Source organism: Rhodococcus sp. no. 34, from assembly GCF_054589475.1.
This window is the reverse complement of sequence record NZ_BAAILK010000049.1, coordinates 80,536-137,213: the sequence shown is the minus strand read 5'-3', so window position 1 is coordinate 137,213 and position 56,678 is coordinate 80,536. Positions and strand designations below refer to the sequence as shown.

General features: G+C 63.7%; 58 protein-coding genes (2 of these 58 only partly in view). 41 read left to right on the top strand and 17 right to left on the bottom strand.

Translation table 11 applies throughout. From position 1 onward, the window contains the following. The 6 genes from typA to ACYP01_RS29360 form a co-directional block, all read left to right on the top strand. Nucleotides 1-1,274, top strand: the 3' portion of a protein-coding gene (typA, locus tag ACYP01_RS29385) for a translational GTPase TypA (protein WP_007726276.1). 634 nt of this gene lie to the left of the window's left edge; 1,274 of the gene's 1,908 nt are visible here — the last part of the coding sequence; its start codon lies beyond the left edge, outside the window; the stop codon is at nucleotides 1,272-1,274. Between the two features lie 151 nt (nucleotides 1,275-1,425). Continuing rightward, entirely contained in the window at nucleotides 1,426-3,210 is a 1,785-nt protein-coding gene (locus ACYP01_RS29380; RefSeq protein ID WP_459683553.1) for an ABC transporter family substrate-binding protein, read from the top strand. Further along, nucleotides 3,207-4,091 (top strand): N-acetyl-1-D-myo-inositol-2-amino-2-deoxy-alpha-D-glucopyranoside deacetylase, encoded by an 885-nt coding sequence (gene mshB, locus ACYP01_RS29375; RefSeq protein ID WP_030536225.1) that lies wholly within the window; start codon nucleotides 3,207-3,209, stop codon nucleotides 4,089-4,091. Before ACYP01_RS29380 ends, mshB begins: the two co-directional genes overlap by 4 nt. 107 nt (nucleotides 4,092-4,198) lie before the next feature. Continuing rightward, entirely contained in the window at nucleotides 4,199-4,357 is a 159-nt protein-coding gene (locus tag ACYP01_RS29370) for a hypothetical protein (protein ID WP_003945210.1), read from the top strand. Between the two features lie 92 nt (nucleotides 4,358-4,449). Further along, a complete protein-coding gene (locus tag ACYP01_RS29365; protein WP_030536224.1) occupies nucleotides 4,450-4,866 on the top strand; it encodes a hypothetical protein in 417 nt (138 codons plus the stop codon). 51 nt (nucleotides 4,867-4,917) lie between these two features. Next, a complete protein-coding gene (locus tag ACYP01_RS29360) occupies nucleotides 4,918-5,763 on the top strand; it encodes a uroporphyrinogen-III synthase (protein ID WP_007726271.1) in 846 nt (281 codons plus the stop codon). Here ACYP01_RS29360 and ACYP01_RS29355 read toward each other — a convergent pair. After that, nucleotides 5,723-7,294, bottom strand: a complete 1,572-nt coding sequence (locus tag ACYP01_RS29355) for a PH domain-containing protein (protein WP_459683549.1) — start codon at nucleotides 7,292-7,294, stop codon at nucleotides 5,723-5,725. The genes ACYP01_RS29360 and ACYP01_RS29355 overlap by 41 nt on opposite strands. Next, entirely contained in the window at nucleotides 7,291-7,794 is a 504-nt protein-coding gene (locus ACYP01_RS29350; protein ID WP_007726268.1) for a PH domain-containing protein, read from the bottom strand. Before ACYP01_RS29350 ends, ACYP01_RS29355 begins: the two co-directional genes overlap by 4 nt. An 82-nt stretch (nucleotides 7,795-7,876) precedes the next feature. Here ACYP01_RS29350 and ACYP01_RS29345 point away from each other — a divergent pair, with 82 nt between their 5' ends. The 8 genes from ACYP01_RS29345 to ACYP01_RS29310 all read left to right on the top strand — a co-directional run bounded on the left by ACYP01_RS29345 (nucleotide 7,877) and on the right by ACYP01_RS29310 (nucleotide 17,064). Continuing rightward, nucleotides 7,877-8,065: a hypothetical protein gene (locus ACYP01_RS29345; protein ID WP_003945217.1), complete on the top strand. Its 189-nt coding sequence runs from the start codon at nucleotides 7,877-7,879 to the stop codon at nucleotides 8,063-8,065. Between the two features lie 118 nt (nucleotides 8,066-8,183). Then, nucleotides 8,184-10,742 (top strand): bifunctional FO biosynthesis protein CofGH, encoded by a 2,559-nt coding sequence (locus ACYP01_RS29340; RefSeq protein WP_003945208.1) that lies wholly within the window; start codon nucleotides 8,184-8,186, stop codon nucleotides 10,740-10,742. Next, a complete protein-coding gene (locus tag ACYP01_RS29335) occupies nucleotides 10,742-11,500 on the top strand; it encodes a hypothetical protein (RefSeq protein ID WP_003945247.1) in 759 nt (252 codons plus the stop codon). Before ACYP01_RS29340 ends, ACYP01_RS29335 begins: the two co-directional genes overlap by 1 nt. A 146-nt stretch (nucleotides 11,501-11,646) precedes the next feature. Beyond that, nucleotides 11,647-11,970, top strand: coding sequence for a ferredoxin (fdxA, locus tag ACYP01_RS29330; RefSeq protein ID WP_003945248.1), 324 nt, complete (start codon nucleotides 11,647-11,649; stop codon nucleotides 11,968-11,970). Nucleotides 11,971-11,975: 5 nt separating this feature from the next. Further along, nucleotides 11,976-13,079, top strand: coding sequence for a succinyldiaminopimelate transaminase (gene dapC / locus ACYP01_RS29325; protein WP_039972669.1), 1,104 nt, complete (start codon nucleotides 11,976-11,978; stop codon nucleotides 13,077-13,079). A 64-nt stretch (nucleotides 13,080-13,143) separates the two neighbouring features. Beyond that, nucleotides 13,144-13,824, top strand: coding sequence for a rhomboid family intramembrane serine protease (locus tag ACYP01_RS29320; protein WP_218747578.1), 681 nt, complete (start codon nucleotides 13,144-13,146; stop codon nucleotides 13,822-13,824). 12 nt (nucleotides 13,825-13,836) lie between these two features. After that, a complete protein-coding gene (locus ACYP01_RS29315) occupies nucleotides 13,837-15,249 on the top strand; it encodes an acyl-CoA synthetase (RefSeq protein WP_037131995.1) in 1,413 nt (470 codons plus the stop codon). A 213-nt stretch (nucleotides 15,250-15,462) separates the two neighbouring features. Further along, nucleotides 15,463-17,064 carry a substrate-binding and VWA domain-containing protein gene (locus ACYP01_RS29310; RefSeq protein WP_204855544.1) on the top strand — a complete coding sequence of 534 codons (1,602 nt, stop codon included), beginning with the start codon at nucleotides 15,463-15,465 and terminating at the stop codon, nucleotides 17,062-17,064. On the opposite strand, the gene ACYP01_RS29305 is transcribed toward ACYP01_RS29310, so the two are convergent. After that, a complete protein-coding gene (locus ACYP01_RS29305; RefSeq protein ID WP_459683543.1) occupies nucleotides 17,061-18,281 on the bottom strand; it encodes an HNH endonuclease in 1,221 nt (406 codons plus the stop codon). The genes ACYP01_RS29310 and ACYP01_RS29305 overlap by 4 nt on opposite strands. 211 nt (nucleotides 18,282-18,492) lie before the next feature. Between ACYP01_RS29305 and ACYP01_RS29300 the strand changes: the two genes are divergently transcribed. After that, complete coding sequence (locus tag ACYP01_RS29300; protein WP_459683541.1) at nucleotides 18,493-19,497, top strand: ABC transporter ATP-binding protein; 1,005 nt, start codon at nucleotides 18,493-18,495, stop codon at nucleotides 19,495-19,497. Continuing rightward, nucleotides 19,497-20,255: an ABC transporter permease gene (locus tag ACYP01_RS29295; protein ID WP_459683539.1), complete on the top strand. Its 759-nt coding sequence runs from the start codon at nucleotides 19,497-19,499 to the stop codon at nucleotides 20,253-20,255. The genes ACYP01_RS29300 and ACYP01_RS29295 overlap by 1 nt, the downstream gene beginning before the upstream one ends. A 9-nt stretch (nucleotides 20,256-20,264) precedes the next feature. Here ACYP01_RS29295 and ACYP01_RS29290 read toward each other — a convergent pair whose 3' ends face one another. Further along, on the bottom strand, nucleotides 20,265-21,647 hold the full coding sequence (locus tag ACYP01_RS29290) for an amino acid permease (RefSeq protein ID WP_459683537.1): 1,383 nt from the start codon (nucleotides 21,645-21,647) through the stop codon (nucleotides 20,265-20,267). After that, entirely contained in the window at nucleotides 21,647-22,600 is a 954-nt protein-coding gene (gene dapD, locus ACYP01_RS29285) for a 2,3,4,5-tetrahydropyridine-2,6-dicarboxylate N-succinyltransferase (RefSeq protein ID WP_019749368.1), read from the bottom strand. The genes ACYP01_RS29290 and dapD overlap by 1 nt, the downstream gene beginning before the upstream one ends. Nucleotides 22,601-22,649: 49 nt before the next feature. Between dapD and dapE the strand changes: the two genes are divergently transcribed. The 10 genes from dapE to ACYP01_RS29235 all read left to right on the top strand — a co-directional run bounded on the left by dapE (nucleotide 22,650) and on the right by ACYP01_RS29235 (nucleotide 31,099). Then, nucleotides 22,650-23,720 (top strand): succinyl-diaminopimelate desuccinylase, encoded by a 1,071-nt coding sequence (gene dapE, locus ACYP01_RS29280; protein ID WP_030536946.1) that lies wholly within the window; start codon nucleotides 22,650-22,652, stop codon nucleotides 23,718-23,720. A gap of 16 nt (nucleotides 23,721-23,736) precedes the next feature. After that, nucleotides 23,737-24,540, top strand: coding sequence for an LOG family protein (locus ACYP01_RS29275; protein ID WP_003945176.1), 804 nt, complete (start codon nucleotides 23,737-23,739; stop codon nucleotides 24,538-24,540). Next, nucleotides 24,534-25,091: an LOG family protein gene (locus ACYP01_RS29270; RefSeq protein ID WP_003945191.1), complete on the top strand. Its 558-nt coding sequence runs from the start codon at nucleotides 24,534-24,536 to the stop codon at nucleotides 25,089-25,091. The genes ACYP01_RS29275 and ACYP01_RS29270 overlap by 7 nt, the downstream gene beginning before the upstream one ends. Before the next feature lie 112 nt (nucleotides 25,092-25,203). After that, nucleotides 25,204-26,976 carry a long-chain-acyl-CoA synthetase gene (locus tag ACYP01_RS29265; RefSeq protein WP_003945170.1) on the top strand — a complete coding sequence of 591 codons (1,773 nt, stop codon included), beginning with the start codon at nucleotides 25,204-25,206 and terminating at the stop codon, nucleotides 26,974-26,976. Between the two features lie 30 nt (nucleotides 26,977-27,006). Beyond that, entirely contained in the window at nucleotides 27,007-27,906 is a 900-nt protein-coding gene (gene folP, locus ACYP01_RS29260) for a dihydropteroate synthase (RefSeq protein WP_459683533.1), read from the top strand. Beyond that, nucleotides 27,903-28,844, top strand: a complete 942-nt coding sequence (locus tag ACYP01_RS29255) for a glucosyl-3-phosphoglycerate synthase (protein WP_003945188.1) — start codon at nucleotides 27,903-27,905, stop codon at nucleotides 28,842-28,844. Before folP ends, ACYP01_RS29255 begins: the two co-directional genes overlap by 4 nt. Before the next feature lie 32 nt (nucleotides 28,845-28,876). After that, complete coding sequence (locus tag ACYP01_RS29250; protein WP_003945181.1) at nucleotides 28,877-29,254, top strand: DivIVA domain-containing protein; 378 nt, start codon at nucleotides 28,877-28,879, stop codon at nucleotides 29,252-29,254. After that, nucleotides 29,254-29,823 (top strand): DNA-3-methyladenine glycosylase I, encoded by a 570-nt coding sequence (locus ACYP01_RS29245; RefSeq protein WP_003945189.1) that lies wholly within the window; start codon nucleotides 29,254-29,256, stop codon nucleotides 29,821-29,823. The genes ACYP01_RS29250 and ACYP01_RS29245 overlap by 1 nt, the downstream gene beginning before the upstream one ends. 151 nt (nucleotides 29,824-29,974) lie before the next feature. Continuing rightward, nucleotides 29,975-30,142 carry a DUF3117 domain-containing protein gene (locus tag ACYP01_RS29240; RefSeq protein ID WP_003945169.1) on the top strand — a complete coding sequence of 56 codons (168 nt, stop codon included), beginning with the start codon at nucleotides 29,975-29,977 and terminating at the stop codon, nucleotides 30,140-30,142. A gap of 117 nt (nucleotides 30,143-30,259) precedes the next feature. After that, nucleotides 30,260-31,099, top strand: a complete 840-nt coding sequence (locus ACYP01_RS29235) for a putative RNA methyltransferase (protein WP_459683530.1) — start codon at nucleotides 30,260-30,262, stop codon at nucleotides 31,097-31,099. 6 nt (nucleotides 31,100-31,105) lie between these two features. On the opposite strand, the gene glgA is transcribed toward ACYP01_RS29235, so the two are convergent. After that, the gene (gene glgA, locus ACYP01_RS29230; RefSeq protein WP_459683528.1) at nucleotides 31,106-32,278 is read right to left on the bottom strand and encodes a glycogen synthase; all 1,173 of its coding nucleotides are present in this window, start codon (nucleotides 32,276-32,278) and stop codon (nucleotides 31,106-31,108) included. A 132-nt stretch (nucleotides 32,279-32,410) separates the two neighbouring features. Here glgA and glgC point away from each other — a divergent pair, with 132 nt between their 5' ends. Continuing rightward, nucleotides 32,411-33,625: a glucose-1-phosphate adenylyltransferase gene (gene glgC / locus ACYP01_RS29225; protein ID WP_003945185.1), complete on the top strand. Its 1,215-nt coding sequence runs from the start codon at nucleotides 32,411-32,413 to the stop codon at nucleotides 33,623-33,625. On the opposite strand, the gene ACYP01_RS29220 is transcribed toward glgC, so the two are convergent. Continuing rightward, on the bottom strand, nucleotides 33,622-34,257 hold the full coding sequence (locus ACYP01_RS29220; RefSeq protein ID WP_007736091.1) for an O-methyltransferase: 636 nt from the start codon (nucleotides 34,255-34,257) through the stop codon (nucleotides 33,622-33,624). The genes glgC and ACYP01_RS29220 overlap by 4 nt on opposite strands. 330 nt (nucleotides 34,258-34,587) lie before the next feature. Here ACYP01_RS29220 and sigE point away from each other — a divergent pair, with 330 nt between their 5' ends. The 4 genes from sigE (at nucleotide 34,588) to tatB (ending at nucleotide 37,617) form a co-directional block, all read left to right on the top strand. After that, the gene (gene sigE, locus ACYP01_RS29215; RefSeq protein ID WP_029255812.1) at nucleotides 34,588-35,184 is read left to right on the top strand and encodes an RNA polymerase sigma factor SigE; all 597 of its coding nucleotides are present in this window, start codon (nucleotides 34,588-34,590) and stop codon (nucleotides 35,182-35,184) included. A gap of 52 nt (nucleotides 35,185-35,236) precedes the next feature. Then, a complete protein-coding gene (locus tag ACYP01_RS29210; protein ID WP_003945180.1) occupies nucleotides 35,237-35,596 on the top strand; it encodes a hypothetical protein in 360 nt (119 codons plus the stop codon). A gap of 75 nt (nucleotides 35,597-35,671) precedes the next feature. Further along, entirely contained in the window at nucleotides 35,672-37,150 is a 1,479-nt protein-coding gene (locus ACYP01_RS29205) for a trypsin-like peptidase domain-containing protein (RefSeq protein ID WP_065351193.1), read from the top strand. 74 nt (nucleotides 37,151-37,224) lie between these two features. Beyond that, on the top strand, nucleotides 37,225-37,617 hold the full coding sequence (gene tatB, locus ACYP01_RS29200) for a Sec-independent protein translocase protein TatB (RefSeq protein ID WP_003945177.1): 393 nt from the start codon (nucleotides 37,225-37,227) through the stop codon (nucleotides 37,615-37,617). A gap of 63 nt (nucleotides 37,618-37,680) precedes the next feature. Here the strand turns inward: tatB and ACYP01_RS29195 are convergent, their stop codons facing one another. The 5 genes from ACYP01_RS29195 to ACYP01_RS29175 all read right to left on the bottom strand — a co-directional run bounded on the left by ACYP01_RS29195 (nucleotide 37,681) and on the right by ACYP01_RS29175 (nucleotide 43,221). Further along, the gene (locus ACYP01_RS29195; RefSeq protein WP_003945178.1) at nucleotides 37,681-38,817 is read right to left on the bottom strand and encodes an Mrp/NBP35 family ATP-binding protein; all 1,137 of its coding nucleotides are present in this window, start codon (nucleotides 38,815-38,817) and stop codon (nucleotides 37,681-37,683) included. A gap of 24 nt (nucleotides 38,818-38,841) precedes the next feature. Further along, the gene (locus ACYP01_RS29190; protein WP_003945171.1) at nucleotides 38,842-39,705 is read right to left on the bottom strand and encodes a lytic transglycosylase domain-containing protein; all 864 of its coding nucleotides are present in this window, start codon (nucleotides 39,703-39,705) and stop codon (nucleotides 38,842-38,844) included. Nucleotides 39,706-39,850: 145 nt separating this feature from the next. Continuing rightward, the gene (locus tag ACYP01_RS29185; protein WP_223304678.1) at nucleotides 39,851-41,320 is read right to left on the bottom strand and encodes a lytic transglycosylase domain-containing protein; all 1,470 of its coding nucleotides are present in this window, start codon (nucleotides 41,318-41,320) and stop codon (nucleotides 39,851-39,853) included. A 75-nt stretch (nucleotides 41,321-41,395) separates the two neighbouring features. Continuing rightward, complete coding sequence (locus ACYP01_RS29180) at nucleotides 41,396-41,938, bottom strand: DUF1003 domain-containing protein (RefSeq protein ID WP_003945067.1); 543 nt, start codon at nucleotides 41,936-41,938, stop codon at nucleotides 41,396-41,398. Next, nucleotides 41,935-43,221, bottom strand: coding sequence for a magnesium transporter MgtE N-terminal domain-containing protein (locus ACYP01_RS29175; RefSeq protein WP_003945077.1), 1,287 nt, complete (start codon nucleotides 43,219-43,221; stop codon nucleotides 41,935-41,937). The genes ACYP01_RS29180 and ACYP01_RS29175 overlap by 4 nt, the downstream gene beginning before the upstream one ends. A 72-nt stretch (nucleotides 43,222-43,293) precedes the next feature. Between ACYP01_RS29175 and ACYP01_RS29170 the strand changes: the two genes are divergently transcribed. From ACYP01_RS29170 to ACYP01_RS29145, 6 genes are all read left to right on the top strand, one after another. Further along, entirely contained in the window at nucleotides 43,294-44,256 is a 963-nt protein-coding gene (locus tag ACYP01_RS29170) for an HpcH/HpaI aldolase/citrate lyase family protein (RefSeq protein ID WP_020908461.1), read from the top strand. 107 nt (nucleotides 44,257-44,363) lie between these two features. After that, nucleotides 44,364-44,858, top strand: coding sequence for a general stress protein (locus ACYP01_RS29165; protein ID WP_003945065.1), 495 nt, complete (start codon nucleotides 44,364-44,366; stop codon nucleotides 44,856-44,858). Nucleotides 44,859-45,110: 252 nt separating this feature from the next. Further along, nucleotides 45,111-46,448: an ABC transporter substrate-binding protein gene (locus tag ACYP01_RS29160; protein ID WP_037131899.1), complete on the top strand. Its 1,338-nt coding sequence runs from the start codon at nucleotides 45,111-45,113 to the stop codon at nucleotides 46,446-46,448. Between the two features lie 80 nt (nucleotides 46,449-46,528). Next, the gene (locus ACYP01_RS29155; RefSeq protein WP_044480569.1) at nucleotides 46,529-47,410 is read left to right on the top strand and encodes a carbohydrate ABC transporter permease; all 882 of its coding nucleotides are present in this window, start codon (nucleotides 46,529-46,531) and stop codon (nucleotides 47,408-47,410) included. A 1-nt stretch (nucleotide 47,411) separates the two neighbouring features. Then, entirely contained in the window at nucleotides 47,412-48,242 is an 831-nt protein-coding gene (locus ACYP01_RS29150; RefSeq protein WP_003945075.1) for a carbohydrate ABC transporter permease, read from the top strand. 4 nt (nucleotides 48,243-48,246) lie between these two features. Continuing rightward, complete coding sequence (locus ACYP01_RS29145) at nucleotides 48,247-49,416, top strand: ABC transporter ATP-binding protein (protein WP_003945069.1); 1,170 nt, start codon at nucleotides 48,247-48,249, stop codon at nucleotides 49,414-49,416. 3 nt (nucleotides 49,417-49,419) lie between these two features. On the opposite strand, the gene ACYP01_RS29140 is transcribed toward ACYP01_RS29145, so the two are convergent. Next, the gene (locus ACYP01_RS29140) at nucleotides 49,420-49,656 is read right to left on the bottom strand and encodes a hypothetical protein (protein ID WP_007736112.1); all 237 of its coding nucleotides are present in this window, start codon (nucleotides 49,654-49,656) and stop codon (nucleotides 49,420-49,422) included. A gap of 126 nt (nucleotides 49,657-49,782) precedes the next feature. Here ACYP01_RS29140 and ACYP01_RS29135 point away from each other — a divergent pair, with 126 nt between their 5' ends. Beyond that, nucleotides 49,783-51,048, top strand: a complete 1,266-nt coding sequence (locus ACYP01_RS29135) for a sensor histidine kinase (protein ID WP_459683520.1) — start codon at nucleotides 49,783-49,785, stop codon at nucleotides 51,046-51,048. Nucleotides 51,049-51,058: 10 nt separating this feature from the next. Next, nucleotides 51,059-52,165, top strand: a complete 1,107-nt coding sequence (locus tag ACYP01_RS29130) for a winged helix DNA-binding domain-containing protein (protein WP_459683518.1) — start codon at nucleotides 51,059-51,061, stop codon at nucleotides 52,163-52,165. On the opposite strand, the gene ACYP01_RS29125 is transcribed toward ACYP01_RS29130, so the two are convergent. Next, complete coding sequence (locus ACYP01_RS29125) at nucleotides 52,158-53,021, bottom strand: hypothetical protein (protein ID WP_003945080.1); 864 nt, start codon at nucleotides 53,019-53,021, stop codon at nucleotides 52,158-52,160. The two genes, ACYP01_RS29130 and ACYP01_RS29125, sit on opposite strands and share 8 nt — an antisense overlap. Continuing rightward, nucleotides 53,011-53,709 (bottom strand): metallophosphoesterase family protein, encoded by a 699-nt coding sequence (locus ACYP01_RS29120; protein WP_373939078.1) that lies wholly within the window; start codon nucleotides 53,707-53,709, stop codon nucleotides 53,011-53,013. Before ACYP01_RS29120 ends, ACYP01_RS29125 begins: the two co-directional genes overlap by 11 nt. Nucleotides 53,710-53,780: 71 nt before the next feature. Here ACYP01_RS29120 and ACYP01_RS29115 point away from each other — a divergent pair, with 71 nt between their 5' ends. Then, on the top strand, nucleotides 53,781-54,365 hold the full coding sequence (locus ACYP01_RS29115; protein ID WP_373937455.1) for a suppressor of fused domain protein: 585 nt from the start codon (nucleotides 53,781-53,783) through the stop codon (nucleotides 54,363-54,365). A gap of 25 nt (nucleotides 54,366-54,390) precedes the next feature. Here the strand turns inward: ACYP01_RS29115 and ACYP01_RS29110 are convergent, their stop codons facing one another. After that, nucleotides 54,391-54,837, bottom strand: a complete 447-nt coding sequence (locus ACYP01_RS29110) for an SRPBCC family protein (protein WP_054187353.1) — start codon at nucleotides 54,835-54,837, stop codon at nucleotides 54,391-54,393. A 134-nt stretch (nucleotides 54,838-54,971) separates the two neighbouring features. Next, entirely contained in the window at nucleotides 54,972-56,042 is a 1,071-nt protein-coding gene (locus ACYP01_RS29105; protein WP_007736118.1) for a magnesium and cobalt transport protein CorA, read from the bottom strand. A gap of 169 nt (nucleotides 56,043-56,211) precedes the next feature. Here ACYP01_RS29105 and ACYP01_RS29100 point away from each other — a divergent pair, with 169 nt between their 5' ends. Then, nucleotides 56,212-56,678 carry the 5' portion of a PHP domain-containing protein gene (locus tag ACYP01_RS29100; protein WP_007736119.1) on the top strand. It continues 388 nt past the right edge of the window, so only the first 467 of its 855 coding nucleotides appear in the window; its start codon is at nucleotides 56,212-56,214; its stop codon lies off the right edge, out of view.

The following is a 56,678-nucleotide window of genomic DNA, read 5'->3' as shown; positions in this document are numbered from 1 at the left end:
AGTACGTCCCCGCGCCGAAGGGCTCGGTCGACGCACCGCTGCAGGCTCACGTCACCAACCTCGACGCATCCGCATTCCTCGGTCGCCTCGCACTCGTTCGCATCCACAACGGCGAGCTGCGCAAGGGCCAGACCGTGTCCTGGTGCCGCGAGGTCGACGGCGAGCCCGTCGTCACGAAGACCAAGATCACCGAACTCCTCACGACCATCGGTGTCGAGCGCGTTCCCGGTGAGGTCGCCGTCGCCGGTGACATCTGCGCCGTCGCAGGATTCCCGGACATCATGATCGGCGACACCCTCGCCGATCTGGAGAACCCGGTCGCACTGCCCCGCATCACCGTCGACCAGCCGGCAATCTCGGTCACGATCGGCACCAACACGTCACCGCTCGTCGGTCGCGTCAAGGGTCACAAGCTGACTGCACGCATGGTCAAGTCCCGCCTGGACCAGGAGCTCGTCGGTAACGTCTCGCTCAAGGTCCTCGACATCGGTCGCCCCGATGCGTGGGAGGTCCAGGGTCGTGGAGAGCTCGCGCTCGCCATCCTCGTCGAACAGATGCGTCGTGAGGGCTTCGAACTCACCGTCGGTAAGCCGCAGGTTGTCACGCAGCTCGTCGACGGCAAGGTTCACGAGCCTTTCGAAGAGCTGACCATCGACAGCCCCGAGGAGTACCTCGGCGCCATCACGCAGCTCCTGGCCAACCGCAAGGGCAAGATGGTCCAGATGTCGAACCACGGCGCAGGCTGGGTTCGCATGGAGTTCATCGTTCCTTCGCGTGGCCTCATCGGCTTCCGCACGGACTTCCTCACGGAAACCCGCGGAACCGGTATCGCCAACGCCGTGTTCGACGGATACGGCCCGTGGGCCGGCGAGATCCGCGCGCGCCACACCGGCTCGCTCGTCTCGGACCGCTCCGGCACGGTGACGCCGTTCGCCATGATCCAGTTGGCCGACCGCGGAACCTTCTTCGTCGAGCCCGGCGCAGACACCTACGAGGGACACGTCGTCGGTATCAACCCGCGTCAGGAAGACCTCGACATCAACGTCACCCGCGAGAAGAAGCTGACCAACATGCGTCAGTCGTCCGCAGACGTGATGGAGACCCTCGCAAAGCCGATCAAGCTCGAACTCGAAGCAGCGATGGAGTTCTGCTCCAGCGACGAGTGCGTCGAGGTCACCCCGGAGGACGTTCGCGTCCGCAAGGTGCACCTCAACGCAACCGAGCGCGCTCGCGAGCGTTCACGTAGTAAGGCACGCGACAAGGCTGCTCTGTAGTCTTTCGTCGGTTACAACCTGACAGGCGGATGTGCCTTTCAGCCGAGTTTTCGGCGGAAAGGTACATTCGCCTTCATGGTTTCCAGGCGAAAGATCTGCCAGGGAATCGAGTGCAAAGGGGCGACGCGGCCCCGTACGGAAGGAATTGTCTGTGGCCTCAGGACGTCGCTACCTGGCGTTGGCAGTGGCAGTGACGGCGTTGTCACTGACTGCATGTACAGCCGATCCGCCGCCTCCGGTCGAGAGCACCGAAACCGTCAAGCCCACACCGACTCCGGTCGTTCCGGCGATGAAGCAGGTCACTGTGGCAATCGACGAGGTGGGAGGCGGATTCAACCCGCACCTGCTCGCGGATCAGTCGCCGGTCAACTCCGCAGTCGGCAACCTCGTACTGCCCAGTGCGTTTCGCCCGATCAATTCGCCCATACAACCTGGCGCGACGGAGTGGGCGATCGACGATTCTTTCCTCGTTTCCGCTGAAGTGACGTCGGAGGCCCCGTTCACGATTCGCTACCAACTGCGCAACGAAGCCCAATGGTCGGACGGCGCTCCCATTGCGGCAGAAGACTTTCGCTACCTGTGGCAGCAGATGATCTCGGTTCCCGGTGTGGTCAATCCCGCGGGCTATCAGATGATCGACGACGTGAACTCGTCCGGCGGCGGCAAGACGGTCAACGTCGTGATGCGTGCGCCGTATCCGGCATGGCGAGAGTTGTTCACCGATATTCTTCCGTCCCACCTGATCAAGGACACTCCCGGCGGTTTCAGCACCGGCCTGAGTGAGGGGATTCCGGTGTCGGGAGCCCACTTTCACGTGCGCTCGGTCGACCGCGGCCGGGACGAAATCGTGCTCGAACGCAACGACCGATTCTGGGGCAAGCCTTCAGACCCGGATCAGATAGTTCTGCGACGCGGAGGAACGGCTGCGCAGTTGGCGGATGCGTTGCGTACCGACGATGCCCAAGTGGCGCAGGTTCATTCGGGTAGTGCCACGGATATTCAGCTGTCTGCAATCCCGGGTGTCAGGACGGCGTTCTCCTACGTTCCGCGCACTCTCGACATCAACGTGAACGGGCGAAGCAAGAACTTCGCGGATGTTCGGGTGCGTAAAGGTGTTCTGGGACTGCTCGATCCGGACCTGCTCGCCGTGGTGGCGGCAGGGAGTGAATCGGCGTCGGCCCCGGTGAAAGCTCAGATCCTCGCTCCGTCGGATCCGGGATATGCGCCCACCGCGCCGCCGAAACCGACCAGGGAGCAAGCACTGGGCGAGCTGACTGCAGCCGGCTACCTGACGGCACCGCCCACCGGAATCGTCACGGGCACTGGAACGGTCGGATCGATCGTCCGTGACGGCGCCCAGTTGACACTGCTGATCGGCGCTCCCGAAAACGACGACATCGCGATCGCCGTGGCAAACACCGCTGCCGACGAATTGCGTGACGTGGGAATCCTGGCGACCGTCGAATCGGTGGCGCCGGAGGAACTCTACGGCGAGGACCTGACGACAGGACGCGTCGACATGATCGTCGGTTGGAGCCGGGCAGGCGCCGACACGGCCACTTCGCTGGCCTCGCGGTTCAGTTGCCCGAGCGCACCTTCCACTCCGGCAACAAGTTCGGCACTGCCCGCACCGACGCCGTCGCAGACACCGGAGCCCATCCGAACGACAAGCGTCGAGGCTCCGAGCAACCTGTCCGGGCTGTGTGATCCGGCGTTGCAAGGTCGGATCGACGAAGCGCTCAGTGGCATCGGGGATCTGGGGTCGTTGATCGCCGATGCGGAACCCAAGCTGTGGGATCTTGCGGCGGTTTTGCCGATCGTGCAGAGCCGAGCGCTGGTCGCGGTCGGGACCGGAGTCGAGGGCGTGGTCCTCGACGGGCCGGTGCAGGTGGGGATATTCGGAAACGCTACGGACTGGGTGAGGGTGGAAAAGTGACCGCGTCGGCGAAGCGACTTCTGTTGGTGCACGCACATCCGGACGACGAAACGATCACCACCGGTGGCACCATCGCGCGATACGCGTCCGAAGGCGTCGAGGTCACAGTCCTCACCTGCACGTTGGGGGAGGAAGGTGAAGTGATCGGTGATGCGTGGGCCGGGCTCGTGGCTTCCGAGGCCGATCAACTCGGTGGCTACCGGATCGCGGAACTGAGCGCTGCTTTGTCGGCTTTGGGCAGTGCCGCTCCTCGCTTCCTCGCCGATGCCGGTCGGTATCGCGACTCCGGAATGATCGGCACACCTTCGGCCGCCAATCCCCGTGCTTTTGTCAATGCTCGACTCGACGAAGCAGTCGGCGCGGTGGTCGCAGTCATTCGTGAGATTCGGCCGCACGTCGTGATCACGTACGACCCCAACGGCGGCTACGGGCACCCGGACCACATCCAGGCGCACGCGATCACGACAGCGGCCGTCGAAGCTGCAGGAACGACCGCGTATCCCGAGACCGGCGAGCCGTGGTCGACTCCGAAGTTCTACTGGACCGTGACCGAGCGCAGCGGACTCGAACGCGGCATCGCGGCGATTTCCGAGTTCCCGGAGAACTGGCGTCTGCCCGAGCCCGGGGAATTGCCGAGCGTCGAGGACACAGACGTGACGACGGCAATCGACGTTCGAGGCGTCATCGATGCGAAGGCGAGGGCATTGAGCGCCCACGCCACTCAGGTGACGGTAGCCCCGAGCCGAGCCGAGTTCGCATTGTCGAACAACGTGGTCCAACCGATCCTGACGGTCGAGCATTTCGTATTGGCCGCCGGCGCGCTCGGTCCGGTGGGTGAGGACGGCCGCGAGCGCGATCTGTTCGGCGGGCTGCACAGCTGACCTGGGCGTCGGCTCACAGGCATTGCGATCGACGCCGTAGTGGTGTGTGATGCGTGTCACCGGATGGGTGGTCCTTTCGGTAACAGCAAAGCCTGGGGGCTGAAGAAATGTACAACTGGGACCTGCAAAACCAGATCGTCGCCTTCGTCGATTCGTTGCGTCCGATGGCTGGTTATTACCACGACTTGTATTACGGGTCGCTCTACGCATTCGCAGATCAGCAGAGTCATTTGCTGACTCTGCTCGGGTTCCCGCCGGTTCCCTGATCAGCTTCGTGCTTTTCGGGCGCGAGCCGGGGTGCTTGTCGGGAGGGACCCCGCGCTCGCGCGATGACGACCGATAGACCACTATCAAAACCATGACGACCGTCGAGAACAACACGGACGCCTCGACAGGAACGTCGCTGTCGTGGCTCGACCCTGTCATCCTCGGCGTCCTGATTTTCGACGGATTCTTGTGCGCGGTGTTGTCCGTCCTGTTCTTGCCGACTCATCTCGGTACGACGGCATTTCCCATCAGCATTCTCGTAGCCGCGACCGCGAACCTCGTATTGGTGATCGCCGCCCGCACGGTTACGACGCCGGGTAGGGCCGCATTGCCGCTCGCCGGTTGGATCGTCGGGTTCTTGGTGTGCATGGTGGGCGGCCCCGGCGGCGACGTACTCGTGCTTTCGTCCCCTCTGACCTTCCTGCTGCTGGTCGGTGCGATCGCTCCGGCCGCCGTTTTCCTCTTCAAAGTGGCGATCAACAGACTCGCCACCCTCAGCTCGCAATAGTTCTCGGCGCGCGCGTAGGAAACTGACCCGTGCATAAGGGACACTCAGCCTGTGGCTGAACATGATTTGGCGGGTGCGACTATCGCCTTGACCGCAGAACGGCGTGTCGAAGAATTTGCGACGCTCCTCGAACGTCGAGGCGCGGAGATCGTGCGGACACCGGTGATCCATGTGCTGCCCTTGGTGGACGATCGAGACCTGAGGACTCAGACGTCCGCTTTGATTGCCGATCCTCCGGAATTGGTCGTGATCAGTACCGGGATCGGCTTCAGGGGTTGGCTCGAGGCCGTCGCCTCGTGGGGTTTGACCGAGGAGTTCCTCGGGGCGCTCGCCCACACGCGCATCATCGCCCGCGGCCCCAAGGCGACGGGCGCCATCCGAGGCGCCGGACTGCGCGAGGAATGGTCGCCTTCGGGTGAGTCGTCCGAGGAAGTTCTGGCACATCTCGGAAGCGAGGGAGTGGCAGGCTTGCGCATCGCAGTCCAGTTGCACGGCACCATCACCGAATGGGAGCCGTTGACGGACCTGAGCGCCTCCCTCGCCGACATCGGCGCGGTTGTCACTCCGGTATCGGTCTATCGGTGGATCCGGCCGCCGGATCAGTCGCCGGTCCGCGCGTTGGTCGCTGCAGTTCGTTCCGGTGCGATCGACGCGCTGACCTTCACCAGTGCCCCCGCGGTCTCCTCGATGCTCAGCACGGCGAAAGAAATGGGCGAGCTGGAGCGGTTCGTCGCAGCGATGCGCGGACCGGTACCGACCTACTGCGTCGGACCGGTGACGGCCGCCCCGCTGGAACTCCTCGGTGTTCCGACCATTCAGCCGGAGCGATCGCGTCTCGGTTCGCTGGCGAGGCTCATCATCGACGACCTGCCCACACGTCGCCACCGCCCGGAGTGACGGCTTCGATCAATTCCCACGCGTTCTCGGCGGGGAGATCGATCACCTCGTAGCTTCCGGTGCCGGCGGGCGTCGCGGCGACGACGGTTGCCACTCCCGCGCGTCGTTGGAAGAACGTCTCGCGCACCGTCCATCCGATGACACCTTCGGATTCGAGACTGTGACGCTGGCGATCGAGCGAGCCGTTTCGGGTGATCAACCATCCGGGTAGTACTGCGTGGCCGAGGCCCTTGTATCGGTCGTAGGCGAGGGCGGTGCCACCGATGGCGAGTACGGCGACCCCGAACCACGCGTAGATCGGTACATCGAGTCCAGAAGCCGCGCACGCCACACAGACCAGGAACGCCACCGCGGCGAGGAACAGTGCTCGGGTGTACCGGCGACGCCGCGCGGCCGGGCCGTGCGGGATCAGCGGGGCGGACGCCTGGCGTGAGTCACCGATCACGGTGGCCATCACTCGCTCGGCTTCCCTGCGCGGTCCCTGCGGGAGCAGTAGCGAAGATTCCTTCTTCTCGGCGCTGACCCCGGTCATGATGGCGTCGAGCCGCGCGCCGCGGGCCAATCGCAGCAGGAGCGGTTCCTTGAGCGTCGTGCCACGGAGGCGGGCGCGGTCGAGTGTGGTTTGCCGAGTCTTCAACAGGCCGTGACTGACATGCAGGATGCGGCCGTTGTCGGTGAGTTTCATGTTGCCGAACGCGATCAGGTACTGGACGCAGGCGAGTGCACTCGACAGCACCAGCAGCACGACGAGTGCGATGACGACCATCAGTGCGATGCCGAGGCTCTCGAGTGAGTCGAAGCTGTCGCTCACTGCCGAGGATTTCGCGACGGCAGTGCCGATGCCGTATTGGAACGAGATGCCGATGATGGCTGCGATGATGGCGATTCCGGTGAACGAAAAGGGGGCGTAGCGAACCCAACTCGGTTCCCAGTGACCGATTTCGGTGTCGACCGGTTCGGTGATGCTTTCGACCGGCGTGCCCGGGGTTTCCAGTCGCCGTGCTTGCTGGGCGCCGGCCAACAGTGCGGCGCGTAGGTCCGGAACCAGGGCGGTCGACAGGGCGTTGAGCTCGAACTTGTTCGAATCGTGGCCGCTCCCGGCGCGCTGGCCGGTACCGATGCGCACGATCGACAGTCCGAGCAACCGGTGCATGACCCCGGCCTCGACGTCGACGGATCGGATGCGGCTACGCGGGACGGAGAGCAGCTTTTTCTGGAAGACCCCGGTGCGCAGTTGAACGTGGACGGGTCCGATTCGGTACGTGGTGGTGAAATACCGCAACAAACCGAAGATGACGAGCAGAGTGACGACGCCGAGTCCCCACCAGTGGTTTCCGGATTGGCTGCCGAGAACTACGGAGACGAGTAGGACCGGGAGCAGTTTGATGACTTCGTTGACGGGGTGGACCAGAAGCATGCGTCGGTCGAGGCGGAGCCAGGGCTGTTCCTCTTCCGCGGCCTCGGCAGCTGCCGTTTCCGCCTCTACCGGGATCTCGATCGCGGTCGGGTCGCCCAACTGTTTCTCGTTCACGTCGCGTCTCCCACGTTGGTACCCGCGATCTCCGTCAGTTGAGCCACCGTGCGGTCGGCGACTTCCTGGTCGAGTGCGGAGATCTTCACGGCCCCGGCCGACGACGCTGTCGTGACCGTGACGGTTGCCAGACCCAACATGCGGTCGATCGGTCCGCGCTCGGTGTCCACGGTCTGCACGCGCGAGATCGGTGCGATGCGTCGCTCCTGGGTGAACCAGCCGGTGCGGGTGTACACCGCGGTGTCACTGATCTCCCATCGGTGGACGCGATACCGCCACGCCGGGACCATCAGAATGTAGGTGGCAGCGAAGAGCACGGTGACTGCGAATACGGTGCCGACCACCCAGGACGGGATTCCGGGTATCAAGACGGCACAGACGATTTCGGCGACGATGACGGGTACCCAGAACAGTGAGGCAGTGATTGCCCACAGCCTCGGGGCTTTGGTGCTGGGTCGCCATAAGGGGTCGGCCATGGTCAGCGGTTGCGGCGCAGTCATGGGCACTACTTTGGTCGAGTGAGGGGCGATCTGTCGACATCGGCCCTATCGTGGAGTGTGGCGACCGCGAAGGGAGCACGTGATGACCGAACAAGATGCGACATTCGACCCGGAGGCTCCGGAATCAGATGCGCTCGAACAATCGACACCCGTAGATCCGAACGCCCCTGAAGAACCCGATCTGACCGACATTCCGCTCGACGCGCCAGTGGCTGACGTGGTGGATCAACGAGTCGAGGTTGCGGTCGACGACGACTACCGGCCGTCGTGATCGAGGCGGTGTCGGGGCGGTGAGGCCGCCTACTTCTGGCACCGGGTGGCACTAGTCGTCCCACATGGCGCATGATCGCTAGGTGAACCGAACTGGTGATGACTCCGGCAAACCCACCATGCTTCCGATGCCAGGTATTTCCGCGTCCGCCTCGTCCAGTCCGTCGCCCGGCCCGTCAGCGTCGGCGATGCGGCGAGTTCTCCGTCGTGCACGCGACGGAGCGACCCTGAACGTCGACGAGGCGGCAACGCTGCTGCAGGCACGGGGAACCGATCTGACCGATCTGTGTTCGTCGGCGGCCAAGGTTCGCGATGCCGGTCTGCTGGCAGCGGGTCGGCCGAACACCGTGACGTATTCGCGGAAAGTTTTCATTCCGCTGACCCGTCTGTGCCAGGACAAGTGCCACTACTGCACATTCGTCACGGTGCCCGGGAAGCTGCGTGCCGCTGGGCACGGCATGTTCCTGGAACCGGACGAGGTTTTGGACATTGCCCGGGCAGGCGCCGAATTGGGCTGCAAGGAAGCGTTGTTCACGCTGGGGGATCGCCCCGAGGCTCGCTGGCCGGAAGCCAAGCAATGGCTGGACGAACGCGGCTACGACTCCACCCTCGACTACGTGCGGGCGATGTCGATCCGGGTACTCGAGGAGACAGGCCTGCTCCCACACCTGAATCCCGGTGTGATGAGCTGGCAGGAACTCTCGCGGCTCAAGCCCGTTGCGCCGTCGATGGGCATGATGCTCGAGACGACCGCAACCCGCCTGTTCACCGACAAGGGTGAATGCCACTACGGCAGCCCGGACAAGGACCCGGCGGTTCGGCTGCGCACCCTGACCGACGCAGGCCGACTGAACATCCCGTTCACCACGGGAATTCTTGTGGGCATCGGGGAGAACTTCCTCGAGCGTGCCGAGTCGATCATGGCGATACGCAAGTCGCAGAAGGCGTTCGGCCACATCCAGGAAGTGATCATTCAGAACTTCCTGGCCAAGCCTGATACCGCGATGCGCAATACGCCTGATGCGGGACTCGACGAGTTTCTCGCGGCCATCGCCGTCGCACGCCTGTTGCTCGGGCCGACGATGCGGATTCAGAGTCCGCCGAATCTCGTCTCGAACAGCGAGTGCCTCGCGCTGCTCGGCGCAGGCGTGGACGACTGGGGCGGGGTATCACCGTTGACCCCCGATCACGTCAACCCCGAGCGTCCGTGGCCGAACCTCGAGACCTTGGCCGAGATCAGCGCCGAGGGCGGCTTCACGCTGACCGAACGCACCGCAGCTCAGCCGGCGTATGTCTTGGCGGGGGCTCCGTGGATCGATCCGCGCATCGCAGGCCACGTGCAGGCGCTGGCGGATCCCAAGACCGGCCTCGCCCTGCCCGACACCAAGCCGGTGGGCCGGCCGTGGCAGGAACCGGACGAGTCGTGGGAATCGAGCGGACGTGTCGATCTCAATACCGAGATCGACACGGACGGGCGCAACACCGAGACCCGCAGTGACCTGGGCAGTGCGTTCGGCGACTGGGAGACCGTGCGCGAACAGGTCCTCGAGCTCAGTGCTCCGATTCGCGTCGACACCGATCTGCTGGCTGCGCTCCGCAGTGCCGAACGCGACCCGGCCGGATGTTCCGACGACGAGTACCTGGCCCTTGCCACGGCGGAGGGCCCGGGCCTGGAAGCCGTTGTGGCACTGGCGGATGCGCTGCGCAAGGATGCCGTCGGCGAGGACGTCACCTACGTGGTGAACCGGAACATCAACTTCACCAACATCTGCTACACGGGCTGCCGATTCTGTGCGTTCGCGCAGCGCAAGGGTGACGCCGACGCGTTCACGCTGTCGGCAGAGCAGGTCGCCGACCGTGCGTGGGAAGCGCACGTCGCCGGCGCAACCGAGGTGTGCATGCAGGGCGGTATCGATCCGGAACTTCCCGTCACCGGTTACGCCGACCTGGTCCGGGCCGTCAAGAAGCGCGTGCCGTCGATGCACGTCCACGCGTTCTCTCCGATGGAGATCGTGAACGGTGCATCGCGCAGTGGTGAGAGCATCAGGGATTGGCTGACGGCCCTTCGTGAGGCGGGCCTGGACACCATTCCCGGTACGGCAGCGGAGATCCTCGACGACGAGGTGCGCTGGATCCTCACCAAGGGCAAACTGCCGACGGCGGAATGGATCGAAGTGGTCACCACGGCGCACGAGGTGGGGCTGCGGTCGAGTTCGACGATGATGTACGGGCATGTCGATCAGCCGCACCATTGGGTCGGGCACCTGAACGTTCTTCGCGGAATCCAGGACCGTACAGGCGGATTCACGGAGTTCGTGCTGCTGCCGTTCGTTCACCAGAGCGCGCCCCTGTACCTGGCGGGCGCTTCACGGCCAGGGCCGACCAATCGGGACAACCGCGCTGCGCACGCGTTGGCACGCATCATGCTGCACGGCCGCATACCCAATATCCAGACCAGCTGGGTCAAACTTGGCATCACCGGAACGCAGATGATGCTCAACGGCGGCGCCAACGACCTCGGCGGAACGCTGATGGAAGAGACGATCTCGCGGATGGCCGGCTCGGAACACGGTTCCGAGAAGACCGTCGCAGAACTGCGCGCCATCGCCGAGGGAATCGGACGCCCGGCACGCGAACGAACCACCACACATGCACGACGCGAAGGAGCGATTGCCTGATGGCTGACGTACTGGGGGACCGCAAGGTCGTCGAGGTTCTCGATCGAGCGGTGTGGGGGATCAACCCGGTTCTCGACCTCGCCTACAGCGATCCGCTCGGTATCAAGCGTCGGACGTTCGAGCCGACCGATCCCGAGCGAAACGCTGCTGCGATGGTGTTGGACGCGGCCGCTTGGGTCCTCGACGTCGTCAAGTTCCCCGGGACGGCGGCGTGGTCGGTGATGACCGACGAGCAGCGCTCGAAGTGGTGGACGACCCGGTTGGGTGCACTCAACACCGTTGCCGTGGCGTTCCCCGGCATCTTCGGCGTCCTCCTCAATCGGTTGCCGATCCAGGACCTGCTGGCCTTCGCGAATCAGGCCGTTGTGCTCGTTGCGGTTGCCCGTGAACACGGAGTGACCGAACGGGATCAGCAGGTGGACCTCCTGGCGTCGGTGCTGTGCCGGCGTGAGACGAAGTCTCGAGAGCTTCTCACCGGAGAGGACTTCGCCGAGAAATCAGCCGGCGGCGCCGACGAGACCTGGCGCCCGTTCGCGCTCATCGGAACGTTGTGGCGCACGTCCAAGACTTTTCGTGCCATCACGGACGAGTTGCACAAGCGGCCGTCTCGGACAAAACCGTACGAGATCATCGGCAAGATTCCGGTGGTCGGCGTCGTGGCGGATTACCTCGGTGAGCGGGGCGCACTGGTACGCGCGGCCGCTCTGGGGGAGAAGTGGATCGCGATTCGGTCGAGGAACATCACCGCAGTAGGCTGAAATGTGTTACCCCCGCCTGCTCAGAGTCGGTCGGCAGGGGGATAATAGGCTGTTCCCGCGGTACGTGAGAGTCGTATCGGATTTTCGGCCCCTTGCAACTGCGTGTTGCGGCGGCGATGCACGACAGGAAGGCAGGGAGATCGGCAGTGACCTACACGATTGCTGAACCGTGTGTAGATGTGATGGACAAGGCGTGCATCGAAGAATGCCCTGTCGACTGCATCTACGAGGGTGGACGCATGCTTTACATCCACCCCGACGAGTGTGTCGACTGCGGCGCGTGTGAGCCTGTCTGTCCCGTCGAAGCCATCTTCTACGAAGACGACGTCCCGGACCAGTGGAACGCGTACATCAGCACCAACGTCGATTTCTTCGACGATCTCGGCTCACCGGGTGGAGCGGCAAAGCTCGGCAAGGTCGACTACGACACGCCGTTCATCAAGGCGCTGCCTCCCATGGGTGAGGAATAGAGATCTTGTCTCGTACTCCGGTGGCCGCTGGGCTTCCTGATTTTCCGTGGGATTCGCTCGCCGATGTCACGGCGAAGGCGCACTCTCATCCCGACGGCATCGTGAACCTGTCCGTGGGGACGCCGGTGGATCCGGTGGACCCGGTGATTCAGGAGGCTCTGGCCTCTGTTGCCGAGGTGCCCGGATACCCGACGACTCATGGCACGCTCGCGCTTCGCGAGGCCGTGGCGGAGTCACTGGATCGCCGCTACAACATTCCCGACGTCGATCCGGCAGCGGTGCTGCCGGCCATCGGTACCAAGGAAATGATCGCGTGGCTGCCGAAATTGCTCGGTCTCGGAGCCGGCGATCTGGTGGTCATTCCGGAGTTGGCGTACCCGACGTACGAGGTCGCAGCGAAACTGGCAGGTGCTCGTGTCCTGCGCGCCGACGGCTTGAACAAGCTCGGTCCCGAGTCGGCGGCGATGATCTTCGTGAACTCGCCCTCGAATCCCACCGGCAAGGTGCTCGGCCTCGAGCACTTGCAGAAGGTCGTGGCCTGGGCGCGCGAGCGCGGCGCCATCGTCGTCTCCGACGAGTGCTACCTCGGATTGACGTGGGAAGCCGATGCGCTCTCCATTCTCGATCCTCGTGTCAACGACGGTGATCTGACCGGTTTGCTTGCGGTCCACTCACTTTCGAAGACGTCCAATCTCGCGAGCTATCGCGCCGGGTTCGTCACCGGTGATCCGGCTCTGGTGTCGGAACTGCTCGAGGTGCGCAAGCATGCGGGCATGATCCTGCCGCTACCGATCCAGGCGGCGATGACCGCAGCCTTGGGCGACGACCAACACGAGAACATCCAGCGCGAGCGGTACCGCGAGCGTCGTAGTGTGTTGATCGAAGCTGTTCGAGGCGCCGGATTCACCGTCGACAATTCCGAGGCAGGTCTGTACCTCTGGGCGACGCGCGGCGAGGAATGTCGAGCGACGGTCAGTTGGTTCGCCGATCGTGGGATCCTCGTTGCCCCCGGTGAGTTCTACGGACCGAGCGGGAGCAAGCACGTGCGGATCGCGCTCACTGCAACAGACGAACGAATCGCCGCGGCAGCAAAGCGCCTCTCCGCCTGAATCGTGTGCTTTCCCAGGTGTCAGGTTCCCTGATGTCGGTATCGGTCCGATGTAAGGTCGCGCTGTGACCACCTCAGGGACCGGCGGCTTGGACGCGGTACTGATTGTCGCCGTCGTTGTTGCCTCGATCGCGCTGATGCTCGCGTGGCTGAAGGATCGTCGAATATTCGGAGACCTACCTCTTTCGGCCGTTGTGCTTTGGCTCGTGGTGGCAGTGCCGTCAATTTTGCAGGCGCTGATGCCGGGACTGTTGGACATGTTTCGCCGTGATCCCACGTTGATCCGCGACGGTCAGTGGTGGCGGATTCTGACGTCGGTGTTCGTCCAGGACGGCGGCCTTGCCGGGACGGTTGCCAACCTTCTCACGTTGGCAGTGGTGGCGCCGCCTGCTTTTCGGCTCTGGGGCGCCGCACGCGGTTGGGCACTCTTCCTGCTCGGTCAACTGTTGTTCGGTTTGCTCACCACCGCAGTCTTCCCGTCGACCGGCGCAGGCAACTCCGGTGCCACGCTTGCTCTGGCAGCGGCGGCCGCGGGCATCGGCGTTCTGGTGCGCCCGCGAATGCCTGAGATTGTTCTGACGGTCGTGATTGTCGTCGGCGGCGCAACATTGGTGACGGTCGACGACGCACACGGATTCGCGGTGCTTTCCGGGGCGCTCTTGGGGGCTGCGCTGGTGACGCTGTTCCCTCCGCACTCGATGGACGCGCGTCGGGCAGGAGAAAGTTTGCGACCATCCGCGCTGTGAGATGCTGTCGTGGTGCTGCTGAGATCCTTGAACCCCCTTGCTGTTGCCCGCGGTGAAGACCTCGACGACGCCGTGACGATCGGTGACACGGTTCTCTCGCGGAGTGCCATTCTCGGTGCCGCGACCTCGGTCGCGGAGCGAGTGGCGCAGGCCGATCGGGTTGCCGTATTGGCAACTCCCACAGCAAAAACGATTCTCGCCGTCGTCGGGGCGTTGATTGCCGGCGTCACCGTTGTGCCGGTCCCGCCGGACTCGGGGAAGGCTGAGCGAGAGCACATTCTGCGTGACTCCGGTGCCCAGGCGTGGCTCGGCGAAACGGACGACCACTGCGAAGGTTTGCCCGTGGTTCCCGTCCGATTGCACGCTCGCTCGTGGCACAGCTATCCCGAACCGGCACCGCAGTCCACAGCATTCGTCCTGTACACGTCCGGAACCACTGGCCCACCGAAGGGCGTTCTGCTCAGTCGCTCGGCTATCGCAGCCGGGCTCGACGCGCTCGCCGAGGCCTGGGACTGGACGTGGCGAGACACCCTCGTACACGGGCTGCCGCTCTTCCACGTGCACGGACTGATTCTCGGAATCCTCGGCCCCCTCCGGATCGGCAGCCGGGTGATCCACACCGTCAAGCCGACGCCGGAAAACTACGCACGGGCCAAAGGCTCCCTCTACTTCGGTGTCCCCACCGTCTGGTCGCGTATCGCCGAAGACGAAGAAGCTGCCCGCGCGTTGTCCGGTGCCCGACTTCTGGTCTCCGGTAGTGCGCCGCTTCCCGTGCCTGTCTTCGAAAAGCTGCGGGAGCGAACAGGATTGACGCCCATCGAGCGTTACGGCATGAGTGAGACGATGCTGACCCTGAGCACGCGTTTCGACGGCGAGCGACGCCCGGGGTGGGTCGGCGTGCCGCTGCGCGGAGTCGAGACTCGTCTTCGTGACGAGAAGGGCAACGATGTGCCGCACGACGGCGAGAGTATCGGCGGTCTACAGGTACGTGGGCCGATGCTTTTCGACGGCTACTTGAACCGTCCGGACGCAACCGCCGAGTCCTGGACGGAGGACGGCTACTTCAAGACCGGTGACGTCGCCGTCATCGACGAGGGTGGGTTCCACCGAATCGTCGGCCGCGAATCCATCGACTTGATCAAATCCGGTGGATTCAGAGTCGGCGCCGGCGAGATCGAGACCGCCATCCTCGGGCACCCTTCGGTGTCCGAAGTTGCGGTGATCGGTGTCCCCGACGCCGATCTGGGGCAACGGATCATCGCCGTCGTAGTCCGTAAGCCCGGGACTCCCGAGGTCACCGAAGCCGAATTGGTCGAGTTGGTCGGGGCGGAGTTGTCGGCGCACAAGCGTCCCCGTGAGGTTCGATTTGCCGAGACTCTGCCACGTAACGCGATGGGCAAGGTTCAGAAGCGTGAGCTGCTCTAGGCAGGTCAGTTTGCTGAAAAGTCGCTGCGACGCTTGAAGGTTCGTGAATTCGGCCGGCCTGTCCCGAAATGTGGACTCGCCGGTTCTCCGACGATTCAGCGCTAGTTGGAATTTCTGTGTTCTTGGCTACACTACCGCCCGGTAGGGACAGTTCCAGTCGCGCGCATACCGTCGGTATGCCTGAGTGCGAGTGGCCTCGGAAGGGCAGATTTCATGGCGGGCGGACGGCATTCGAGTCCTGACAGCGGGCGGTCGATCGGGTTCTACGCAGTGGGTGGGTTGGTTGCCGTCGCGGTAGTCGCCACCGGGGTGGTGGTCTTCAAGGCAACACAGTCCGATTCCTGCGAGAGCGTCGACGAGTACTCGCTGGCAGCGGATCCTGCGATCGCGCCGGCAGTCACGGAGATCCTCGCAGAATCGTCGCCGGAGCAGACAGGCTGTTCACGGATCACGGTCACCTCTGCGCTGCCCGGGGACGTTGCGGGAACCCTGGGTAAGGGCGTGGACGCGCCGGACATGTGGATACCGGATTCGACAGCGTGGGTGGGCAAAGCTGCATTGACGGCCAAAGGGCCGGTCGCTGCCGCCGGCGGTTCGATCGCCACCTCGCCTGTCGTACTTGCCTCCGGCGGTGGCGAACAGTTTGCCAGTTGGCTCACGGCGCTACAGGTTCCCGATCTGGCGTTGGGCAATCCGTTGTTCACAGGGGTTGCGTCGGCGCCCATTCTCGGAGCTCTCGCGGAGACCGGGGCCACCTCCGAATCCGTTCGAGCGGCACTCGTACCGCATGCGCAAGCGGAGAGTGTTCGTACCGAAGAGCAGCCGGTGGGACAGAAGATGCTCACCGAATTGGTCAGCTCCGGAAAGGTCGGTGTTTCGACCGAGCAACAGGTCGTCGAGTTCACGAAGGCCGAGTCGAAGATTTCCGCGACAGTACCGGCGACGGGAACCATGATCATGGATTACCCCCTGGTGGTCAGTGCTTCGGCACCGGACCGGCACTACGCCGCAGCCAAGAAGAGTGACGCCATCGCCGAGCTGTTGCACAGTGAATCTGCTCAGGAAGTGCTGACGCGCAGCGGGTTCCGTACTTCCGGCGGTGGAGCCGTCGAAGGTGGAGTCGGTGACGTCACGGCACTGACCGTGTCCGAACAGTCGGTGGCCGATCAGACACTGGGCGCTTGGGCTCTGATGGCCAAGCCGATCCGGACACTCGTTGCGATCGACGTGTCTGCGTCGATGGACTACCCGGCGGCAGGCGGCAAGACGCGCATGCAGTTGACCACTGCTGCTGCTCTGGCCGGCAATCAGGTCTTCCCAGACAGCGTCGCTGCCGGTCTCTGGGCGTTTTCCCAAGGTATGAACGGAACCCAGGACTTCCAGGAATTGGTGCCGATCAGGCGCTACGACACGATCGTCGACGGTGTGACTCAACGAAAGTTGATGGCAGATCAGGCGAACCGACTCACCGAACTCAAACGTGGCGCCACAGGTTTGTACGACACGACGCTGGCCGCATTCCGTAAGGTTCAGGAATCGTACGATCCGCGAGCAGTCAACAGCGTCATCATCTTGACCGACGGCGCAAACGAAGATCCTGACAGCATCAGCCGTGAACAGTTGCTCGATGTTCTTGCACGCGAGCAGGATCCGGCGCGTCCGGTCATCATCGTCACCATCGGCATCACCGATGACGCAGATGCGGCGGCGCTCGCCGATATCTCCCGCGTGACGGGCGGTTCGACGTACATCGCTCGTGACCCCTCGGAGATTTCCGAGGTGTTCGTGAACGCATTGGCTCACCGAGGAACTTAGGCCGCATCCGGACTGGTCCAGGGTGCCGGAAGTGGCGGAGCCTCAGACGAATACCGGTGCCCGGTAGGTGTCGTTGTGGTGAAGGTGTGCCGGTTACCTGGTACAGGTTCGGAAGTCCAGTCCGAGCCCTGTTTCGCGTAATTGCATGCCGCACACAACCCGGCACCGTTGGCTGCGCTGGTGAGGCCACCCCTCGAGTGATCGCGAATGTGGTCGCGGTGGCGAACCGGCGCGTCGCACCACGGAGTACGGCAGCTTCGATCACGGAGTTCGATCAATCGCGCCAACCCCTTCGGGAAGGTTCTCGCCGTGGATTCCATTGCGGTCAGCGCGCCCGTATCGGGGCGTGCGTAGAGCTTTCGGACCGTTGCCACCGTTTCGGAGTCATCGCTGGCCTTGGTGATCCATTCGCGTGCAATAGCGGCTGGTACAGGTCCGTACCCGTGGACGTACGCCGGGTCGGAATTTTCGCCCAACAATGACTGGTCGGAGACAACCAGATTCACGGTGACGGGTGTCGGTGTGGCGCGGCCGATTCCGGTAACCCGCTCGACCAGGAGATCAGCCATGATTTGCGCTCGGGTGCGCTTGTCCCCGCCGGCAAGTACGGAATCTGCGTCGCGCCTGAGCGTGGCGTGCACGGCGATACCTTCGGCCGCGGGAAGAAACACATTGAGCCAGCACATCGTGTCGGGCGCAGGCCGTGACGTCACTCGTCTGTCTCCCACGGCTTTGCGTGCTCGTCTGGCAACACTGTCGGAGTCTATTTCGGCAGCGCGTGCGCGGAGTCTTTCTGTCAGTTGATGGTTGCCGCATCCGTCCAAGATTGCAGCGTCGCAGCAGAACTCGCGATCCAACGTAGCGCGATCCTGGGCGGTGAGACATGAAGTCTCGCGCATGAGGATCGTCGCCTGATGCTCACTGATGGAGCCGTCGACGAGTAGTCGAAGTGTGTGCGGCATCTCGTCGTTCAGTGCGCGGGCCAGGTTCAGATGCTGAGTTCCGAACCAAGCCGACTCTCGCCGTGCGAGGGCAATCTGCGCGTTGATTCCACGGCCTTGGTATGCGCGCGGCACTCCCCGTTCGCTGCGGTCGTTGCGGGTGAACGCGTCGAGATCGGCAGCCAGCAATGCCTGGGCACCAGCGCAACTGGCCTTCAACTCTTCCAAAGCGCGCAGAAGATCCACGCGTGCTGCGTTGTCGATGGATCGATCCATGCTGACGAGTGATGCTCGGAATTGTCCGATGGTCTCTTCGGATATCGCCTGTTTGGATATGGCCTGTTCAGATACTTGCGTCGTCACTTTTACCCCCCGGTAGTGTCGAACATACATTCGATACTAGCCTCGACAGCGAACGGACGCAACGCCTTTCTCCGTTGGCGTCTGAAAGTTCCGACAGTTCGGTTTTCGTGGTTGACTGGTCCTCATGATCGAGCTGAGGGGATTGACCAAGGTTTACGGACCGACGAAAGCGGTGGACGATTTGTCGTTCACGGTCAAGCCGGGCATCGTGACGGGCTTTCTGGGCCCGAACGGTGCAGGTAAGTCGACGACGATGCGGATGATCCTGGGTTTGGATCAGCCGACGTCGGGTGCGGCGTTGATCGAGGGCAAGCCGTACCGGGAGCTCAAGACGCCGTTGCGGACGGTGGGTGCGTTGTTGGATGCGAAGTGGGTGCACCCCAATCGCAGTGCGCGGGCGCATCTGCAGTGGATGGCTGCTTCGAACGGGATCTCGAAGTCCCGCGTCGACGAGGTGCTCGGGTTGGTCGGATTGTCCGAGGTGGCGGGCAAGAAGGCCGGCGGGTTCTCGCTCGGTATGTCGCAGCGTCTCGGGTTGGCGGGTGCGTTGTTGGGGGATCCGAAGGTGTTGTTGTTCGACGAGCCGGTCAACGGTCTCGATCCGGAGGGCATTGTCTGGATTCGTAAGTTCATGCAGCGGTTGGCGGCGGAGGGCCGCACGGTGTTGGTGTCGAGTCACCTTCTGTCGGAGATGGCGTTGACGGCGGAGCAGTTGGTGGTGATCGGTCGGGGTCGGTTGATTTCGGATTCGACGGTGGCGGAGTTCGTGGATCGTTCGTCGGAGTCGACGGTGCGCGTGCGCAGCCCACAGCTCGATGCGTTGCGCAGTGTGTTGCTCTCGCAGGGGTTGACGGTGCGTGAAGACGGTTCCGGTGTTGCCCCGGCATTGGTGGTGGTGGATTCGACCACCGATGTGATCGGTGGGTTGGCTGGTTCGCAGGGAATCGTGTTGTACGAGTTGGCTTCTCAGCAGGGGTCGCTCGAGGATGCGTTCATGAAGTTGACCGGAGACGATGTCCAGTACCACGCATCCGGTATCGATCCGGGTGTCGGTGCACACCACGCAAATACACAGCAGGCAAACACGCAGCAGGCAAACACGCAGCAGGCTATGGGAGGTGCACTGTAATGGCTGTTCTCAGTGCTGAACGTATCAAGATCACCACGACCAAGTCGCCGCTGTGGTGCACGATCATCATCATCGTGCTCGGGTTGGGACTCGCTACCGTTTTCGGACTGAGCGCCAAGTCGTCGCTCAGCAACCCCAACGGTGCAATGATGCCGACAGTTTCGGGGGCACTCAGTGGAGTGACCGGCTTCGGTGTGTTGGTTCTGATGATCATGGCGGCTCTCGCGATCACCAGCGAATATCGTTTCGGGACCATCCGCACCACCTTCCAGGCGGTTCCGAACCGCGCCTCGGTGCTCATCGCCAAAGCGGGCCTCATCGGTGGGTTCGGAGCGGTGCTGAGTCTCGTGTTGTCGTTCGGCGCCTTCGGCCTCACGAAGGCCACATCAGGTGACGCCGGAAGATTCCTGACTCTGTCCGGCGACGAGAACTGGCGGGTCGTCTACGGAACACCGATCTACGCGTTCTTCTGCGTAGTTCTAGCAGTCGGAGTGGGCGCGTTGCTCCGGCAGTCTGCAGGTGCGATCGCGCTTCTGCTGTTGTGGCCCTTGCTGATCGAGAATCTTTTCAACCTGTTCGGAAGTATCGGCGAGAAGATCATGCCGTTCCTGCCGTTCATGAACGCCAACAATTTTCTCGGTTCCGGCGGTAGCGTCGATTTCCACTGGGGACCCTGGGGCAGCCTGATCTACTTCGCCCTCTTCGTGCTCGTCGTATTCGGTCTCAGCATCGTCGTCGTGAACAGGCGGGATGCATAGGCACACGGATCAGACGGGCTGATTCTGCTTACGCCAACGGGCGTTCAGGAAACCCAATGCCGCGATCACGAGGAACAACACGGTGGTCGAGATCAACTGTGCACGGGCATCGGCGTCGAAGAGCATGAGGACGACGAAGACGCCGAGCATCGCGAGTGTCGCGTAGCTCAGATACGGGAACAGCCACATACGAACTGTCAGCTTGCCCGACGCTTCGAGTTGTTTACGCAGTCGCAGATGCGAGACGACGATGAAGATCCAGATGACCAGCAGCGCAGCGCCGACTGCGTTGAGCAGGATGCCGAGCAGGACGTCGGGGAGCAGCCAGTTGAGCAGGACGCTGACGAAGCCGAAGAACACCGACAGCAGAACGGCATTGGTCGGAACTCCGGTGCTCGACAGTTTCGCCATGAAAGCGGGTCCGTCGCCGCGGCGCGAAAGTGAGAACGCCATCCGTGAGGTGCCGTAGATGTTGGCGTTGAACGCGGAAAGCAACGCCACCACGACGACGAGTTCCATGAACCCGGCAACGCCTGGAATGTTCGCCTTGTTCAGGACGGCCACAAACGGGCCGCTCTCGAGTTCGGGGTCGTTCCAGGGCAGCACCAGAACCATGATCGAGATGGCGCCGATGTAGAAGACGCTGATGCGCCACACGACGCTCCGGACAGCGACGGCGATGGAGCGTTCCGGATTCTCGGATTCGGCTGCGGCGATGGTAACGATCTCGATCCCACCGAAGGCGAATGCCACGACGAGAAGTCCTGCGGCAATGCCAGACAGCCCGTTGGGCATGAAGCCGCCCTGGCCGAACAGATTGCTCGTACCGACCGGGTCGGTATCGGGGAGGATGCCGAACACCAGCAGGACACCGATGATCAGGAAGCCGATGATGACGGTGACTTTGATTGCGGCGAACCAGAACTCGAACTCACCGAAGTTGCTGACTTTCGCCAGGTTCACCACGGCGAAGAACACCACGAAAACCAGGGCGACAACCCATTGCGGGATCGACGGCACCCAGTCGTTCACGATCGCCGAAGCCCCGGTGATCTCGGCGCCCAGCACCATGATCAGCATGAACCAGTAGAGCCAGCCCATCACGAAGCCGGCCCACTCGCCGATCCCCAGGCGCGCGTAGTGAGAGAAGGAACCGCTGGCCGGGATCGCGGCGCCCATCTCGCCGAGCATGCGCATCACGAACACCACGACGGCGCCCGCAAGGATGTAGGAGATCAGGACGGCCGGCCCGGCCTTGGCGATACCGACGCCGGTTCCGAGGAACAGGCCGGCGCCGATGGCCGAGCCCAGGCCCATCATCGTCAGATGGCGGACCTTGAGACCGTGGCCGAGAGCAGTGGTTGTTCCGTCGGAGACGTCGGTGTCAGTCATCAGTCGTTGGCGTGCAAAGCAGCGTTCAGTTCGACGCCGGTGCCCTTCCACGGCACGACCTCGACGGCACCCGAGACCGAGTTACGACGGAAGAGAAGGTTCGACTTGCCGCTCAGTTCCTTGGCCTTGACGACGGTTCCGTCCGGGCCGGTGACCTTGGTGCCGGCGGTGACGTAGAGGCCCGCTTCGAGGACGCAGTCGTCGCCGAGCGAAATGCCGAGGCCGGCGTTTGCACCGAGGAGGCAGCGCTTGCCGAGGGAGATCGTTTCCTTGCCTCCACCGGAGAGGGTGCCCATGATCGAGGCGCCGCCGCCCACATCGGATCCGTCGTCGACGACGACGCCCGCGGAGATGCGGCCTTCGACCATCGAGTTGCCGAGGGTGCCGGCGTTGAAGTTGACGAAGCCCTCGTGCATGACGGTCGTTCCGCTGGCGAGGTGTGCACCGAGTCGGACACGGTCCGCGTCACCGATGCGAACTCCGGACGGCACGACGTAGTCGACCATGCGGGGGAACTTGTCGACGCTGAACACGGTCACGACGCCGCGGATGCGCAGACGCGAGCGAACCTGCTCGAAACCTTCGACGGCGCACGGGCCGAAGTTGGTCCACACGACGTTGCTGAGCAGGCCGAACTGGCCGTCGAGGTTGACACCGTGGGGTGCAACGAGACGGTGCGAGAGGAGATGGAGGCGCAGGTAGACGTCATGTGCGTCGACCGGCGCCTTGGAGAGATCGGCGATGGTGGTGCGCACGACGACCTGCGATACCTCGCGAGCGTCGTCAGTGCCTGCCAGCAGTGCAAGATCGGAAGGAATATCTGTTCCCTCGACGTTCTCGGTACCGGTCTTGTCGAATGTTCCCAGCTCCGGTGCCGGGAACCAGGTGTCGAGGACGGTTCCGTCCGCGGTCACGTTGGCGATACCTACTGCTGTTGCTCCCTGTGCGCTCACGGGACTAGAGATTACTGGGTGGTGGGTGCACCGGCCTAGGCTGGTGCGCGTGAGCATCCTCGATCTTGCTTCGGACCCCATCGACTTGACGGCCGCCCTGGTCGACATCCCCAGCGTCTCGCACGACGAATCCGTCATTGCGCAGGCTGTCGAGGATGCGCTGCGTGAGCAGACTTCGGGCTTCGAGATCATCCGCAACGGCAATGCCGTGTTGGCGCGTACGTCGCGTGGTTTGCCCAGTCGGGTCATGCTCGCCGGACATCTGGATACGGTGCCGATCGCGGACAACGTTCCTTCGCGGCGTGACGGCGACATCCTGCACGGCTGCGGGACCGTGGACATGAAGTCGGGCGACGCGGTCTTCCTACACCTTGCGGCCACCATCGAGAACCTGGCCCACGATCTGACCCTCGTCTTCTACGACTGCGAAGAGATCGCCGCAACGTACAACGGCCTGGGACGGATCGAACGCGAGATCCCGCAATGGCTCGCGGCGGACGTCGCAATTCTCGGTGAGCCGACGGCCGGTTTCATCGAGGCCGGGTGTCAGGGCACGATGCGGGTGCGGTTGACGGCTTCGGGAACTCGCGCCCATTCGGCCAGGTCCTGGCTGGGGGACAATGCCATTCACAAGTTCGGCGGAGCGTTGGAGCGGTTGTCGAGTTACCAGCCGCGCTCGGTCGACATCGACGGTTGCGGCTACCGCGAGGGCTTGTCGGCGGTGCGGATCTCCGGTGGCGTCGCCGGAAACGTCGTCCCGGACGAAGCCGAGATGGACGTCAATTTCCGATTCGCGCCCGATCGCAGCGAGGTACAAGCCGAGGCGCACGTGCGCGAAGTGTTCGACGGTCTGGGCCTCGGATTCGAGGTCACCGACTCCTCGCCCGGCGCGCTGCCCGGCTTGGCGAACCCGTCCGCTGCCGCCCTGATCGAGGCGGCCGGTGGTCAGTTCCGTGCGAAGTACGGGTGGACCGACGTGTCCAGGTTCTCGGCGCTCGGCATTCCTGCCGTGAACTACGGACCGGGTGATCCGAACCTCGCGCACAAGCGCGACGAGCACGTTCCGGTGCAGCAGATCACCGACGTCGCGGCCGTGCTGAGGAAGTATCTGTCGGCCTGACCGTTAGCCTTGCCGCATGGCACCAGAGAAGAATTCGGCTTCGAAGAAGCAGAGCTCGTCGATCAAGCACCGCGGGCCGGTTCAGCTTCGACGCAAGCGCAAGGACGAGAAGACCACGACGGATCAGCGCTTGCTCGACAAGCGCGGACCCACGGATTGGGTACACACCGATCCGTGGCGTGTGCTGCGTATCCAGAGCGAATTCATCGAAGGTTTCGGCGCACTCGCCGAGGTCCCGCGTGCGGTGACGGTGTTCGGTTCGGCCCGCACCACGGTCGATCATCCCGAGTACCAATCCGGGCGCGAGCTGGGAACGGCGTTGGCCGAGGCCGGGTACGCCGTCATCACCGGTGGTGGGCCAGGAGTGATGGAAGCTGCCAACCGCGGTTGTAGTGAGGCCGGCGGGTACTCGATCGGCCTCGGCATCGAGTTGCCGTTCGAGCAGGGACTCAACGAGTGGGTGGATCTCGGAATCAACTTCCGGTACTTCTTCGCACGCAAGACGATGTTCGTGAAGTACTCCCAGGCATTCATCTGCCTGCCGGGTGGCTTCGGAACACTCGACGAGCTGTTCGAGGCACTCACCCTGGTGCAGACCCACAAGGTCACGCGCTTCCCGATCGTCCTGTTCGGTACCGAGTACTGGTCCGGACTCGTCGATTGGATCCGCGGCACCCTCGAGCGTGACGGCAAGATTTCCGAAGGTGACGTGAACTTGCTGCACGTCACCGACAGTGTGGAAGAAGCAGTACGAATCGTCCTCAACGCCGACAAGGGCGTCGACGAGGCCGCAGATCTGGGGAAAGAAGAAGAATGGTGACCGATTCCGACAAGAAGTACTCGATCTGCGTCTACTGCGCGTCGGGTCCGGTGGACGAATCGTTCCTGGCATTGGCTGCCGAGGTGGGAACCGCGATCGGTCGACGCGGATGGCAGTTGGTCTCGGGTGGCGGCAACGTGTCGATGATGGGCGCTGTCGCCGAGTCCGCTCGCGCGGCGGGTGCCTGGACCGTCGGCGTCATCCCGAAAGCCTTGGTGCACAAGGAAGTTGCCGACGTCGACGCCGACGAACTGATCGTCACGGACACCATGCGCGAACGCAAGAAGCTGATGGAAGACCACGCCGACGCGTTCATCACGCTGCCCGGCGGAATCGGGACGCTGGAAGAGTTGTTCGAGACGTGGACCGCCGGCTACCTGGGAATGCACGAGAAACCTGTCGTGATGCTCGATCCCGTCGGCCACTTCACCGGCCTGCTCGAGTGGTTGAACAAGCTCGACGGTACCGGCTTCGTCGGGCGTCAGGCGCTGGACACTCTGCTGGTGAGGACGGACGTCGAGGCCGCGCTCGACGCGTGCGTCAAATCCTGATCAGACGCGTGCGTGAAACCCTGACCTGGGGCATGGCGGGCTTTATTACCGTGCAGTAAGGTGGCCGCAGACTGGGCGGCCGAATGGGCGCCGGATACGTGTTAGGGGAGCCATGAGTTCGGAAGCCCGTTCGACCGTCGGCCTGCTCGATCTGGCGGCAAAACTGCCGTCGATGATCACCGAGGTGCCGATCCTGGCGCGGGGGGCCGCCGGGCTCACCCGTAAGCCTTCGGCCAAGGAATCGATCGGGTTGATCTTCCAGAAGGCCGCGCACGCGCACCCGTCGCGCCCGTTCATCCGGTTCGAGGGCCACGCGACCAGTTACGCGGAAGCCAACGAACTGGTGAACCGCTACGCGGACGTTCTCCGTGGTCGAGGAGTCGACCGCGGAGACGTCGTCGGAGTGCTGGCAAAGAACACTCCCGAAGCGCTGCTGATCGCCTTGGCCGCGGTAAAACTCGGCGCGGCAGCGGGCATGCTGAACTACAACCAGCGCGACGACGTTCTGGCACACAGCCTTACGCTCCTCGATGCGCGCGTCCTGGTGGTCGCCGACGAGTGCGAAGAAGCCCTCGAATCGTTGCCCGCCGGATTTAGCGGACCGAACCAACTTCTCGTCAGCGAACTCGCGGATCTGGCGAAGACGGCTGATCCGTCCAACCCCGCGGTCACCGCCGAGGTGCTGGCAAAGGAGAAGGCGTTCTACATCTTCACCTCGGGCACCACCGGAATGCCCAAGGCCAGCTTGATGACTCACTTCCGTTGGTTGAAGTCGATGTCGGGGCTCGGGTTGATGGGCGTGCGCTTGCGCGGCTCGGACACCCTGTACTGCTGCCTGCCGCTCTACCACAACAACGCGTTGACGGTCTCGCTGTCCTCGGTGCTCGCGTCCGGTGCGACAATCGCGATCGGACGTCAGTTCTCGGCCTCGCGGTTCTGGGACGACATCGCACTCAACAAGGCGACCGCGTTCACCTACATCGGCGAACTGTGCCGCTATCTGCTCAACCAGCCGGTCAAGCCGACCGACAGCGACAATGCTGTTCGGCTGATGGTGGGTAACGGTCTGCGCCCTGAGATCTGGGCCGAATTCACCCAGCGGTTCGGCATACCCCGCGTCGCCGAGTTCTACGGTGCGAGCGAATGCAACATCGCGTTCGTCAACGCACTCAACGTCGACAAGACAGCAGGCATCTGCCCGTTGCCGCACGCCGTCGTGGAGTTCGACGAGGACACCGGAAAAGCGTTGCGTGGAGCCGACGGTCGACTCCGCAAGGTTTCCACGGGCCAGGTCGGACTCCTGCTGTCGAAGGTCACCGACCGGGCGCCTTTCGACGGTTACACCGACGAAGCGGCGAGCAACAGCAAACTGGTACGCGGCGGATTCAAGGACGACGACACCTGGTTCGACACCGGAGACCTGGTGCGCAAGCAGGGATGGGGCCACGTCGCCTTCGTCGACCGTCTCGGCGACACCTTCCGTTGGAAGGGAGAGAACGTCGCCACCACGGAGGTCGAGGGCGCGCTGAGTTCGCACCCGGCCGTCGAGGAAGCAGTTGTCTACGGCGTCGAGATTCCGGGCACCGACGGTCGCGCGGGCATGGCGGCGGTCAAGCTGCGGGACGGTCAAAGCTTGGAGGGAAGTGAAGTCGCGGCACACCTCTACGGCAAGCTCCCCAACTACGCGGTCCCGCTGTTCATCCGCATCGTCGACTCACTCGAACACACCAGCACTTTCAAGTCGCGCAAGGTGGAATTGCGCAACGAGGGCTACGACGTCGGCGCCGACACTCTGCACGTTCTCGAAGGCCGTGAGGGTGGTTACGTGGACTCGTACGACGAATACGTCGGAAAGGTCGCGGCGGGCTCGGTACCCAAGGGCTAGACCGAGTTCCGTCATGCCAGTATGAGTGGCATGTCTTCACTCCCCGGTTCTACCGCGCAGCCAGGTCCGGCGCCCACCCTGTGTGGGCGTCCGGTCGCGGTCGACCGTGCACTGGTGATGGCCATCGTCAACCGCACTCCCGATTCCTTCTACGACCAAGGCGCGACGTTCTCGGATTCGGCAGCGATGGCTGCCGTCGACGGGGCCGTCGACGAGGGCGCCGATCTGGTGGACATCGGGGGAGTGAAAGCTGGGCCCGGTGACCTCGTCGACGCCGACGAAGAGGTCAGGCGAGTCGTTCCGTTCGTCGCCGCGATCAGAGCCAAGTACCCCGAGCTGATCATCAGCGTCGACACCTGGCGGAGCGGCGTCGCGCGGTTGGCACGCGCCGAAGGCGCCGACCTGATCAACGACACGTGGGCGGGTGCGGATCCCGACCTCGTCCTGGTTGCTGCCGAGACTGGTGCCGGGATCGTCTGCTCGCACACGGGTGGCGCGGTTCCGCGCACCCGCCCGCATCGTGTCCGCTACGACGACGTCGTCGCAGATGTGGTCACCGAGGTCGTGTCGGCGGCAGGGCGCGCCCTGGCACTCGGGGTTCCGCGTGACGCGATCCTGATCGATCCCACCCACGATTTCGGTAAGAACACCTTCCACGGGCTCGAGTTGTTGCGGAAAGTGGACGTTCTTGTAAACACCGGGTGGCCAGTGCTGATGGCGCTGAGTAATAAGGACTTCATCGGGGAGACTCTTGGTGTGGAGCTTTCCGAGAGGTTGGAGGGAACATTGGCAGCGACAGCAATGGCCGCGGCGGGCGGCGCCCGGGTGTTCCGTGTTCACGAGGTGGCGTCCACCCGTCGAGTAGTCGACATGGTGGCCGCGATCCAAGGACGCCGTGCCCCGGTACGTACGGTTCGAGGTCTGGCATGAGCATCACCGGTGCGGGCCCGACCCGCGTATGGGCAGACGCCAACAGTTGGGACCATCCGAGTTGGACGGTCGCCGAACTCGAACGGGCGAAGGGTGGCCGAACAGTCTCGGTGGTGTTGCCCGCGCTCAACGAAGAGGACACCGTTGCTGCGGTGGTCGACACCATTCATCCGTTGCTCGGTGGCCTGGTCGACGAGTTGATCGTTCTCGATTCCGGTTCGACCGACCGTACCGCCGAGCGTGCTCGCGCGGCGGGGGCGACGGTGATCAGTCGTGAGAGCGCAGTCCCGTCCATCCCGCCGACCGCGGGCAAGGGTGAGGTGCTGTGGCGTTCGGTCGCCGCAACGACCGGCGATCTGATCGCATTCGTCGACTCCGATCTCATCAATCCCGATCCGGCGTTCGTGCCCAAACTGCTGGGGCCGCTGCTCACGGTTGACGGCATCCATCTGGTGAAGGGCTACTACCGCCGTCCGCTGCGCGTGAGCGGCACGGAGGATGCCAACGGCGGCGGGCGAGTCACGGAATTGGTTGCGCGGCCCATGTTGGCCGCGCTGCGGCCGGAACTCACGTCGGTACTGCAACCGCTTGGCGGTGAATACGCGGGCACCCGTGAGCTGCTGTCCGCTGTCCCGTTCGCGCCCGGCTACGGCGTCGAGATCGGCCTTCTGCTCGACACGTACGACACGTTGGGGCTGGCGGCGATCGGTCAGGTCAATCTCGGTGTGCGCAAGCATCGCAACCGGCCGCTCGCCGACCTCGGTGTGATGAGCCGGCAGATCATCGGAACGATGCTCCGGCGGTGCGGGATCGAGGATTCGGGTGCCGGGTTGACCCAATTCCTGGTCGACGGCGATTCTTTCGTGCCCGAGACCACCGAGGTTTCGCTACTCGATCGACCCCCGATGAATTCGATAGTGCGCACCGCGGGGGTCTGACCGCTCACACTCGGGTATGGGAGTATCGGTCCATGATGACGATCCTCCTGTACCTGATTGTCATGGCACTGGTCGGCGCGATGATCTTCCTCGCCGCCAGTGCTGTGTTCGGGCGCTCGGAAGAGCTGCCGCCGCTGCCTCCTGGCACGACGGCGACCGTACTCCCGGCAGAGGACGTCACCGGGGCGGATGTCGACGCGCTGCGTTTTCAGCAGGTGCTGCGTGGCTACAAGGCGAGTGAAGTGGATTGGGCCCTGCATCGCCTCGGGTTGGAAATCGATTCTCTGCGTGCACAACTGGGCCGTGACGAGCGGTCTGAGGTCCTGGTGAAAGCGGATGCTCCGGCCAAGGCCGAAGCATCGCAGGAGGAGCCTGAGACCGTATCCGAATCGAAGGATTCCCAGGGCTGATGGCCGACGGACTCGTTCGGTGCGGCTGGGTGGTCGAGACGCCCGGCGACACGCTCTACCGCGACTATCACGACGAGGAGTGGGGGCGTCCGCTGCACGGGCGCGACGAACTGTTCGAACGACTCGCCCTCGAAGCATTCCAATCGGGACTTTCGTGGATCACGATTCTGCGCAAACGCGAGGCGTTCCGCGAAGCCTTCGACGGGTTCGATCCGGACAAGGTCGCAGCGTACGGAGTTGCGGATGTCGAGAGATTGCTCTCCGATGCCGCGATCGTCCGCAATCGCGCGAAGATCGAGGCGACGATTTCCAACGCCCGAGTGCTCGTGAATTCGCCCGATCTGGACCTCGATTCGTTACTCTGGTCGTTCTCGCCGCCTCGACGCACCAGAAGACTGACATCAATTGCAGAGGTTCCCGCGGTCACTCCCGAGTCGACTGCCATGGCTAAGGAACTCAAGCGGCGCGGGTTCAAGTTTGTGGGTCCTACCACGGCTTATGCGCTCATGCAGGCCACCGGAATGGTCGATGATCACGTGGCCGATTGCTGGGTTCCGGCGCAGGTGTGACGGTCGACTGAACACCCCTAAATGTGACTCAGATTCCCGGTTCCCGCATCCATAGGGAACAATGGAGGGTACGAGCCTCGCTGATTGTTGGCGGGGCGCACCGTTAGTCGAGGCGCAGAGCAATGCAGCGCAGATCTGGAGGGAGCAGAGGATGGCGGCCATGAAGCCCCGGACCGGGGACGGTCCCCTCGAAGCAACCAAAGAGGGACGAGGAATCGTCATGCGGGTTCCACTCGAGGGTGGCGGACGCCTCGTCGTCGAGCTGACCCCGGATGAAGCTGCAGCGCTCGGTGTGGAACTCACGAACGTCACCAGCTAGTCGGGTCCAGGTTGTAGCAGTACGAACAACAGCACGTGATTGCACGCAGGCTCCGTATCCGTTTCGGTACGGGGCCTGAAGTGTGTGCGCACCGCCGGTAGCCGAAAGGACGGATCAATGCTTGCCGCCGTGATCGATCTTCTGTCCTGCCCGCAGTGTGCTGCTGATCTGGAATTGGTGGACGGCGCCGCCGAGTGCGACCGCGGACATCGATTCGATATCGCTCGTCAGGGTTACGTGAGCCTGATCAGTGGCGGTGCCACGAAGTTCACCGGCGACAGTGCCGAGATGATTGCCGCGCGTGCACGATTGCTCGGCGCCGGCCACTTCGGCCCGCTGATGGATGCCGTCACCCGGGCCTGCGCGACGACGGCGGGGTCGGACCCCGCGCGGATCGTCGAAATCGGCGCAGGCACAGGACAATACCTCGCACACGTCGTGGATTCGCTGCCTGATTCTCGGGCGATAGCGTTGGACGTGTCCAAGTTCGCGGCCCGACGTGCCGCGAAGGTCCACGAAAGAATCGGTTCGATCGTCGCAGACGTCTGGCAACCACTACCCATTCGCGACGGAGCGCTCTCTCACGTGCTCTGTGTGTTCGCTCCTCGTAACGGTCCGCAGTCCCATCGAGTTCTCGCCGAAGACGGCGTTCTGGTGGTCCTGACGCCCACCGACAGGCATCTGCACGAGCTGATCGACATTCTCGCGATGGTCCGGGTCGACGACCGCAAAGTGGAACGTCTCGAATCGTCGATGGCCGGATACTTCGAGCGTGTGAGTAGCGACGAGGTCGAGTTCACGATGTCACTCTCACACCAGGACGTCCTCGACTTGGTGGGGATGGGACCGTCGGCGAGACACCTGACGCCCGCCGATCTGGCTGCCGCCGTGGCGAAGCTGCCGCAGCCGAGTACCGTCACCGCGTCGGCGACGGTCTCGACCTATCGCAAGATCTGACGCGGATCAGCGTCTCGTGACGGCGTCCGCGTAGACCTCGAGCGTCTGCTTGGCGATTTCGGCCCAGGAGAACTCGTCGATCGCACGGATCCTGCCCGCACGACCCATCGCGTCGGCGCCTTCTCGGTCGGCGACAACGGCATTGACGGTGGCCGCGAGCGATTCCTCGAATGCGTTCGGCTCGTAGGCGTTGTAGTGCACGAGTCGACCGGTGACGCCGTCGGCGACCACCTCGGGGATGCCGCCGACGTCGGAAGCGACCACGGCGGTCTCACACGCCATGGCTTCGAGATTGACGATCCCGAGGGGTTCGTACACCGAAGGGCAGACGAATACCGTTGCTGCCGAAAGTATTTCCCTGATCTGCTCGGTCGGGAGCATCTCGCGCACCCAGTAGACATTGCCCCGGTGCCGGGCGAGTTCGGCCACCGCCTTCTCCGTCTCGGCGGCGATCTCCGGCGTATCGGGAGCGCCGGCGCACAGCACGAGCTGAATCTCCGGGTCGAAGTGGTGGGCTGCCGCGACGAGGTGCCCGACGCCCTTCTGCCTCGTGATGCGTCCGACAAAGGCCACGATGGGTTTCGCCGGGTCGACGCCGATCGACGCGAGTGCGGACTGTGCTCCCGGCGCAGATCCCCCGGGATGCCATACCTCGGTGTCGATTCCGTTGCGGACTACGTGAACGCGACTCGGATCGACAGCGGGGTACGCGTCGAGGACGTCGAGTCGCATACCGGAACTGACGGCGATGATCGCGTCTGCGTGCTCGACGGCGTTGCGTTCGGACCACGACGAGATCCGATAGCCGCCGCCTAGCTGTTCGGCCTTCCACGGGCGTCTGGGCTCGAGTGAGTGCGCGGTGAGGATGTGCGGCACGTCGTAGAGAGCCGACGCGAGATGCCCGGCCAGTCCGGTGTACCAGGTGTGGGAGTGGACGATGTCGACACCGGCCGCGGCGTCCGCCATGCGCAGTTCGGCGGAGAGCGTCGTCAGGGCCGGGTTGGATCCGGCGAGAGCGGGGTCGGGAGAGTGGACGATCGCGCCTTCGCGCGGGGCGCCCATGCAGTGCACGTCGACCTCGCACAGCCGTTTCATCTGAGCGACGAGCTCGGTTACGTGTACTCCTGCGCCGCCGTAGATCTCCGGCGGGTATTCCTTGGTCATCATCGCGACTCGCACGCGCTAAACCTAACCGCCCGTAATCGATCCGGCTACCGATCACGTTATCCCCGACCGTTCGGAGGGGGACACGATCGGACCTCTCGGACTGCTTCGCTAGCGGGAGTTCACCAGTGCGGATAGGTTAGCGGTGTGAGAAGCCAGCCGCATGTGCTTGGAATCGTGCTCGCCGGGGGCGAGGGCAAACGCTTGTATCCGCTGACCGCGGACAGAGCGAAGCCCGCAGTGCCCTTCGGAGGTGCATATCGACTTATCGACTTCGTGTTGAGCAACCTTGTCAACGCGGGATATCTGCGTATTTGTGTGTTGACGCAATACAAGTCACATTCACTCGACCGCCACATTTCGCAGACGTGGCGATTGTCCGGGTTCGCGGGTGAGTACATCACCCCGGTCCCGGCCCAGCAGCGGCTCGGGCCGCGCTGGTACACCGGCAGTGCCGACGCAATCCTGCAGTCGCTCAATCTCGTTTACGACGAGGACCCCGAGTACATCGTGGTTTTCGGTGCCGACCACGTGTACCGGATGGATCCGGAACAGATGGTTCAGCACCACATCGAATCCGGGGCAGGCGTGACGGTCGCGGGTATTCGTGTACCGCGAAGTGAGGCTTTTGCTTTCGGCTGCATCGACAGTGACGAGTCCGGACGCATCACCCAGTTCCTGGAAAAGCCCGCCCATCCTCCCGGGACACCGGACGACCCCAATTCGACGTTCGCGTCCATGGGTAACTATGTGTTCACCACCAAGGTGCTCGTGGACGCCATCCGCGCTGATTCAGAGAATTCCGATTCCGATCACGACATGGGCGGAGACATCATTCCCGCCTTGGTCGCCGCGGGTGAGGCGTCGGTCTACGACTTCAAGGACAACGTCGTTCCCGGTGCCACCGATCGAGACCGCGGCTACTGGCGTGACGTCGGTACCCTCGACGCCTTCTACGACGCTCACATGGACCTGGTGTCGGTGCACCCGATCTTCAATCTCTACAACCGTCGCTGGCCCATCCGCGGCGCCACCGAGAATCTCGCGCCCGCAAAGTTCGTGAAGGGCGGACTCGCGCAGGAATCGGTCGTCGGTGCGGGGTCGATCCTGTCCGCGGCGACCGTGCGCAATTCGGTACTCAGTTCCAACGTGATGATCGAGGACGGTGCGACCGTCGAGGGCAGCGTGCTGATGCCGGGTGTGCGCATCGGCAAGGGTGCCGTCGTACGGCGAGCGATCCTCGACAAGAACGTCGTCGTCGGTGACGGCGAAATCATCGGCGTCGATCTCGAACGTGACCGCGAACGATTTGCCGTCAGTCAGGGTGGCGTCGTCGCCATCGGTAAGGGCGTCTGGATCTAGAGCTTGCTCGCGCAGAGGAGGCCGTCACCGAGGGGGAGGAGGACTCGAATGAGTCGCTCGTCCTCGGTCACGGCCTTTGCCGCTTCTCGGACCGCAACCGTTGTCGCGTCGCGTGCGGAGCTGTCGGCTACGCGGCCGTCGGCCAGGGCGTTGTGCAGAACGATGACACCGCCGGAGCGCAGCAGGCGGACGCCTTCGCGGACGTAGTGCGGGTGGTCGATCGCGGCGCAGTCGACGAACACCAGGTCGTAGCCGCCGTCGGCGAGCCGGGGAAGCACGTCGAGAGCCCGTCCGTTGATCAGGCGAGTGCGTGCCGGAGCGATTCCGCTTTCGCGGAAGGTCAGCTTGGCGGCCCGCTGATGTTCGGGTTCGCTGTCGATCGTGGTCAGGACGCCATCGTCGCGCATGCCGTGCAGAAGCCACAGGCTGCTCACGCCGGCTCCGGTACCTACCTCGACGGCCGTCTTCGCGTCGAGCATCCTCGCGAACATCGCGAGCGTCGCGCCGACGGCGGGCGTCACCGGATGGGCTCCGAGATCCAGCGCTCGATCTCGCGCCGCGGTCAAAATCTCGTCCTCGGAAACTACGTCCTCGACGTGGCGGAGTATCTGTTCGGCGTGGGTCACGCTCATGAGGTTATCGGGCGGTTCGGATTGTCGCTGCAAGGCGCGCAGTCACCAGGATTCTCAGGAATCCCTCAGGCTCCTCATATGGCGTGCACACCGCGATGAGAAAAGGTGTATACATCGCCGGATCGAAGATCGCACGGCGGTATCGATTTCTACCAAGTTGATCTTTCGCAGCTCGGTGATCGGGAACAAATCACAGCATCGGCTGGTTCTCCCGAATATCGCGCATCACGTGATTCGGACAACGCGGTGATCGAACTACGCGATCCCGAGCAGGAGGATCAACTTATTTACCAGGTCAACGACGAGCCTCGCCCTCGAGAGTCGGAAGTTTTGACGACGGAATCGGCTGTGGATTCCGAATTGATCGGCACTGCTGTGTTCGATGCAACTGGTGAGAAGTCCTCCATGCCGTCTTGGGACGAACTCGTGCGTCAGCACGGTGACCGGGTGTACCGCCTGGCCTACCGGTTGTCAGGCGATGCCCAGGACGCCGAGGACTTGACGCAGGACACCTTTATCCGGGTGTTCCGCTCGCTCTCCGATTATCAGCCCGGAACTTTCGAGGGCTGGTTGCACCGCATCACCACAAACCTGTTCCTCGACATGGTTCGCCGACGCAATCGCATCCGTATGGAAGCGCTGCCCGAGGACTACGACCGCGTTCCCTCGCCCGGTCCGGACCCCGAGCAGATCTACCACGACGCGCGCCTCGACGCAGGTCTGCAGGCCGCACTGGACTCACTCGCACCTGAATTTCGTGCCGCTGTCGTGCTCTGTGACATCGAAGGTCTGTCGTACGAGGAAATCGGTGCCACACTGGGAGTGAAGCTCGGAACGGTTCGTAGCCGTATCCATCGTGGGCGACAGGCGATTCGTGATCATCTGGCAGCGCAGCGCGCAGCCGAATCCGAACTCGTCGGTTTCTGACGGTCGGGTTCGAGCTACAGAGCGGGACGTGGTCAATCACCTGGAGGGACGAATGACGGAGGCGCGGGCACATCGCCAGTTCGGTTCGACCGAACATCTGGCCAGCGAGGCAATCGCTGCCTACGTCGACGGAGAACTCCGAATGCAGGCCTACTTGCGGGCCTCGCATCACATCTCGATCTGCGCCGAGTGCGCTGCGGCCGTCGATGCTCAGCAACAGGCACGTGGTGCGCTGCGTCGAAGCGGCGAGATGACGATGCCATTGTCCCTGGTGGGACTTCTCAGCCAGATTCCTTCGTGCAACAGTCCGACTACCGGGCCGAATTCGGAAAACGCCGACAGTTCCGTCGGTAATCAACCCGCCGGCTTCTCCACCATCAGCAAGAGGTTGTCCCGTCGCTGGCGCAAATGACGCCGCGCGCCAGCTTCCCGGCGCGGATCAGTGATACTGGACCATGTGACTGACGGAAAAAGGGGGCACTCCGGAGTGAGTTCGGATTCTTCGGCAAACGGTTCGGTGGACAGACCGGCAGATGCGCCGGTTCTCGACCCCCGTCCGGTCTATCGACCCCAGATCGATCCGGCCTCGCGCCAGGTGTTCGGTCGGCCGAGTGGAGTCGAGGGCTCGTTCACTCCGGTGGCCGCGCGATCGACTCCGTCCTCCGATGTCGTGATCGGGACTCCGGACCCGGTTCTGGCCGAAGCGTTCGGTCGACCCGCAGACGCCACCGAGTCGATCGGTCGCGATCCCGAGGCGACGGCGAACAACACGCCCGACGAAGAAACGCCGCGTGATCCGTGGCGTGATCCTGAATCCGCCGTCTCGCTGGGCAAGCCCGCAGAGTCCGAGGCGCCGGTGCAGTTGCCTCCCGCCCAGAAACTCGACGTGCGTGAGCTGTTGTTCGGTCGCAAGGTCGCCCCCTCGGCACTGGCCGCTCTTGCGGGCATGGCGCTTGTCATCGCTCTCGTCGGTGGGTTGCTTGCCACTGTCATCACTGCCGATCGCAGTTCACTCACCAGCTCACGTGTCACGCTCGTTCAATCCGGCGGTGGGGAACAGCCGGAGTCTCAGGTGGCGAAAGTCGCCGACGCGGTACTGCCATCCGTGGTGTCGATTCAGGTCGCCGTCGGCGACCAGGGCAGCACGGGTTCCGGTGTGGTCATCGACGGCGCCGGATACATCGTCACCAACAACCACGTGATCTCCTCGGCTGTTCCGCCCGCTCAGGACGCGAAGATCCAGGTGATCTTCTCCGACGGAACCAAGACCGACGCCCAGATCGTCGGACGTGACGTCAAGACAGACCTCGCAGTGCTCAAGGTGTCGGCGAACAATCTGACGGTCGCTCAGCTCGGAAAATCCGAGGATGTTCAGGTGGGCGACGACGTCGTCGCCGTCGGCTCACCGCTCGGATTGAGCAAGACTGTCACCCGCGGGATCGTCAGTGCACTGAACCGGCCTCTGCGGTTGTCGGGTGAAGGCACCGATACCAACGCCGTCATCGACGCCGTCCAGACCGACGCGGCGATCAACCACGGCAACTCCGGTGGTGCGCTCGTCGACGACGAAGCCCGCGTCATCGGCATCAACACCGCAATGCTCAGTGAGTCCGGCGGTTCGGTCGGGCTCGGCTTCGCGATTCCGATCGACACGGTGACCGAGGTGGCGCAGACCATCATTCGCGACGGCAAGGTTCATCACCCCGACATCGGCGTGAATGCCCGCACCGCGGTCAACGACGCGACCAGTGGTGCTGCGGTGGCCAATGTCCGCGACGGCAGCCCAGCGCAACGTGCGGGGATCGTCGAGGGTGACGTCATCGTCAAGGTCGGTGACCGACCGGTGACAAGTGCCGACGAATTGGTGGTTGCGGTCAACGCGACGACCGTCGATCAGCCTGTCAACGTTCAGTTGATCCGCGACGGACGGCAGGTCGACATTTCGGTCACGCCGGTGTCGGACTGATCGGACCCTGCGATCTTCCTGTGAGGTTGATCCGGACATGCGCGCACCGAGCGAGCACACAGTAGGCTGACCCTGTGTTTGGCAACATCGGTTGGGGCGAGTTCATGATCCTCCTCGTAGCGGCTCTGGTCATCTTGGGACCTGAGCGGCTTCCTGGTGCGGTCTCCTGGGTCACGAAATCCCTGAGGCAGGTGCGCGAATATGCTTCGGGCGCTTCCAATCAGCTCAAGGAAGAACTGGGCACCGATTTCGAGGATCTGCGTAAACCGCTCGCAGATCTGAACAAGCTGCGCGGAATGACGCCGCGCGCTGTGATCACCCAGCACCTCCTCGACGGCGACGACTCCATCTTCACGGGCAACTTCGACAAGAAGCCGCAGAGCGGAGTGCAGGAGCCGAAGACGCTGTCGAAGGACAAGCCACTCACCGCCGGCGAACGTCCTCCTGTGGACTTCGACGCCACCTAGATTCGACATACGCAAGGGCGCCTGTCACCGATCGGTGACAGGCGCCCTTCCGTATGAGGGGTTCTACAGGTTGCGAACCGTGTTGATACCGAGCGACATTCCGGCCAGCCCGCGCTGACGGACGGCCAACTTGTCGGCGATGTCCTTGAGTGCGATGGCTGCGGGTGAATCGGGAGCGCTGAGGACGATCGGCGTCCCGGCGTCGCCTGCCTCGCGGACGGACGGATCCAGCGGGATCTGTCCGAGAAGCGGAACCTTGGCGCCGACGGCCTTCGTGAGGCGATCGGAGACGGTCTGCCCGCCGCCTTCGCCGAAGACGTCCATGCGGGTGCCGTCGGGAAGTTCGAGCCACGACATGTTCTCGACGACGCCGGCGACGCGCTGGCGGGTCTGCAGGGCGATGGCGCCCGCTCGCTCGGCGACCTCGGCAGCGGCCTGCTGCGGTGTGGTGACGACCAGGATCTCGGCGCTCGGGATGAGCTGAGCCACCGAGATGGCGATGTCACCGGTGCCGGGCGGCAGATCGAGCAGCAGCACGTCCAGATCGCCCCAGAACACGTCGGCGAGGAACTGCTGGAGTGCGCGGTGAAGCATCGGTCCGCGCCAGACGACAGGAGTGTTGCCCTGGGTGAACTGCGCGATGGAGATCATCTTCACGTCGTGTGCAACCGGCGGCATGATCATGCGCTCGACCTGAGTGGGCTTGGCGTCGGTGCCGAGCATGCGGGGGATCGAGTGACCGTAGATATCCGCGTCGAGTACGCCGACAGACAGTCCGCGCGCGGCCATTGCTGCCGCGAGATTGACTGTCACACTGGACTTTCCGACGCCACCCTTGCCGGAGGCTACGGCGTAGACGCGGGTGAGTGAACCCGGCTGGGCGAACGGGATGACGGGTTCGGCGGAATCGCCGCGAAGCGACTTGCGGAGCTCGGTCCGCTGGGCGTCGTCCATGACGTCGAGTTCGACGCGGATCGCACCGACCCCGGCGACGTCGGCGACGGCCTTGGTGACGCGTTCGGTGATCTCGGTGCGCATCGGGCAGCCGGCGGTCGTGAGATAGATGCCGATGTCGACGCTGTTGTCACTGGAGAGGGAGATCCCCTTGACCATCCCCAGTTCGGTGATGGGTTTGCGGATCTCTGGGTCCAGAACTCGCGCGAGCGCGGAGCGAACGTCGGACTCGGTCAGTACAGACATGACTCCATGGTAAGTCCAGGTAGGTCAGTGGATGCGCGGCAGGTCCGATGCGGCGGGCACGATGCCGGTGGAGTACCCGAGCGACCAGGCCAGAACGTTGGCGACGTAGGCGGCCGAGTTGTTGTAGCGGTGGATCGCGGAGGCAACCTGGGTGACGTCCTGCATGTTGAGTCCGCCGTCGCACAGGTACTTGCCGGTGGTCAGTGCGGAGTCGAAAAGGTTCTGCGGGTCGGCGATTCCGTCACCGTTGCCGTCACCGGCGTATTGGTTCCACGTGGACGGGATGAACTGCATCGGGCCGACTGCGCGGTCGTAGACGGTGTCGCCGTCGAGGGCGCCGCCGTCGGTGTCCATGATGACGGCCTGGCCGGGGAGGCTGCCGTTGAGTGGCAGGCCGATCACGGGCTTGTAGAGGTTGCCGTTCGCGTCGGCGTCCTTGCCGTCGTTGGCGTGGCCGGATTCGACGCGGCCGATACCGGCGAGGAGCGTCCAGTGCATGTTGCAGTTGGGCTTCTCGACGGCGAGGATCCGCTCGGCGTTCTGGTAGGCGGCGACGCTCACGCTCGGGATTCCGAGTGCTCCCTCGGCCATGGACGCGGGGAGCGGGGGAGTGGCCTGCACGGGAGCCAGCGGCGCGGGTTCCGGCGCGGGGGCGGGAGCCGGCTCGGCGATTGCTTCGACGGCGGGCAGAATCTGCGCCTGCGGTTCCTGCGTGGCTTGTGCGGCGGTGTCCACCGTTTCGGCGGAGCTGGTGTTGAAGAACGGGACCTTGGGAGCGGCGCCGGCCGTGTTGGCTGCGGTGACGAGTCCGATAGGGATGAGTCCGGTGAGCGCGATGACCGAATTTCGACGGATGTGCGAATCTGTCTTCTTGCTGTGCCGACCCACTGTGTATGCCTCCTGAACCTCCGCGAGGAGGTTTTCCGTTCAACTGACGGAGTCGAGGCTACCTGATTTGTTGCGCTTCCGTTATTCAACCGTGATCTAGAAGGGCAGTTTGGGGCATATGCACTGTTCTTTCGTGATTTTTCGGTTACAGAGCGGGCATGCCGGGCAGGCCCGGGAAGAACGGCACGAATGCCGGAGCCGGGGCCGGAGCGGGCTCCGGTGCGGGTGCGGGGGCCGGGGCCGGAGCGGGCTCCGGCGAGGGGGCGGCGGGCGGAGAGGATTCCGCGGGAGCCGCGTCGGTGGTGGCGGGTGCCGTGGCGGCCACTGCCATGCCCGGGATCGTGCACGGCAGAAGGATGCCGTCCTGCAAGGCGTCGAGGGCTGCGGGGTCCGGAAGGATCACACACATGTCGTCGGGCCAGCGCCATCCCTCGGCCGTCAGAATCGGCCACACGAGACCCCGTGAGGTGAGGACGGGGAGCGGGATGATCGGACCGGGAGCTGCGTTCCGTGCGGCGTTGGGTCCCGGAGCGGGGCTGGTCGGCATGACGCCCGGCGGGATCAGTGCCTGGATCTCGGGTGAGAGTGCAGGCATGTCCGGCAGACCCGGGAAGAGGGGAGTGGTGGTCGGGGTCGGCGTCGTCGACGCTGATTCCTTGTCGCCGGCCGCCGGATCGGTAGCCGCAGCCGCGGCGAGTACGGCCGAAGCGGCGGAGTCTGCCGAGGCGGCGGCGTTGATCGCGGAGCTGCCGGTGTTGATGCCCGAGGTGTACGGCAGCTGACCGGAAGGAATGACACCGTTCTTGTATGCCGTCGACCACATGATCACGTTTGCTGCGTAAGCGGCCGAGTTGTTGTATCGCAGAACAGCTTTGGTCTCCTGGGCGACATCGCGCAGGTTGAGTCCGCCGCTGCAGAGGTACTTCGCTGCCGAGAGCGCCGCATCGAAGACGTTGTTGGGGTCCTTGATTCCGTCCCCGTTGCCGTCGCTGGCATATCCGGCCCAGGTGGCCGGAATGAACTGCATCGGCCCGACGGCGCGGTCGTGAGTGGGGTCACCGTCGATCGCGCCCTTGTCGGTGTCCCGAATGACTTCGTTGCCTGCCAGCCGTCCGTCGAGGACGGGGCCGAGGATCGGGGTGACTGTCGTACCCACCGAGGTCGTCTTGCCGCCGTTGGCGTGACCGGATTCGATGCGTCCGATGCCGGCCAGAAGATGCCAGGGGATTCCGCATCCCGGTGCCTCGGTCATCATCACCAGCTCCGCGGAGCGGTACGCGTTCAGGACGATCTCGGGGATGCCCAGAGAGGTGAGGACGACGGCCGCAGCGTTGGGCGCTGCCGGGGCGCCGGCGACCGTATCGCTGGGCGGGGCCGATCTTTGCGTTCGGACCGTGCGGGGCGTCGGGAGGAAGTCGACAGAGTCCGGCTGCGCAATCGAGGCGGAGCCCGCCAGTGCGATCGGAACCTGTGACCCTCCGGTCGGTGCGCTTCCGGCAGTGAGGGCCGCTGGACCTGTTACGACGAGCAGTCCCCCCACCAGTGTGGATGCTGCAATCATTCCGCGTACTCGCACGATTCCCCTTTGCTGGCGCTCCCGCTCCGGAGTACCCACCGTGATATCCATATTGCTGTGACTTACGTTACATATCGGTCACGGTGCGTGCAGCAAAACTCAGCGAACGCTCAGCTAGTTGTGACTTTGTTTCGCAGTATTCGAGTCACGGTGCTTCTTCTTCGGGGTCGGTTCGCCGTCGGCAGCAAGGATCGACTTGATCTCCTCGAGCTCCCGTCGCAGGTAGTCGCGGGTGGCAACCTCGCCGACGGCGATACGCAGAGCTGCGAGTTCTCGGGCGAGGAATTCGGTATCCGCCTTGGTTTGCTCGGCGCGTGAGCGGTCCTCCTCGAGCGAGACCCGGTCGCGGTTCTCCTGACGGTTCTGGGCCAGGAGGATCAGCGGCGCCGCGTAGGCGGCCTGGGTGGAGAAGGCCAGGTTGAGCAGGATGAACGGGTACGGGTCCCACTGCAGGGCCACCGCGAACACGTTGATCAGGATCCAGACGATCACGATGATCGTCTGGATTGCGAGATAACGCCCCGTGCCGAGGAAGCGGGCGATGCGTTCACTGACGCGCCCGACAGCTTCGACGTCGAAATCGAGATTGAACCGGCGGCTTCCGCGAGGCGTTTCCAGTCGTTGCCGTGCGGTCGTGCTCGACGCCCGTTCGCTCATCGGAGTAGTTCCTCGTCGTCGGAGTAATCCTCACGCCAGTCTTCCGGCAGGAGGTGATCGAGCACGTCGTCGACCGTCACGGCCCCGATCAGGTGGTTCTCGTCGTCCACGACCGGCCCGCATACCAAGTTGTACGTCGCGAAATATCGGGTGACCGACGCCAACGAGTCGTCCGGGGCCAACCTGGGCATGTCGGTGTCGAGTAGTCCGCCTACCAGGCTGGCGGGAGGCTCACGGAGAAGCTTCTGCAAGTGGACGCAGCCGAGATACCGCCCGGTCGGAGTCGCCGTCGGCGGACGTACGACGAAGACCATGCTCGACAGCGCCGGGGTCACGTCGTAGTTGCGGGCGCGGGCAAGGGCCTCCGCGACCGTCGTCGAGGCCGTCAGTACCACCGGTTCGGGCGTCATCAGACCACCGGCAGTGTCCGGGGAATGCTCGAGCAGGCGTCGAACAGGTTCGGAATCCTGCGGGTCCATCAACTGAAGCAGTGACTCGGCCTCGGTTTCGGGCAGCTCGCCCAACAGGTCGGCGGCGTCGTCGGGATCCATCGCTTCGAGTAGATCGGCGGCGCGTTCGACTTCCAGGTGCATCAGCAGATCGGTCTGGTCATCCGCCGGCAGTTCCTGCACGACGTCGGCGAGGCGTTCGTCGTCGAGCGCCACGGCCAGTTCGTGGCGGCGCTTCTCCGGCAGTTCGCGCATGGCGTTGGCCACGTCGGCGGGTCGCATGCCTTCGTACTGGAGAAGCAGGTGAGCTACGCCCTGGCCGGGGAGTGAGAGATCGCTCTGGGTGAGGCCGGCGACGTGCTGCCAGTCGACGATGTGAATCGCCGCGCGTCGACCGAGGCGTCCGCGATGGCCGCGAACCGCGACCTTGGAGACCACCCAGTCTCGCGTCCGCGTCGATTCGATTCCGAGATCGACGACTATCGTGTCGACGCCGTGAAGCTCCTCGAGTTCCGGGTCGTCCACGCGCACATGTGAATCGAGTACCTGCGCCAGAGCGAGCACTTCGCCCGGGCGCTGGTTGAAGCGCCGCAGACTGACGTTGCCGGTGGTGAGGGTGACTGCACTCGGTTCGATTGCTGTCACACGCAACATCGGAACGAAAATACGTTTGCGCGTGAACATTTCGATCACCAGACCGAGAACGCGGGGTTGCTGGCGTCCGATGCGGACCGTGATGACGACGTCGCGCACACGACCGATCGATTCGCCGTCCGGGCCGAGTACAACCAGGCCGGCAAGCCTGGCTGCAAATACCTTGCCTGCTGCTGCCATGATTGCAAGGCTAATTCGTCCAGCGTCAAAATCTGCAACGGCGCCACCGAAAATCGAGAAGGGCAGTCCGCAATGACTTCACGCAACCGTTCCCGTCGATCGGTATTGGCAGTTCCCGGCAGCAGTCGGAAGATGATCGACAAGGCGAAGGGATTGCCCGCCGACGAGATCTTTCTCGACCTCGAAGATGCGGTGGCGCCGCTGGCGAAGCAGGCGGCCAGGGAGTCGATCGGCGACGCGTTGGCCGAGGACGGGTGGGGCAAACAGGTCAAGGTTGTCCGGGTCAACGACTGGACCACCGAATGGACGTATGCCGACGTCGTGGAGGTGGTGGGCCGCGCCGGAGCGCATCTGGACGCCATTCTGCTGCCCAAGGTTCCCGATGCGAGTCACGTCCAGGCGCTCGATTTGTTGTTGACGCAGGTCGAGAAGGCCAACGGCCTCGAGGTCGGCAAGATCGGGATCGAACCGCAGATCGAGAACGCGATCGGCTTGACCAACATCGACGCGATCGCCACCGCGAGTCCCCGCGTCGAGGCGCTCGTGTTCGGCCCGGCCGACTTCATGGCGAGCTTGAACATGCGAACTCTGGTCGTCGGTGAGCAACCGGACGGCTACGACCGCGGTGACGCGTATCACCACATCCTGATGACCATCTTGATGGCCGCGCGGGCGCACGGCGTCCAGGCCATCGACGGGCCGTACCTGCAGATCCGCGACGTCGAGGCTTTCACTCGGTCGGCTGCGCGAACGGCAGCGCTCGGTTTCGACGGCAAGTGGGTTCTGCACCCCACGCAGATCGAGGCGGCCAACGAGGTGTTCAGTCCGCGCCAATCCGACTACGACCGTGCGGAACTCATCTTGGACGCGTACGCGTTCCACACCTCGGCTGCCGGGGGAGGGCGGGGCGCCGTCATGCTCGGCGACGAGATGATCGACGAGGCGAGTCGCAAGATGGCACTGGTGATTTCGGCCAAGGGCCGCGCCGCGGGGATGACGCGCACCTCGGAATTCACGCCGCCCGAACACGCCTGACGCTCGCATAGCCGAACGAATCAGGTCTGTAAAGGGCACAATAGGGGGTAGATGTACTTGCGTCATCCGCGTGGATGACGTGCCCGAAAAGAGGAGCGCAGCCAGCCATGTCCAATCCGCTCGGTCAATCGTCGAATGGGTCGCGCCGTGGAGCGTTGCCGACACCGCCTTCGGGATGGCCCATCGGGTCGTACCCCACCTACGCCGAGGCGCAGCGCGCAGTCGATTACCTCTCCGATCAGGAATTCCCGGTTCAGGACGTCACGATCGTCGGCGTTAACCTGATGCAGGTCGAGCGAGTTCTCGGTCGGTTGACGTGGGCCAAGGTGATCGGTGGCGGCATCGTCTCCGGCGCGTGGCTCGGTGTCTTCTTCGGCCTGGTGCTCGGAATCGTCACCGGCGGTTTCCTCGCTCCGCTGATCGCGGGCATCGTGGGCGGCATCATCTTCGGTGTCATCTCCACGACGATTCCCTACGCCGCGACGCGTGGGCAGCGGGACTTCGCCTCGACGATGCAGTTGGTCGCCGGACGTTACGACGTACTGTGTGAGCCCAAGACGGCGGAGTCGGCGCGCGACCTTCTTGCCAAGCTCGCTATCTGACATTCTCACTCGGGCTGCCAATTTATGTGATCTCGGTTACGTTGTGTACACGCGGGCGAGGTAATGCTCACTTCCCCGTGACCGTTTGCCGGACAAGGAAATAGATCCCTTCTCCGGCAAAAGTGCCGATGTGTGGTGCGTCGGCCAGCCGTAACGACTGCGCCGTCTCGCCGCCCGAGGAGGACGGCTGTGCAGAACAAGAGATCGCGGGCGGGGCAGAACGAGAGATCGCGGGCGGGGCAGAAGAAGAAATTGCGGGCGGGGCTGCTCGGCGCGGCAACATTGTTGTTGGCGCCCTTGCTCAGTGCGTGCGGATCGGACAATGACGACGGCGTGGTGCTGTCCTTCTACACCGCTGCCGACGGCGCCGAGCAGTATGCGGAGGCCGCCGCCAATTGTTCGGCGGCGTCGAACGGCGCGTACCGGGTCGAGCAGAAAACTCTGCCCAAGGGTGCCGACGACCAGCGACTTCAGTTGGCCCGGCGTCTGACCGGCAATGACAAGTCACTCGATCTGATGACGCTCGACGTGGTGTGGACTGCCGAATTCGCCGAAGCGGGATGGGCATTGCCGCTTCCTGACGACGTGGCGGCCGAGGTCAGCAACGGGACGCTCGAGGGTCCGCTGGAGTCGGCGAAGTGGCAGGACCAGCTCTATGCGGCGCCATTGAACACCAACACCCAATTGCTCTGGTATCGAAAGGATTTGATGCCGGACGGGCAACCACCCCAAACCTGGGATCAGATGATCGACATCTCCGAAGGCCTGGCCGCGGAGGGGCGCCCCAGCTGGATCGGTGTGCAGGGCAAGCAATACGAAGGATTGATGGTCTGGTTCAACACCCTTCTCGCCAGTGCCGGCGGATCGGTGGTGGGGCCGGACGGAACAACCGTGACGGTGGCCGACGGTGATGCTGCCCAACAGGCGCTGACCGTCATGAAGCGCGTCGCTACCGCGAAGGGTGCGGATCCCTCGATCTCGCAGGGGGATGAAGCGTCGTCGCGACTGGGTATGGAGAGCGGCAAATCTGCCTTCCAGGTCAACTGGCCGTTCGTGCTGCCCGGCATCATGGAGAATGCCGAGAAGGGCGATCTGCCGTACATCGACGACAAGGGCAACGTCACCAGTGAGAACACCGGAAACACGGTGCTCACAGTGAACGGAGAACGGAATTTCCTTGCCGCTCCGTATCCCTCGGTGATCGAGGGCAAGCCGGCCGAGGTCACGATCGGCGGCTTCAACGTGGCGGTGGCCAAGACCAGTCAGCATCCGGACCTCGCTTTCGAGGCGCTGACCTGTCTGCGTAACGAGGAGAATCAGCGCAACAACGCGGTAGCCGGTGGCGTTCCGCCGACTCTCGAGAGCCTGTACGACGACCCGGCGTTCCAGGAGGCGTACCCGGCGTGGCGTGAGGTTCGCGACAGCCTGGACACCGCTTCGGTTCGGCCGGTTTCTCCTGCCTATCAGAGTATTTCGACGCTCATCACTGCCACGCTGAACCCTGTGGGAAACATCGATCCGGAATCGACCGTGAACGATCTTGCCGAGCAGGTACGCAAGGCAGTCAATTCCGAGGGGCTGATTCCGTGACGATCGACAGCGAAAATTCGGGAGCTGCACCAACAGTCGCGACGCCATCGCCGGAGCCGAAGCACTCCGCGAAGTCGAAGATGTCCGACGGAAAGGCGGCTGAGCGTCGACTCGGTCTCTGGCTGGTGGCCCCGGCCGCGATTCTCATGATCGCGGTGACCGCGTATCCGGTGGTCTACGCCGTTTGGCTGAGTTTGCAGCGCTACGACCTGCGCTTCCCGGATCAACGAAAGTTCGTGTGGTTCGACAACTACGTGTCGGTGCTGACCGACGGTTACTGGTGGCAAGCGTTCGCGGTGACGACGTCGATCACGGTTGTCTCGGTCGTCATCGAGTTCGTTCTCGGACTGACCATCGCACTGGTGATGCACCGAACGATCGTGGGCAAGGGGCTCGTCCGCACCGTTGTGCTCATCCCGTACGGCATCGTCACCGTCGCGGCGGCGTACAGCTGGTACTACGCGTGGACGCCGGGGACCGGCTACCTCGCCAATCTCCTGCCCGACGGCAGTGCGCCGCTCACCGACCAGATCCCGTCGCTCGCGATCATCGTCCTTGCCGAGGTGTGGAAGACGACGCCGTTCATGGCGCTGCTCCTGCTCGCCGGCCTGGCGCTCGTGCCCGACGACCTCCTCAAGGCGGCTCAGGTGGACGGCGCCGGCGCGTGGACCCGGTTGGTACGCATCATCCTTCCGCTGATGAAGCCCGCCATCCTCGTCGCTCTGCTGTTCCGCACACTCGACGCGTTCCGCATCTTCGACAACATCTACGTGCTGACGAAGGGAGCGAACGACACCGGGTCGGTGTCGATTCTGGGTTACGACAATCTGTTCAAGGCATTCAACTTGGGTATCGGATCCGCGATCAGCGTGCTGATCTTCGTGTGTGTGGCCGTGATCGCGTTCATCTTCATCAAACTTTTCGGTGCTTCGGCTCCCGGATCCGATACGGAAGGACGCTGACATGACCGTGACTCCCAGACTCAAGATCAGCTGGTCCGTCGTCAACCTTCTGGTCTTGCTGTACGCGCTGGTTCCCGTCCTGTGGATTGCGAGCCTGTCCTTCAAGCCCGCCGGAACCATCAAGGACGGCAAGTTCATTCCGGAGAAGTGGACCCTGGACAACTACCGAGGAATCTTCGACACCAGCGCCTTCACCAGTGCTCTGATCAACTCCATCGGCATCGGACTCATCTCGACGGTCATCGCCGTGGTGATCGGAACCATGGCTGCTTACGCGATTGCGCGCCTGGATTTTCCGGGCAAGAAGCTGCTGGTGGCTGTTGCCCTGCTGATCGCGATGTTCCCGCAGATTTCATTGGTGAGCCCGCTGTTCGACATCGAACGACGGCTCGGACTCTTCGACACCTGGGCCGGACTCATCCTGCCGTACATCACCTTTGCGTTGCCGTTGGCGATCTACACGCTCTCGGCGTTCTTCAAAGAGATTCCTTGGGAACTCGAAAAGGCGGCGCAGATGGACGGCGCGACTCCGGGGCAGGCGTTCCGGAAGGTGGTGGCTCCACTGGCCGCGCCCGGCATCGTCACTGCGGGAATCCTGGTGTTCATCTTCTGCTGGAACGACCTGTTGTTCGCGATTTCGCTGACGTCGACCGAACGCTCCATCACCGCCCCCGCGGCCATCGCGAACTTCACCGGCGCTTCACAATTCGAGGAGCCCACCGGGTCGATCGCCGCGGCCGCCATGGTCATCACCATTCCGATCATCATCTTTGTTCTGTTCTTCCAACGTCGTATCGTGGCCGGGCTTACTTCCGGCGCAGTGAAGGGATAAGCCTGTGGCCGAGATCGTGCTGGACAAGGTGACCAAGCTGTACCCGGACGGAGCCAAGGCGGTCAGTGATGTCGACATCACCATCGCCGACGGAGAATTCATCATTCTCGTGGGCCCGTCCGGTTGTGGAAAATCCACGACTCTCAACATGATTGCCGGGCTGGAAGACATTTCGACCGGTGAGTTGCGGATCGCGGGTGAACGCGTCAACGAACGCGCCCCCAAGGACCGCGACATCGCGATGGTGTTCCAGTCGTATGCGCTGTATCCGCACATGACGGTGCGTCAGAACATCGCTTTCCCACTGACATTGGCGAAGATGTCCAAGGACGAGATCAACGCCAAGGTCGACGACGCAGCGCGGGTGCTCGACCTCACCCAGCATCTCGATCGCAAACCGGCGAACCTGTCGGGCGGTCAGCGTCAGCGTGTCGCGATGGGACGCGCAATCGTGCGCAGCCCGAAGGCGTTTCTCATGGACGAGCCGCTTTCCAACCTGGACGCCAAACTGCGCGTGCAGATGAGGACGGAGATCGCCCGTCTGCAGCAGCGACTCGGTACGACAACGATTTACGTGACCCACGACCAGACCGAGGCGATGACGCTCGGCGATCGGGTAGTCGTGCTGCGCGGCGGAATCGTGCAACAGATCGGTGCGCCGCAGGAACTCTACGATCGTCCGAACAATCTGTTCGTGGCGGGATTCATCGGGTCCCCGTCCATGAACTTCTTCCCCGGACAGTTGACGGCCGACGGTGTGAGCACGCCGATCGGCGATGTTCGCCTGCCAGCGGCGGCGCAGTCGAAGATCTCGGGCAGCGGTTCGGGCAAGGACGTGGTGGTCGGTATCAGACCGGAGCATTTCGAGGACGTGGCGCTGGTCGATGCAGCGCAGAAGCCGCACGGCGGGACGTTCACCGTCGACGTCGACGTGCTGGAATCGATGGGTTCGGACAAGTACGCGTATTTCCTCGCTGGTGGCCCCGCCGTCAACTCTCGTGAACTCGAGGAACTCGCTGCCGATTCGGGAACGGCCGTCGCTGGTGGCGGTCAACTGGTTGCCAGGCTCTCGTCCGAGTCCACGGTGGCCCAGGGCAGGTCTGTCGATCTCTGGTTCGATCCCGCCAAGATCGCGGTGTTCGACGGCGGTACGGGAGCCAATCTGCTGCTGTGACCTTTACCCGGGCAAGGTGACCGAATACGTCGCGCCCCAGGGGAGCGGTACCTGTTCGGGGCCGGGCGCTGCGTCGGCCGGTTCGGGTAGGGGGACCAGGCGGCCGAATTGTTCGTGATGGGTGGAGGCCGGGGCGGCTTGCGCTGTCCCGGCGACCACGGCGATCGGCGCCGCTGCCAGGGCGCCGGCGACGGCAAATCGAGTGGCGATGCGGCGCTTGCTTGCTCGGGTCGAGATCATGAGCACTCCTGCGTGGTTTCGAGGTTCGGTGAATGCTGTGCCATTCACGGTATTGCGGGTTGATTGTGAAATCTCGTGTGCGAAGCTCATTCACAGGGAACTGGGATGGGCGGCACAGGAGGACAGATGAACGAATCCTCGGTACGAACCGAGCACCTGCCCGGTGGCCCGGACCTCGAGCGGATCATGCGCGAACACGCCTACCGCGGTGCGTACCTCCAACTGACGGTGCGCGGCGCTCTGGTGCTGTTCATCGCCCTGACACTGATTTTCGTCCCGCCGATGAACGACGCGGGATGGTGTTTCGCGATTCTGGGCACCTATGCCCTCTGGTCGGCAGCCGTGGCGCTGTGGATCCGCAAAGGCGGCACCGGCCCGGTGACGATGATCTGGCTCGGCTTGTTCGTCGACCTCGCCGTGCTCGCAACTCTGACATTGCTGACCGGTCTCGCAGCCGAGCAGAGTTGGACCGCCGACATCTTGAGCAACGGGCTCTTCGTCATTCCGGTTCTTGCGTGTACGCAACTGCGGACGGACGTGTGTGTCGGCGTCGTTGCCTGCACGATCGGGGTGTTCTTCGTTTCCAGTTGGGCAACGATGACTTCGAACTCCGAGCCGTGGCCGTCGATCCTGCTGAGCACCATGGCCTTGGCCGGAGTGGGCGCGGGCGCAATCGGATTGACTCGGATTCAAAGATCACGCGTGTTGACCATCGGACAACTCGTCGGGCATCGCACGAGCCTTCTTGCCGAGCTCATGGGGCTCGAGCAGCGTGAGCGCACGGAACTGTCGGAGCAATTACACGACGGGGCGCTGCAGTACGTCCTCGCGGCGCGGATGGATCTCGACGAATTGGCAGACAGCGCGGAGCCTGTCGCCCTGGCGCGAGCCGCGAAAGCGCTCGGTGAAGCGACCACGCTGTTGAGATCCTCCGTCTCGGAGCTGCATCCCACCGTCCTCGTGCACGTGGGTCTCGCCCGTGCAATCGGAGACCTCGCGCGCTCGGCGCAGGGACGCGGCGGAGTGGTGGTCGACGTCGACACTTCGGGCTGGAACGACGATCTGCGCACGTCCGCGGACGAAGTCTTGTTCGGTGCCGCCCGAGAGCTCCTTGGCAACGTCGTCAAACATGCCGGCGCGCACAATGTTCGGATCGAGCTCGCACGGCTGGACCACCGTGCGGTGCTGGTGGTCTCGGACGACGGTCGGGGGATCAGCGCCGATCGGATTGCCGAACGACGGGCCGCCGGGCACATCGGACTGCTCTCGCACGAACTGCGTGTGGTTGCCGCGGGTGGCTCGTTCTCGGTCGGACCGGGTGAAGAGTCCGGAACCCTCGCGCGAGTCGAGATACCGTTCGAGATCGTCATCGCCACTGACCACGATCGTTGAGGAGTTGTCGATGGCTGCACTGATCACCGATCGCGAGCTCAACCTGGCGACTCTGGCGCGGCAGTTCATGCTGCGGAGGGCCGAGGTCAGCGCGTTGGATGCGATCGAGCACCTGGCAGGTCTGCAGGCCCAGGCGCCGAATCCGCCCTACCTGGCGCTGTGGGCGCGGCTGAAGAACTTTGCGGCAGAAGACCTCTCCACCCTTGTGGAGAAGCGCCAGGTGGTGCGGCTGGTTGCCATGCGGGGCACGGTTTTTGCCCTCTCGGCCGCGGATGCGGGCCCCTTCCGGGCGACGGTTCAGACGATCATGGAACGCGATCTCCACACCAACAGCACACAGCGTGCGGCGCTCACCGGGTTGGATCTCGACGCTCTGGCGCAGGCGGGACGCGACCTGGTAGCAGACGGGCCGCTTACCCAAATGCAGATGAGGCCTCTACTGGCGGAGCGTTTTCCCGGCCACGCGCCAGAAGGGTTGGCACACGGAGTTCGCGGACTGTTGCCGATGGTGCAGGTTCCACCGCGAGGTCTGTGGGGACGATCCGGAGCACCGGCACTGACAACCTTGGAGAATTGGCTTGGCGCAGAGGTGAGTTCAACTCCAGATCCCGACGCGATGGTGCTGCGCTATCTGGCTGCCTTCGGGCCCGCGAGTGTGAAGGACGCCCAGGCGTGGTCGGGTCTGACCAGACTCGCCGAAGTCTTCGAGAGGCTACGTCCCGGCCTGATCAACTTTGTCAACGCGAAAGGGGCCGAGGTGTTCGACCTGCCGGATGCGCCACGACCGAACTCCGGAACACCGCCGGTCAGAATCCTTGCTCCGTTCGACAACATCCTGCTCTCGCACGCCGACCGCTCGCGAATCATGGACGAGCAGTATCGAACTCGCGTCTTCACCGTCAACGGCATCATCAAGCCCGCCATCCTGGTGCGCGGAAAGGTGGTGGGATTCGCGACGGTGACGCCGGCCAAGGAGACGATCGAGTTGAGCGCGACTCTGTTTGCGCAGCAACCGAAAACCGCGCTCGCGTCCATCGAGAAGGAAGCGCGTTCGTTGCTGAAGTTCATGCACCCGAAGATCCCGAACCGCGAGGTGCGGTTCACTGTACCTACGTAGCAGGCTTGTGCTTTCGCGGTGCTCGATCACGTAGTTCGGCCACGATCTCGTCGTTCCACATGTGACGCCGCACCAGTCGGTACCGCTCCCGGGCGATCCACAAGTAGGCCTCGGCGTCCGTGTGCTCGGGCAACATGTCGGCGCCCCTCAGCATTCGCACGACCGGGAGAAACTCCTCGCCGAACCAGCGCCGGGCGACCGTGTCTCGGCCGAGGAACTCGCCCTTTTCCTGCATGAGCCGAAAACCCCACGCCTCCACGCACTCACTGAGTTCGGCGTACTCCCACGGGTCGGTGACCTGGACGGCTTCGCGTTGTGAACCCTGCAGCGGAACGCGGGTGAGGAAGAGGCGGCGATGGTCCTTGATGAGCAGATCGGCGCGCTGAGTGATGCCTTCCGGCGAGATACGCGTGATGATCTCGGTGACGTATGCGTCGATTGTCTTCTGGTGCATCGCACACGCAATGGACACTCGGTGGTGTCCGTCGATCACGAAATGCATGGAGCCGACGCGATACAACTGAACAGGTGGTACCGATTCGCCGCGTCGTTGCGCCACCGCAAGTCGCTCCCAACGAGCGCGCGAGTGAGTGGACGTCGGACGGAAGTACCTGTCGAAATCACCTGTGCGGTCGACACTTCCGACTATTGATTCGATGGTGACGACCTGCAGCCCCAGAGACTTCTCGCCGACCTTGCCCAGAGCTGCGACAACCTCGTCGAACGGCAGGATCGCGTTGACGTCGTCGGGTTCGCGTCGTAGCCAACTGACCAGACGGGCAACGTCGGCACGTCGACGCTGACGAGCGAAGTCGTTCTCCGCGTCGGCTGTGGGAAATCCGGTGTCACGAGCCATGTCGGCGCCTCACGATCGTCGGCGGAGTACCTGGGGAAATCTCCATCAGCGTGAAGCCGACGGTATTGAGCACGATAGTCCGGCCTACCTCCAGATCGAGAGGGGTTCGCCCGTGTGGGTGGATGTGTCCGTGGACCATGACCGTCGGATCGAGGTTGTGAATCAAAGGCGTGAAGCATTCGAACCCTCGATGTGGCCGATCCTCGGCGTCGCCGACACCGCGGGCGGGACTGTGGGTGAGCAGCACATCCACGCCCGCCCGGCCACCGGGAAGCCGCGATTGCCAGGCGTTTCGCCAGGCGAGCGAGCGAGCGCGTCGGCTCTGCTGGCGCTCGGACCACTGATTGGGGCCCGTGTTGTATCGGATGGAACCACCGAGGCCCGCGATCCGCAGACCGGCGACGGTCACGATGCGTCCGTCGGCGTTGACCGCGCCGGTGGGCCCTGGCCACTGCGCGGGCATGCCCGCCCGCATCCAACCCGATCTCTTGTTCGAGTATCCGGACAGATCGACGTCGTGGTTTCCGGGAACGAACACGCACGGCGCATTCAGCTGATCGGACAGGTACTCCAGATAGGCGAACGGCAGATCGCCCGCGCCGAGGATCACGTCGACTCCGAGTGAACGAACCTGACTGCTCCACAGGAATTCGACGGTCTCGTCGCTGACAGCGAGAACGGAGACCATTTCGACGACGCTACCGCCACCGCGAGGTATCTGCGCTGCGAACCTCGCGGGCACGGTGTTTAGATGGACGAGTGTCAGACAGCGTCGTATCTTCCGTCCGGGCCCATCTCGTCAGCAGCATCGAGGGGCCGGACCCCACCGCGGCCTCAGTGACGTTCCTCGGTGTCGAACCGCTGGACGTGCTGCGTTTCGAATCACCCGACGGCCTGGTCCGCTACGCCACACTGGGGTGCTCGCGTCATCCGATGGGCGACCCCAACGAACTGGTCGCAGACCCCACACGCGGACCCCGCGCCGAGTTGGTACTCACGCTGCGCGGTGGCACCGGTGTGGCGTCAGGTGTGGCCAGGACGCTCGCGGTGCTGGCCGCGGCGCCGTCCGTCGAAGGCGTCGTGCTGCTCGAGGACGCACTGTTGGACCTGGGCGAGCCGCTGTGGAAGGACACTGCGTTCACGGCGGTGCTTCTCGGTGACAGCGGGATCGAAGACCTGACGCTGCCGGAGCCGTTCGACCCGGTGCGCTTCCTTGGTGTGGTCCCCCTGACCGGTACCGAAGCCGCCTGGGTGCGTCTGCGCGGCGCGGAGGCACTGAGGGAAGCGTGGACCGAGGCGGGGATCGACATTCGCGATCCGCACCGTTCCGCTGCCTCGCTCTAGCTGCGCCGGCGCTTTGTCCGTCAGATCATTCGGCGTGCACGAGGATGTCCGCCAAGTTCTCGAGACTTACCCGAACCGTCCGTGAAAATGCTTTCGTGACGATCGGGTCGGCCATCTTGCCGAATACTCCTCCCAGGCCGCTTTCGCTGTCGAGTCGGTAGGTGACCCGAGTGCCGTCACCGACTTCTTCGCAGGTCGTGGTCTGCGAGAAGCTGACCGGACTTTCGACGGACGTCGATTTCGACGATCTCGGTGGGTCGTACTCGGTGAATTCGGATGTCCATTCGAGACGCTTGCCCAGGATTCGCGAGACACCGTGCCAGCGGCTTCCCACGCCCATCGGGCCGTCGGTGATCTGTGTGCACTCGACCATCGAATTCTCCCAGTTGGGCCAGTTCTCGGCGACGGCGATGTACTCCCAGACGTCCTTGGGTGGCAACGCGATCTCCACGGATTGCTCGACTGTAGGCATGGTTGCTCCTCCACTTCTCCTTGGATCTGAATTTGCTTGTCGCAAAATGGATTTCGGGAACGGAATGAAAATGCGTACCCATATCCATTGTCCGCCTGCGACGGTGGCAAGTACAGGGAGTCAGCGTGAGTGGTTCACAGCCAGTTGTTGCGGCGGAAGAGAAAGAACAAGCCGACACACACCGAGGCGATGAGGAACAGGATGGACTGGTAGCCGTACTTGTAACCGAGTTCCGGCATGTTCTCGAAGTTCATCCCGTAGATGCCGGCAACGCCGGTCGGCACGGCGGCGATCGCGACCCACGCGGAGATCTTGCGCATGTCGGTGTTCTGCTGCACCGCGATCTTCGCGAGTGCGGCGTCGACCAGCGAACTCAACACCTCGTCGTATTCCGAGATACGTTCGGCCACGATCGTGTGGTGATCTCGTACGTCACGGAAGTATCGCCGGATCTCCTTCGGGACGAGGCCGCCCGCGGGCTGGGTCAGCTGGAGCAGTGGCAATCCGAGTGGAGTTACCGAGCGTCGTAGTTCGACGATTTCACGTTTGAGCAGGTAGATGTGCTCGACGGCAACGGTGTTCCGCGGGTTGAACACCAACTCTTCCATGCTGTCGACGTCCTGTTCGACGAGTTGGATGACGGAGAGATAGCTGTCGACGACGTGGTCGGTGATCGCGTGCAACACCGCGAACGGGCCCATGGTGAGGCGCTCGGGGTTCTGCTCGAGTGACTTGCGCACGCTTGCCAGTTCGGAGTGATCCCCGTGCCGGACGGTCACCACGAAGTCGGGGCCGACGAACACCATGATCTCGCCGGTTTCGACGATCTCGCTCGCCGTCGCGACGGACTCGTGCGGTACGTAGACGACCGTGCGCAGCACCAGGAACATGACGTCGTCGTAGCGTTCGAGTTTCGGGCGCTCGTGTGCATGGACGGCATCCTCGACCATCAGCTCGTGGAGTCCGAAAGTTGCTGCGACATCTTGCATCTGACCTTCGTCGGGAGCGTGCATGCCCACCCAGACGAACGCGTTGTCGCGACTACGAACCTCGGCCAACGCAGCGCGGTGCGTGTACTTGCCCGGCAACCGCACGCCGTCCACGTAGACCGCGCAGTCTACGATCGCGCGGGCAGCAGGAACGGGGATCTTGGGCGCATCCGCTTGCGTCGATTTGCCGTTCGACCAATTCGGCAGTGACGGCATGGTTGGCACGCTCGCTCCTTCTCGGTCTGTAGTGCAGTGGAACGGCAGGGGAACGGCACTACAGCGACACCTGATCGAATTGCGCTGCCGCTGCGGCGTAATCGTACGTCAGCTTCCGGCTCGCCCACCGGAGCGCGATGAAGTTGCCGATTGCTGACACACTGGAACAGTGCGAATAGACCTTCACACCCACTCCAACGCATCGGACGGCACCGACACCCCGGCTGCCCTCATGCGCGCCGCAGCCGACGCCGGACTCGACGTCGTCGCCATCACCGATCACGACACGACTTCGGGCTGGGCCGAGGCGGCGCAGGCCTTGCCGGCCGGCGTCAGCCTGGTTCGTGGGATGGAGATGTCGTGCGAAGGTCGAGGTGAGCGTGGTTGGCCGGTCGCTGTACATCTGCTTGCGTACCTGTTCGATCCGACGCACCCCGAATTCGCAAAAGAACGTGAGCGACTGCGCGCCGAACGCGTCGAACGTATCCGGGTGATGACGACCATGATGGCGCGTGACGGTCTGCCCGTCGATCCCGATCAGATCCTCGCCGACGCCGGTCCGTCCGTCGGACGCCCGCACGTCGCAGCGGCCCTGATGCGAGCGGGAGTGGTGTCGAGCATCAGCGAGGCTTTCTC

Bases quoted from the DNA above. Each gene is read 5' to 3' on its own strand.
- ACYP01_RS29165 (WP_003945065.1), top strand. From the start codon at position 44,364: ATGTCCAATCCGCTCGGTCAATCGTCGAATGGGTCGCGCCGTGGAGCG.
- ACYP01_RS29310 (WP_204855544.1), top strand. From the start codon at position 15,463: ATGGCGGGCGGACGGCATTCGAGTCCTGACAGCGGGCGGTCGATCGGG.
- ACYP01_RS29220 (WP_007736091.1), bottom strand. From the start codon at position 34,257: ATGAGCGTGACCCACGCCGAACAGATACTCCGCCACGTCGAGGACGTA.
- ACYP01_RS29175 (WP_003945077.1), bottom strand. From the start codon at position 43,221: ATGGCAGCAGCAGGCAAGGTATTTGCAGCCAGGCTTGCCGGCCTGGTT.
- ACYP01_RS29140 (WP_007736112.1), bottom strand. From the start codon at position 49,656: ATGATCTCGACCCGAGCAAGCAAGCGCCGCATCGCCACTCGATTTGCC.
- folP (WP_459683533.1), top strand. From the start codon at position 27,007: ATGTCTTCACTCCCCGGTTCTACCGCGCAGCCAGGTCCGGCGCCCACC.
- ACYP01_RS29350 (WP_007726268.1), bottom strand. From the start codon at position 7,794: ATGACTGCGCCGCAACCGCTGACCATGGCCGACCCCTTATGGCGACCC.
- ACYP01_RS29340 (WP_003945208.1), top strand. From the start codon at position 8,184: ATGCTTCCGATGCCAGGTATTTCCGCGTCCGCCTCGTCCAGTCCGTCG.
- ACYP01_RS29370 (WP_003945210.1), top strand. From the start codon at position 4,199: ATGTACAACTGGGACCTGCAAAACCAGATCGTCGCCTTCGTCGATTCG.
- ACYP01_RS29105 (WP_007736118.1), bottom strand. From the start codon at position 56,042: ATGCCGTCACTGCCGAATTGGTCGAACGGCAAATCGACGCAAGCGGAT.
- ACYP01_RS29195 (WP_003945178.1), bottom strand. From the start codon at position 38,817: ATGTCTGTACTGACCGAGTCCGACGTTCGCTCCGCGCTCGCGCGAGTT.
- ACYP01_RS29110 (WP_054187353.1), bottom strand. From the start codon at position 54,837: ATGCCTACAGTCGAGCAATCCGTGGAGATCGCGTTGCCACCCAAGGAC.
- ACYP01_RS29270 (WP_003945191.1), top strand. From the start codon at position 24,534: ATGGTGACCGATTCCGACAAGAAGTACTCGATCTGCGTCTACTGCGCG.
- ACYP01_RS29125 (WP_003945080.1), bottom strand. From the start codon at position 53,021: ATGGCTCGTGACACCGGATTTCCCACAGCCGACGCGGAGAACGACTTC.
- ACYP01_RS29150 (WP_003945075.1), top strand. From the start codon at position 47,412: ATGACCGTGACTCCCAGACTCAAGATCAGCTGGTCCGTCGTCAACCTT.
- ACYP01_RS29120 (WP_373939078.1), bottom strand. From the start codon at position 53,709: ATGGTCTCCGTTCTCGCTGTCAGCGACGAGACCGTCGAATTCCTGTGG.
- ACYP01_RS29305 (WP_459683543.1), bottom strand. From the start codon at position 18,281: ATGGATCGATCCATCGACAACGCAGCACGCGTGGATCTTCTGCGCGCT.
- ACYP01_RS29345 (WP_003945217.1), top strand. From the start codon at position 7,877: ATGACCGAACAAGATGCGACATTCGACCCGGAGGCTCCGGAATCAGAT.
- ACYP01_RS29135 (WP_459683520.1), top strand. From the start codon at position 49,783: ATGAACGAATCCTCGGTACGAACCGAGCACCTGCCCGGTGGCCCGGAC.
- ACYP01_RS29170 (WP_020908461.1), top strand. From the start codon at position 43,294: ATGACTTCACGCAACCGTTCCCGTCGATCGGTATTGGCAGTTCCCGGC.
- ACYP01_RS29300 (WP_459683541.1), top strand. From the start codon at position 18,493: ATGATCGAGCTGAGGGGATTGACCAAGGTTTACGGACCGACGAAAGCG.
- ACYP01_RS29130 (WP_459683518.1), top strand. From the start codon at position 51,059: ATGGCTGCACTGATCACCGATCGCGAGCTCAACCTGGCGACTCTGGCG.
- ACYP01_RS29155 (WP_044480569.1), top strand. From the start codon at position 46,529: ATGTCCGACGGAAAGGCGGCTGAGCGTCGACTCGGTCTCTGGCTGGTG.
- ACYP01_RS29235 (WP_459683530.1), top strand. From the start codon at position 30,260: ATGCTTGCCGCCGTGATCGATCTTCTGTCCTGCCCGCAGTGTGCTGCT.
- ACYP01_RS29275 (WP_003945176.1), top strand. From the start codon at position 23,737: ATGGCACCAGAGAAGAATTCGGCTTCGAAGAAGCAGAGCTCGTCGATC.
- ACYP01_RS29265 (WP_003945170.1), top strand. From the start codon at position 25,204: ATGAGTTCGGAAGCCCGTTCGACCGTCGGCCTGCTCGATCTGGCGGCA.
- ACYP01_RS29240 (WP_003945169.1), top strand. From the start codon at position 29,975: ATGGCGGCCATGAAGCCCCGGACCGGGGACGGTCCCCTCGAAGCAACC.
- ACYP01_RS29180 (WP_003945067.1), bottom strand. From the start codon at position 41,938: ATGAGCGAACGGGCGTCGAGCACGACCGCACGGCAACGACTGGAAACG.
- ACYP01_RS29290 (WP_459683537.1), bottom strand. From the start codon at position 21,647: ATGACTGACACCGACGTCTCCGACGGAACAACCACTGCTCTCGGCCAC.
- ACYP01_RS29245 (WP_003945189.1), top strand. From the start codon at position 29,254: ATGGCCGACGGACTCGTTCGGTGCGGCTGGGTGGTCGAGACGCCCGGC.
- ACYP01_RS29210 (WP_003945180.1), top strand. From the start codon at position 35,237: ATGACGGAGGCGCGGGCACATCGCCAGTTCGGTTCGACCGAACATCTG.
- ACYP01_RS29365 (WP_030536224.1), top strand. From the start codon at position 4,450: ATGACGACCGTCGAGAACAACACGGACGCCTCGACAGGAACGTCGCTG.
- ACYP01_RS29335 (WP_003945247.1), top strand. From the start codon at position 10,742: ATGGCTGACGTACTGGGGGACCGCAAGGTCGTCGAGGTTCTCGATCGA.
- ACYP01_RS29250 (WP_003945181.1), top strand. From the start codon at position 28,877: ATGATGACGATCCTCCTGTACCTGATTGTCATGGCACTGGTCGGCGCG.
- ACYP01_RS29295 (WP_459683539.1), top strand. From the start codon at position 19,497: ATGGCTGTTCTCAGTGCTGAACGTATCAAGATCACCACGACCAAGTCG.
- ACYP01_RS29255 (WP_003945188.1), top strand. From the start codon at position 27,903: ATGAGCATCACCGGTGCGGGCCCGACCCGCGTATGGGCAGACGCCAAC.